This window comes from Algoriphagus sp. (assembly GCF_029254265.1).
Classification (GTDB): domain Bacteria; phylum Bacteroidota; class Bacteroidia; order Cytophagales; family Cyclobacteriaceae; genus Algoriphagus.
Genome location: NZ_JAQWXX010000094.1, coordinates 1 through 57,671 on the forward strand (window position 1 = coordinate 1; position 57,671 = coordinate 57,671).

Annotated in this window: 47 protein-coding genes, 1 tRNA gene and 1 pseudogene (1 of these 49 running past the window's edge); 11 read left to right on the forward strand and 38 right to left on the reverse strand. The window is 39.7% G+C overall.

The features are described from left to right. Window positions 1-565 precede the first annotated feature (565 nt). Window positions 566-1,069, reverse strand: a complete 504-nt coding sequence (locus P8O16_RS13915; RefSeq protein WP_300316047.1) for a metallophosphoesterase family protein — start codon at window positions 1,067-1,069, stop codon at window positions 566-568. Window positions 1,070-1,138: 69 nt separating this feature from the next. Here P8O16_RS13915 and P8O16_RS13920 point away from each other — a divergent pair, with 69 nt between their 5' ends. The 3 genes from P8O16_RS13920 to P8O16_RS13930 all read left to right on the forward strand — a co-directional run bounded on the left by P8O16_RS13920 (window position 1,139) and on the right by P8O16_RS13930 (window position 3,965). Beyond that, window positions 1,139-1,537 carry a rhodanese-like domain-containing protein gene (locus P8O16_RS13920; RefSeq protein ID WP_300316048.1) on the forward strand — a complete coding sequence of 133 codons (399 nt, stop codon included), beginning with the start codon at window positions 1,139-1,141 and terminating at the stop codon, window positions 1,535-1,537. Next, entirely contained in the window at window positions 1,534-2,904 is a 1,371-nt protein-coding gene (locus P8O16_RS13925) for an NAD-dependent succinate-semialdehyde dehydrogenase (protein WP_300316049.1), read from the forward strand. Before P8O16_RS13920 ends, P8O16_RS13925 begins: the two co-directional genes overlap by 4 nt. An 83-nt stretch (window positions 2,905-2,987) precedes the next feature. Further along, a complete protein-coding gene (locus tag P8O16_RS13930; protein ID WP_300316050.1) occupies window positions 2,988-3,965 on the forward strand; it encodes a pyruvate dehydrogenase complex E1 component subunit beta in 978 nt (325 codons plus the stop codon). A 264-nt stretch (window positions 3,966-4,229) separates the two neighbouring features. On the opposite strand, the gene P8O16_RS13935 is transcribed toward P8O16_RS13930, so the two are convergent. After that, window positions 4,230-6,731, reverse strand: coding sequence for a TonB-dependent receptor (locus P8O16_RS13935; protein ID WP_300316051.1), 2,502 nt, complete (start codon window positions 6,729-6,731; stop codon window positions 4,230-4,232). Between the two features lie 306 nt (window positions 6,732-7,037). On the opposite strand from P8O16_RS13935, the gene P8O16_RS13940 reads away from it, so the two are divergent. Both P8O16_RS13940 and P8O16_RS13945 read left to right on the forward strand, forming a co-directional pair. Continuing rightward, window positions 7,038-8,117 (forward strand): sensor histidine kinase, encoded by a 1,080-nt coding sequence (locus P8O16_RS13940; protein WP_300316052.1) that lies wholly within the window; start codon window positions 7,038-7,040, stop codon window positions 8,115-8,117. After that, a pseudogene (locus tag P8O16_RS13945) lies at window positions 8,114-8,860 on the forward strand (LytR/AlgR family response regulator transcription factor). The gene P8O16_RS13940 and the pseudogene P8O16_RS13945 overlap by 4 nt, the downstream one beginning before the upstream one ends. Before the next feature lie 199 nt (window positions 8,861-9,059). On the opposite strand, the gene ffh reads toward P8O16_RS13945, so the two are convergent. Next, the gene (gene ffh, locus P8O16_RS13950; protein ID WP_300316053.1) at window positions 9,060-10,397 is read right to left on the reverse strand and encodes a signal recognition particle protein; all 1,338 of its coding nucleotides are present in this window, start codon (window positions 10,395-10,397) and stop codon (window positions 9,060-9,062) included. Window positions 10,398-11,089: 692 nt separating this feature from the next. On the opposite strand from ffh, the gene P8O16_RS13955 reads away from it, so the two are divergent. From P8O16_RS13955 to P8O16_RS13965, 3 genes are read left to right on the forward strand one after another with little or no spacing between them, the layout of a single operon-like run. After that, the gene (locus tag P8O16_RS13955; protein WP_300316054.1) at window positions 11,090-13,504 is read left to right on the forward strand and encodes a YfhO family protein; all 2,415 of its coding nucleotides are present in this window, start codon (window positions 11,090-11,092) and stop codon (window positions 13,502-13,504) included. Next, entirely contained in the window at window positions 13,491-14,210 is a 720-nt protein-coding gene (locus P8O16_RS13960) for a class I SAM-dependent methyltransferase (protein ID WP_300316055.1), read from the forward strand. Before P8O16_RS13955 ends, P8O16_RS13960 begins: the two co-directional genes overlap by 14 nt. Window positions 14,211-14,244: 34 nt before the next feature. Further along, entirely contained in the window at window positions 14,245-14,778 is a 534-nt protein-coding gene (locus tag P8O16_RS13965; protein WP_300316056.1) for a peptidylprolyl isomerase, read from the forward strand. Between the two features lie 275 nt (window positions 14,779-15,053). Here the strand turns inward: P8O16_RS13965 and P8O16_RS13970 are convergent, their stop codons facing one another. From P8O16_RS13970 to P8O16_RS14080, 23 genes are all read right to left on the reverse strand, one after another. Further along, window positions 15,054-16,010 carry an ABC transporter ATP-binding protein gene (locus P8O16_RS13970; RefSeq protein ID WP_300316057.1) on the reverse strand — a complete coding sequence of 319 codons (957 nt, stop codon included), beginning with the start codon at window positions 16,008-16,010 and terminating at the stop codon, window positions 15,054-15,056. Beyond that, a complete protein-coding gene (locus P8O16_RS13975) occupies window positions 16,007-16,357 on the reverse strand; it encodes an MmcQ/YjbR family DNA-binding protein (protein ID WP_300316058.1) in 351 nt (116 codons plus the stop codon). Before P8O16_RS13975 ends, P8O16_RS13970 begins: the two co-directional genes overlap by 4 nt. Before the next feature lie 118 nt (window positions 16,358-16,475). Next, the gene (locus tag P8O16_RS13980) at window positions 16,476-16,670 is read right to left on the reverse strand and encodes a DUF6728 family protein (RefSeq protein ID WP_300316059.1); all 195 of its coding nucleotides are present in this window, start codon (window positions 16,668-16,670) and stop codon (window positions 16,476-16,478) included. 172 nt (window positions 16,671-16,842) lie between these two features. Continuing rightward, complete coding sequence (ispG, locus tag P8O16_RS13985; protein ID WP_300316060.1) at window positions 16,843-18,825, reverse strand: (E)-4-hydroxy-3-methylbut-2-enyl-diphosphate synthase; 1,983 nt, start codon at window positions 18,823-18,825, stop codon at window positions 16,843-16,845. Between the two features lie 6 nt (window positions 18,826-18,831). After that, window positions 18,832-19,536: an SDR family oxidoreductase gene (locus tag P8O16_RS13990; RefSeq protein ID WP_300316061.1), complete on the reverse strand. Its 705-nt coding sequence runs from the start codon at window positions 19,534-19,536 to the stop codon at window positions 18,832-18,834. A gap of 63 nt (window positions 19,537-19,599) precedes the next feature. Then, entirely contained in the window at window positions 19,600-23,064 is a 3,465-nt protein-coding gene (locus P8O16_RS13995; protein WP_300316062.1) for a hypothetical protein, read from the reverse strand. A gap of 47 nt (window positions 23,065-23,111) precedes the next feature. Then, the gene (locus P8O16_RS14000; protein WP_300316063.1) at window positions 23,112-26,816 is read right to left on the reverse strand and encodes an ATP-binding protein; all 3,705 of its coding nucleotides are present in this window, start codon (window positions 26,814-26,816) and stop codon (window positions 23,112-23,114) included. 55 nt (window positions 26,817-26,871) lie between these two features. Further along, window positions 26,872-27,135, reverse strand: coding sequence for a hypothetical protein (locus P8O16_RS14005; protein ID WP_300316064.1), 264 nt, complete (start codon window positions 27,133-27,135; stop codon window positions 26,872-26,874). 18 nt (window positions 27,136-27,153) lie between these two features. Then, window positions 27,154-27,708, reverse strand: a complete 555-nt coding sequence (locus tag P8O16_RS14010) for a DUF420 domain-containing protein (RefSeq protein WP_300316065.1) — start codon at window positions 27,706-27,708, stop codon at window positions 27,154-27,156. Further along, the gene (locus P8O16_RS14015; RefSeq protein ID WP_300316066.1) at window positions 27,695-28,363 is read right to left on the reverse strand and encodes an SCO family protein; all 669 of its coding nucleotides are present in this window, start codon (window positions 28,361-28,363) and stop codon (window positions 27,695-27,697) included. The genes P8O16_RS14010 and P8O16_RS14015 overlap by 14 nt, the downstream gene beginning before the upstream one ends. Window positions 28,364-28,434: 71 nt before the next feature. Further along, entirely contained in the window at window positions 28,435-28,764 is a 330-nt protein-coding gene (locus P8O16_RS14020; protein ID WP_300316067.1) for a cytochrome C oxidase subunit IV family protein, read from the reverse strand. A gap of 20 nt (window positions 28,765-28,784) precedes the next feature. Continuing rightward, on the reverse strand, window positions 28,785-29,561 hold the full coding sequence (locus P8O16_RS14025; RefSeq protein WP_300316068.1) for a cytochrome c oxidase subunit 3: 777 nt from the start codon (window positions 29,559-29,561) through the stop codon (window positions 28,785-28,787). Between the two features lie 28 nt (window positions 29,562-29,589). Continuing rightward, on the reverse strand, window positions 29,590-30,171 hold the full coding sequence (locus P8O16_RS14030) for a cytochrome c oxidase subunit 3 (protein ID WP_300316069.1): 582 nt from the start codon (window positions 30,169-30,171) through the stop codon (window positions 29,590-29,592). Beyond that, complete coding sequence (gene cyoE / locus P8O16_RS14035) at window positions 30,171-31,076, reverse strand: heme o synthase (protein ID WP_300316070.1); 906 nt, start codon at window positions 31,074-31,076, stop codon at window positions 30,171-30,173. Before cyoE ends, P8O16_RS14030 begins: the two co-directional genes overlap by 1 nt. Window positions 31,077-31,078: 2 nt before the next feature. Further along, window positions 31,079-32,155 carry a heme A synthase gene (locus P8O16_RS14040; protein ID WP_300316071.1) on the reverse strand — a complete coding sequence of 359 codons (1,077 nt, stop codon included), beginning with the start codon at window positions 32,153-32,155 and terminating at the stop codon, window positions 31,079-31,081. Further along, window positions 32,139-34,025, reverse strand: coding sequence for a cbb3-type cytochrome c oxidase subunit I (locus P8O16_RS14045; RefSeq protein ID WP_300316072.1), 1,887 nt, complete (start codon window positions 34,023-34,025; stop codon window positions 32,139-32,141). Before P8O16_RS14045 ends, P8O16_RS14040 begins: the two co-directional genes overlap by 17 nt. Window positions 34,026-34,044: 19 nt before the next feature. Next, on the reverse strand, window positions 34,045-35,073 hold the full coding sequence (locus P8O16_RS14050; RefSeq protein ID WP_300316073.1) for a cytochrome c oxidase subunit II: 1,029 nt from the start codon (window positions 35,071-35,073) through the stop codon (window positions 34,045-34,047). A 22-nt stretch (window positions 35,074-35,095) separates the two neighbouring features. Next, the gene (locus P8O16_RS14055) at window positions 35,096-36,388 is read right to left on the reverse strand and encodes a quinol:cytochrome C oxidoreductase (RefSeq protein WP_300316074.1); all 1,293 of its coding nucleotides are present in this window, start codon (window positions 36,386-36,388) and stop codon (window positions 35,096-35,098) included. Window positions 36,389-36,390: 2 nt separating this feature from the next. Further along, window positions 36,391-37,083: a cytochrome c gene (locus P8O16_RS14060; RefSeq protein WP_300316075.1), complete on the reverse strand. Its 693-nt coding sequence runs from the start codon at window positions 37,081-37,083 to the stop codon at window positions 36,391-36,393. Window positions 37,084-37,096: 13 nt separating this feature from the next. Continuing rightward, entirely contained in the window at window positions 37,097-37,627 is a 531-nt protein-coding gene (locus P8O16_RS14065; RefSeq protein ID WP_300316076.1) for a DUF3341 domain-containing protein, read from the reverse strand. A gap of 2 nt (window positions 37,628-37,629) precedes the next feature. Continuing rightward, complete coding sequence (gene nrfD, locus P8O16_RS14070; protein ID WP_300316077.1) at window positions 37,630-38,994, reverse strand: NrfD/PsrC family molybdoenzyme membrane anchor subunit; 1,365 nt, start codon at window positions 38,992-38,994, stop codon at window positions 37,630-37,632. A gap of 17 nt (window positions 38,995-39,011) precedes the next feature. Next, window positions 39,012-42,095 carry a TAT-variant-translocated molybdopterin oxidoreductase gene (locus tag P8O16_RS14075; protein ID WP_300316078.1) on the reverse strand — a complete coding sequence of 1,028 codons (3,084 nt, stop codon included), beginning with the start codon at window positions 42,093-42,095 and terminating at the stop codon, window positions 39,012-39,014. A 36-nt stretch (window positions 42,096-42,131) separates the two neighbouring features. Continuing rightward, the gene (locus tag P8O16_RS14080; RefSeq protein ID WP_300316079.1) at window positions 42,132-43,391 is read right to left on the reverse strand and encodes a c-type cytochrome; all 1,260 of its coding nucleotides are present in this window, start codon (window positions 43,389-43,391) and stop codon (window positions 42,132-42,134) included. A gap of 364 nt (window positions 43,392-43,755) precedes the next feature. Between P8O16_RS14080 and P8O16_RS14085 the strand changes: the two genes are divergently transcribed. After that, a tRNA-Cys gene (locus tag P8O16_RS14085) sits at window positions 43,756-43,826 on the forward strand. A gap of 83 nt (window positions 43,827-43,909) precedes the next feature. Here P8O16_RS14085 and P8O16_RS14090 read toward each other — a convergent pair. From P8O16_RS14090 to P8O16_RS14110, 5 genes are all read right to left on the reverse strand, one after another. Beyond that, entirely contained in the window at window positions 43,910-44,506 is a 597-nt protein-coding gene (locus P8O16_RS14090) for an outer membrane beta-barrel protein (RefSeq protein ID WP_300316080.1), read from the reverse strand. A 255-nt stretch (window positions 44,507-44,761) separates the two neighbouring features. Beyond that, the gene (gene rpsA, locus P8O16_RS14095) at window positions 44,762-46,534 is read right to left on the reverse strand and encodes a 30S ribosomal protein S1 (protein ID WP_300316081.1); all 1,773 of its coding nucleotides are present in this window, start codon (window positions 46,532-46,534) and stop codon (window positions 44,762-44,764) included. Window positions 46,535-46,680: 146 nt separating this feature from the next. Next, window positions 46,681-47,436 (reverse strand): hypothetical protein, encoded by a 756-nt coding sequence (locus tag P8O16_RS14100; protein WP_300316082.1) that lies wholly within the window; start codon window positions 47,434-47,436, stop codon window positions 46,681-46,683. Beyond that, window positions 47,420-48,556 carry a DUF4221 family protein gene (locus P8O16_RS14105; RefSeq protein ID WP_300316083.1) on the reverse strand — a complete coding sequence of 379 codons (1,137 nt, stop codon included), beginning with the start codon at window positions 48,554-48,556 and terminating at the stop codon, window positions 47,420-47,422. Before P8O16_RS14105 ends, P8O16_RS14100 begins: the two co-directional genes overlap by 17 nt. After that, on the reverse strand, window positions 48,553-48,765 hold the full coding sequence (locus P8O16_RS14110; RefSeq protein ID WP_300316084.1) for a hypothetical protein: 213 nt from the start codon (window positions 48,763-48,765) through the stop codon (window positions 48,553-48,555). Before P8O16_RS14110 ends, P8O16_RS14105 begins: the two co-directional genes overlap by 4 nt. A gap of 465 nt (window positions 48,766-49,230) precedes the next feature. Between P8O16_RS14110 and P8O16_RS14115 the strand changes: the two genes are divergently transcribed. Then, window positions 49,231-49,959, forward strand: a complete 729-nt coding sequence (locus P8O16_RS14115; protein WP_367182815.1) for a lysophospholipid acyltransferase family protein — start codon at window positions 49,231-49,233, stop codon at window positions 49,957-49,959. Here P8O16_RS14115 and P8O16_RS14120 read toward each other — a convergent pair. From P8O16_RS14120 to P8O16_RS14135, 4 genes are all read right to left on the reverse strand, one after another. Then, on the reverse strand, window positions 49,946-50,608 hold the full coding sequence (locus tag P8O16_RS14120) for a hypothetical protein (RefSeq protein ID WP_300316085.1): 663 nt from the start codon (window positions 50,606-50,608) through the stop codon (window positions 49,946-49,948). The two genes, P8O16_RS14115 and P8O16_RS14120, sit on opposite strands and share 14 nt — an antisense overlap. 9 nt (window positions 50,609-50,617) lie before the next feature. Continuing rightward, the gene (locus tag P8O16_RS14125; protein WP_300316086.1) at window positions 50,618-51,985 is read right to left on the reverse strand and encodes a pyridoxal-phosphate dependent enzyme; all 1,368 of its coding nucleotides are present in this window, start codon (window positions 51,983-51,985) and stop codon (window positions 50,618-50,620) included. An 88-nt stretch (window positions 51,986-52,073) separates the two neighbouring features. Further along, complete coding sequence (locus P8O16_RS14130) at window positions 52,074-53,708, reverse strand: putative ABC exporter domain-containing protein (RefSeq protein ID WP_300316087.1); 1,635 nt, start codon at window positions 53,706-53,708, stop codon at window positions 52,074-52,076. After that, the gene (locus tag P8O16_RS14135) at window positions 53,701-54,417 is read right to left on the reverse strand and encodes an ABC transporter ATP-binding protein (protein WP_300316088.1); all 717 of its coding nucleotides are present in this window, start codon (window positions 54,415-54,417) and stop codon (window positions 53,701-53,703) included. Before P8O16_RS14135 ends, P8O16_RS14130 begins: the two co-directional genes overlap by 8 nt. Before the next feature lie 110 nt (window positions 54,418-54,527). On the opposite strand from P8O16_RS14135, the gene P8O16_RS14140 reads away from it, so the two are divergent. Next, window positions 54,528-55,148 (forward strand): outer membrane beta-barrel protein, encoded by a 621-nt coding sequence (locus P8O16_RS14140; RefSeq protein ID WP_300316089.1) that lies wholly within the window; start codon window positions 54,528-54,530, stop codon window positions 55,146-55,148. Between the two features lie 84 nt (window positions 55,149-55,232). Here P8O16_RS14140 and P8O16_RS14145 read toward each other — a convergent pair whose 3' ends face one another. The 3 genes in view from P8O16_RS14145 to P8O16_RS14155 are tightly spaced (at most 33 nt apart) and all read right to left on the reverse strand, a layout consistent with a single transcriptional unit that may run on beyond the window. After that, entirely contained in the window at window positions 55,233-56,159 is a 927-nt protein-coding gene (locus tag P8O16_RS14145; protein WP_300316090.1) for an aspartate carbamoyltransferase catalytic subunit, read from the reverse strand. 2 nt (window positions 56,160-56,161) lie between these two features. Beyond that, window positions 56,162-56,710 carry a bifunctional pyr operon transcriptional regulator/uracil phosphoribosyltransferase PyrR gene (gene pyrR, locus P8O16_RS14150; protein ID WP_300316091.1) on the reverse strand — a complete coding sequence of 183 codons (549 nt, stop codon included), beginning with the start codon at window positions 56,708-56,710 and terminating at the stop codon, window positions 56,162-56,164. Between the two features lie 33 nt (window positions 56,711-56,743). Next, on the reverse strand, window positions 56,744-57,671 hold the 3' portion of the coding sequence (locus P8O16_RS14155) for a transcriptional regulator (protein ID WP_300316092.1). It continues 695 nt past the right edge of the window; the window shows 928 of its 1,623 coding nt (coding positions 696-1,623); the start codon falls outside the window, past its right edge — the gene reads right to left on this strand; it ends in the stop codon at window positions 56,744-56,746.

The window sequence follows — 57,671 nt, forward strand, 5'->3', positions numbered from 1 at the left end:
ACCTGTCAAAAATTCTTTAATCATTGACTCTCTCTCTGAAAGGCTTAAAGAACCGCCTGTTCTTGTTTTTTCTCTACTCATAGTTTACGGTTTGCGTAAACTCATTCTAGGACAAGTCACTTTCTATTTACCCCGGGTTTCGTGCCTCCCCCGGGGCTATTAATGATTTAACCACTCTGTGATTATTCATAACCGTATGCTTTAGAGCTCCAATCAAAATTCGTCTCCAGAGCGGAAACTCACTCTTAGAATGTCTCAACCGAAGGTTTCTGAAATTTATCATTCTTAGGTTGAGGTGGGTGGACATGGAAGCGGGCGGGTGGTGGCATGTGGGGAGAAGCATTTCCATGTCTTGGCTTTTTGGTTCTTTTGGGCCAAGCCAAAAGAACGAAGAATAGCCTAGTAATAGTTTTACAATGCCGTCGTAATTTAAAACGGAATGTTTTAGAGCTCCAATCAAAATTCACCACCAGAGTGGAAATTCACTCTTAAAATGTCTCAACCGAAAGTTTCTGAAATTTATCATACTTAGGCTCGGGGGATGGACATGGAAGCGGGCCTATTTTCATTTCCCCCGTCTACCTAGTTCCACCACTCGAAGATTTTTCACTTGGCCTTGCTCCAAATCAAAAAGCAATAATGTCCGCATGACATGAAAACCTTGCTGCCCAATTGCACCGGGATTCATGTACAAGCAATTTAAAGTCGAATCAAATTCTACTTTGCAGATATGGGAATGCCCGCACACAAATAGCTGCGGCTGAACCTCTTTTAGAAATTGTTTCACCCCTTTCGCATATCGAGGAGGCTTTCCCCCGATATGAGTCATAGCCACTTTGACTCCTTCCTGAGAAAAAACAGCCCATTCAGGATAGCTTTCCTGTATTTCAGTATCGTCAATATTTCCAAAAACAGCTCGAATAGTCTTTCCCGAAGGCAATTGCCTCATAACTTCCATCGAACCAATATCTCCTGCATGCCAGATCTCATCACAATCTTGCAAATAGGTAAGCGTTTTGTGATCAATGTAACTGTGGGAGTCAGAAATGAGAGCGATCTTCGTGGACATTTGAATTGAAAGTGTTTAAATTTTCATTTCAATATGGAATTGCAAATCTTTACATCAAACTTATTCGCTATGAAAACTTCAAAAATCCTCTACCTCGCAATCGCGCTTTTCCTTATCCAGTTCAATTTTGCATTCGCTCAAAGCACCGATTCTGCCACTGTAGTCAGTGTGGAAACTTTTGAAAAAATGGCAAAAAAGAAGAAAAATGCTGTTTTGGATGTACGAACGCCAGAAGAAATGGCAGAAGGACATCTGATAAATGCTCAAAATTTTGACTTTCTGGATGAAAGCTTTCCACAGAAAATTGAAAGCCTAAACAAAAACAAAACTTACCTACTCTATTGTCGATCAGGCAAGCGAACAGCAAAAGCTGGTGCATTGATGAAAGCAGCCGGTTTCAAAAATGTTTACATGCTTGAAGGCGGTATTACTGCTTGGACAGAGGAAGGCAAACCAATCGAAAAATGACCCAAATCTCTTCAATTAATCCATACACAGGTGAAATCCTGAAAAAATTCACTTCCCCAACTGAACGGGAAATAGAGACTGCTCTTGCCAGTGGTGAAGCAGCTTTCGATGATTGGAAGAAAACAAGCTTCGAATTCAGGTCTGGATTAATGAAGAAAGCCGCTCAAAGACTAAGAGACAAAAAAGAGAACTATGCCCGACTGATCTCGCTGGAGATGGGTAAAGTCATTAAAGAGTCGAGATCTGAAATTGAAAAGTGTGCCTGGGTCTGCGATTATTATGCGGATCAGGCCGAATCATTTTTGGCTGATCTCAAAATAGATTTACCAGACGGTGCCAAAGCCAAGGTAAAACATCAACCTCTCGGGATTATAATGGCAGTAATGCCCTGGAATTTCCCCTTTTGGCAGGTTTTTAGATTTGCTGCGCCTACTTTGATGGCGGGGAACGTGGGAGTCTTAAAGCACGCTTCAAATGTTCCTCAGTGCGCATTGGCCATTGAGGAAGTTTTTACAGCCGCTGGTTTTCCAAAAGGTGTGTTTCAAAGCCTATTGATTGATTCCAAAACTACAACTCAGCTGATTTCTGACTCCAGAATCAAAGCAGTAACCCTGACGGGTAGTGAAAAAGCCGGAGCTTCGGTTGCATCTGAAGCCGGAAAAAACATCAAAAAATCTCTTTTAGAACTCGGAGGAAGTGATCCATTTATAGTGCTAAATGATGCAGATGTAAATCTTGCGGCAGCCACCGCGGTAAAATCCCGAATGATTAATTTCGGACAAAGCTGTATCGCAGCGAAGCGTTTCATTATCGAATCAGGAGTTTATAATCAATTTCTGGAAAGCTTCACTGAAGAACTTGCTAAGCTAAAAAAAGGTGACCCTATGGATGAGGAGGCTGACTTCGCCTGTATGGCTCGGGGAGATTTAGCGATGGAGCTTTATGAACAGGTAAAAAAATCTGTTGATCAAGGCGCAAAGTTGCTTCTTGGAGGCAAAAAGCCAATGAAAGATTCACCGTTTTTTGAACCCACCATTTTAACCGAAATACCAAAAAATGCCCCTGCATATTCTGAGGAATTATTTGGACCGGTTGCGCTAATTTTTAAAGTGGAAAATGAACAAGAAGCAGTTTTGCTTGCCAATGATTCCGAATTCGGTTTGGGTGGTTCGCTTTGGACAACTAATCTGGAAAAAGGTGAAAAATTAGCCGAGCAAATCGAAACAGGAGCTGTTTTTATTAATTCGATGACAGCCTCTAATCCACACCTTCCTTTTGGAGGAGTGAAAAAATCGGGCTATGGACGCGAATTAAGCAGAAATGGCATTTTGGAATTCGTGAATTCAAAGACCGTTTACTTAGGATGACCGTTTAGGTATTAAAAGCTGCTTATTTTTGCTTTTGGTCAATTCCTTTCTATTTTTACGAGCAAAAATTTAGTCATATACTAATGAGAGAAATACAGTTTCGAGAAGCCCTAAGAGAGGCAATGTCCGAGGAAATGAGACGTGATCCAAACGTCTTTTTGATGGGAGAAGAAGTAGCTGAATACAACGGAGCATACAAAGTGTCTCAAGGGATGCTGGATGAATTCGGTCCTGAAAGAGTTTATGACACCCCAATCGCCGAGCTAGGATTTGCAGGCCTGGGTGTTGGAGCTGCCATGAATGGATTGAAGCCAATCATCGAGTTTATGACCTTCAACTTTTCTTTAGTCGCTATTGATCAGATCATTAACTCAGCGGCTAAAATGCTTGCCATGTCTGGTGGAGCATACAGTGTACCCGTAGTTTTTAGAGGTCCTACCGGAAATGCAGGTCAACTGGGAGCAACGCACTCTTCAAATTTTGAAAATTGGTTTGCAAATACACCAGGTCTGAAGGTGATTGTTCCTTCCAATCCATATGATGCAAAAGGCTTGATGAAAGCAGCCATCCGTGACCCGGATCCAGTGATTTTCATGGAGTCTGAAGTGATGTATTCTGACAAAGGTGAAGTGCCTGAGGGAGAATACTTATTACCTATTGGTGTGGCAGATATCAAACGAAAAGGAAAAGATGTTACTGTAATTTCCTTCGGAAAAATGATGAAAGTCGCTTTGGAAGCAGCCGAAGAAATGGCAAAAGAAGGAATTGATTGTGAAGTGATTGATTTAAGAACGGTTCGACCAATTGACTACGCTACTTGCTTGGAATCTGTAAAGAAAACCAATCGCGTAGTCATTGTAGAAGAAGCAAATCCTCTTGCGGGTATTTCTTCAGAATTGACTTACCACTTCCAGCGATATGCATTCGACTATTTGGATGCTCCTGTAATTCGAGTGAACTCCATGGATATCCCATTGAGCTACTCTCCAAATTACATCGAGGCTACTCTTCCAAATGTGAAAAGAACCATTGATGCGATCAAGAAAGTGACTTATAAGTAATCTTATCTTTCTGAAATATATCGGAAGATTAAATTTATTTGAAGACTGAAGACTGAAGACTGAAGACCGCAGACCGAAGTAGATTGAAAATACCATCTATTCTGTTTTCATTTGGTTAAATTATAAAACAGTTTAAAAGGAAATCAGAAATTCATAAAAAAGCCCGCCTTTATTCAAAGGCGGGTTTTTTGTTACCCAATCTATCTATTATTTTATTTAAGAAATAAAGGATTCCAACTCGTTGGAACCCTTTATTGTTTAATTCTAGTTGTTTTCGCCACCTGCTGGTGCACCTTCTTTTAAGTCATCATTATTGATAGACTTTCGCTTTCTAGGTCTTCCTTGATCCATGCTAAGCTTTCCAATTCGGTAGCTGAAGTTGACCTTGAAGTTCATGTTACGAATGGCAGAGGTACTGTTTTGTACGATAGTCGGAGTGATGATTTCATTACGGATGATGAATTCTTTAGCCAGGAAATTCTCGGCACCAAATCCAATACTTCCTCTTTTCTCTGCAAACTGCTTATTCAAACTCAAACCGTACGCTGCAAATCCTCCTGAACTACCCTGCAATTCTACTCTTCTACCTCTAGCAAAAGTGAACAACTGCAACTGCCAGTTTTTAGGAAGTGTGTAGTTACCAAACATCCTACCGCTAACTACAAAACCTTCGTTTTGCGCAGCAAGCAATGGATCAGTCAGTCCGTTATCCAAAATAGCATAGTAAGTATCAAAACCACCATTGAATGAAAGCTTGTTACTCGCATTGATATTGAAGAACACACTTCCTCCAATGGCCTGCTCACGACCGATATTTTCAAAAGTGGTAAAAATCACGCCGTCATCCTGAATGGTACGAACAGACTGGATAGAACCAGTAGTATTTCTGTAAAATGAAGTGAAATTGATGACCGTACCTTTAATGAAAGTGCTATAGCCTACTTCGTAATTATCTGTCAACTCAGGATCCAAAATTGGATTACCTTGAGAAATTTGAAGTGGATTAGAAGCTTCGATGTTTGGGTTCAAGAATCTTAAAGAAGGTCTTGAAATTCTTCTATTATAAGCTGCTTTAATCAGATTTCCGTTTTTCAACTTTCTACTCGCATTGATACTTGGCACCAAGGTTCCATAAGAAGGGATATCTACGGTAGTTTCTGTTTTGAAGTCTGCGTTAATCGAGGTGTACTCGTATCTCAAACCTGTCTTTAAAGTGTAATTCTTCAAAAGGTTAAACATGTAAGAAGCATAACCTGCAGTTACATTTTGGTCATAGCTAAATTCATTGCTAAGATTTGGGTTTGGGTTTTCAACATATTCTCCATCTGCTCCATCAGCCTGGAAGTAGGCAAAATCAGAGTACGCTTTTCGCAAAATATTCTTAGCACCGTATTCTAAAATCGACTTCCCTTCATCTCCTATTGGATTTACAAAGTCAACTTGAGCAGTAAATTCCTCATTTCTGCTCGGGTTGTCATTTCTAAGTCTAGAATCTATAGTCTGCAAATCATCTTCATATAGTGAGTTTACAAAGGAATTCTGTCGGTTATTTCTGCTATATAATGTAAGCAAGCTGAACTCTTTTCCTTTTTTCTCAAAGGTCTTAGTGTAGTTTACACTCACATCAATCGTATTAGACTCATCTACCACATCCGTACCACGAAGGGCAGTTCTAATCAACTGATCATTTAAGAAATTTCGAGTTAAGAAATCATTTTGGTTACTATTGGAATTCCGAACTCCAAAATTCACCGAACCTGTCAAGAAATTGAACTTATCAATCTCATAATCTACACCGAAGTTATATCTACCAAAAAGGTCTCTTCTCTCCGTATCTGCAGACTGTAAGATTCTTGAAATACTATTATCGGGATTAGATAGCAATTGCTCATTTTCAAATCGACCATTGATATTGTATCCCGCTCTTCCGAATCCACCTAAAGAGAAACCTAACTTCCCTTTTCTAGCGGCTCCATTCAAGCTCAGATTTGATCCTCGAAGACCGAAGCCACTATTAACATTCAAAGTCATCCCTTGAAAATTATTCTTTTTGGTTACGATATTGATCACCCCAGAAGTACCTTCCGCATCAAATCTTGCAGAAGGAGAAGTAATTACCTCCACCGCTTTGATCTCATCTGCTGGAATCTGTCTCAACGCATCTGCAATACTACTTGCAGTAATCGCAGAAGGTCTATTATCGATCAGCACCTGAATATTACTGCTTCCTCGCATGGATACGTTACCGTCAAAATCCACAGAAAGCATAGGCACTCTTCTCAATACATCCGTAGCATCACCACCGGCAGTAGTTTTATCATTTTCCGCTTTGTAGATCGTACGATCCACGCGCTCCTCAATCAATTCACGCTGACCTTGTACCGTTACTTCCTCCAGAGCTACCCCTTCATCAGAAAGGGTTATTTCTCCCAAGTTAACATCACCTGTAGGTGAGGTCACTTCAATTCCCTTAATGACTTTGGTCTCAAAACCCAAAAAGCTAATTTTTAAGTCGTAAGTCCCTACTTCAAAACCGGCGATAAAAAACTTTCCTTCATCATCTGCCACTCCTCCGGCGATATTGGTATCAGACCCTGACTTATATAGTGCAGCAGTTGCATAAGCTACAGCTTCTCCTGTTTTGAGATCTTTAGCCGTTCCGATTATCCTCGCGGGCTGTTTGGTTTGCGGAGGGGTTTGCTGCGCAAAAGTTGTCCCCACAGCCAGGAAAAAGGTGATTGCGAGAAGATTGATTAAATTTTTCATGTGGTGTTGGTATAAATAAATCCTTTGAAAGAATAATTTGTGAGTCCCTTCGAATGGTTAATGAGGTAACTCACGATTCTAATACCCCAAAAAAACAGGGAATGTTTTGAGTATTTCCAGCTAATAGACCGCAAGCGCGGTTTTATCGACAAAGAGGGTTTTATGCCTGATAAAAACAGGGATTTGGAAAGATTTGACTTTTATCAGGTATACTGAAGAGTTCATCGTCAAAATAGCGCTCTTGGTAGATTGCGTTTGATAGTGACATAAAAGTTTCTTTAGCTTGCTCTAATAATTAGGAATATTATGACGATACCAATTCAAAATAAAAGCAAAAGAGTCTCTGTTCTAATCCACATATTGGGTTGGACCATGTTGGGGATTGTGCTTTTACTTTTATCCCCATTGTCATGGCGTGTAGATGTACCGATGCAATATTGGTGGAAGCAAATTTTCCTTGGAGGTCTATTATCGGTCATTTTTTATGTCAATATGCTGGTGCTGGTTCCCAGGTTTCTTTTGCGGGACAAACTTTACATGTACCTCATGATTCTATTAATCGGAGTGGTATTCTACTTCGGTTTGATTATTTACTTCGAAAATATCATCAACCTTCCTGAAATAATGCATAACGCATTTAACCCTGGGAAGCCTTACAAACCTAATGGAAGATGGGTTTTTGGAGATGTTTTTCACCTGATGCTTTTCTTGCTTTCACTAGGGATTAGTACATCTGTAGCTTCTGTTCAGAAATGGCAAAAGGATGATGCCATCCGAAAAGAACTGGATCGGCAGCGGATCAATACTGAATTGTCTTACCTCAAAGCGCAAATCAACCCACATTTCTTTTTCAACACGCTTAATAATATCTATTCACTCACCAACCTTGATGTAAAAAAAGCACAGGAAGCATTATTGAAACTTTCCCGAATGATGCGCTATGTCCTGTATGAAAATCAAAAGGATGAAACACTTTTGAGCAAAGAGGTCAATTTCATCAACGATTACATTGAATTGATGAAAATGCGCCTTTCGGCAAAAGTAAAGCTAAATATACAGGTAGAAGCTCCAAAGGAGGATTTGGTCATTGCGCCTATGTTATTGCTACCTTTTCTGGAAAACTGTTTCAAACATGGCGTGAGCTCTCAACAAGAAAGTGAGATCCTGATCAAACTCGAAGTAATGGGAGAAACACTATTCTTTGAAACCCGCAATCATATTTTCCCGCTTCATCCTGATAGCCCAGAAGCCCAGGAGAACGGGATCGGTTTGGTGAATACAAAACGAAGATTGAGTCTGCTTTACCCAGAAAAACATCGCCTGAAGTTTGGTAAAGACGAATCCAATGAGGAGTATTGGGTTAATCTTACCATTGATCTATCATGATTCTCAACTGTGTAGCTATAGACGATGAACCCTTAGCCTTAGAGTTGGTAGGCAAGTACATCGAGCAAACTTCCTTTTTGAAATTAATTGGCAAGTTCTCAAATGCCATCGAAGCTTTGGGCTTTATCAACCAAAACGAAGTTCAGCTAATATTTATGGATATTCAGATGCCAGATTTGTCGGGGATGGAACTGGCCAGGGTACTTGATGGGAAGAAAAACTCGGATAAAACAAGAATAATTTTTGCGACTGCTTACCATCAATTTGCCATCGAAGGCTACAAAGTCGAAGCCTTAGACTACTTACTCAAGCCCTACAGCTACGAAGATTTTCTCTCGGCTGCTACGAAAGGATTTTCCTACTTCGAAAAACTAAATCAAACTGATTCTTCAACTCAAAAAAAGACTGAATCCAGCACTCCCGACTATATTTTCTTAAAAGTCGAATACCAACTGGTCAAGGTGATGCTGAAGGATATCAGCTATGTAGAAGCCTATAAAGACTAAGTTAAGGTTCATTTGATCTCAAAACCCAATCCCCTGCTTTCACTGACGAGTTTGAAAAGTATGGAAGAGCTTCTTCCTACCGATCAGTTTATGCGGGTGCATCGCTCCTTTATCGTCGCACTGGATCATATCGAATCGGTATCCAAGAATGTAATCAATATCGGTAACCAATCCATCACCGTGGGCGACAATTACAAAGAGGCCTTCTTGGAATTTATGAGTCGCTGGATGAGTTGAGGGTTTGGGAGAAAGAAATAATAGAGATTGGGAGATTTTATTCTCCGCAAACAAGTATTAGGGATTATATATAAAGTGGTTTTTCAGCCTCGCAAGTACGCTTTTTCAGCTTTATGACTTGAGCTTTCTGATTTAAAAAAAAAGGTCCAAGTCCGAAGACTTGAACCAAATGTGCTGATTTCCTAAATCTTAAATCCCCTTATCGCTTTCCCATCCCCGGCATTATCTTGCCAAGAGCGGCCTTTGCTCCGCCCATCTTATTCATCTGCTTCATCATTTTGCGCATATCGCCAAACTGCTTCATTAGATTATTTACCTCAACAATAGTTCTACCGGAACCAAATGCTAAGCGCTTTCTTCTGCTTCCATCAATCAAATCAGGATTAGATCGCTCGGCTGGTGTCATACTTTTGATGATCGCTTCGATCGGCTTGAAGGAGTCATCATCGATATCCAGCCCTTTCATGGCTTTGCCCATTCCCGGAATCATGCCCATCAAGTCTTTGATATTTCCCATCTTTTTCACCTGCTCAAGCTGGGAAAGGAAATCATCAAAATTGAAATTATTTCCTCTGATCTTCGCATTGATTCGCTTGGCTTCGTCCTCATCAAAAGACTGCTGCGCACGCTCTACCAAGGAAATCACGTCACCCATTCCTAGGATTCGCTGGGCCATACGATCCGGATAGAAAATATCCAGATTCTCCATTTTCTCCCCTGTGGAGATGAACTTGATTGGCTTATTCACCACGTGGCGAATCGAAATTGCCGCTCCACCTCGGGTATCACCATCGAGTTTGGTCAATACTACCCCGTCGAAATTCAATCGCTCATCAAAGGTCTTCGCAGTATTCACCGCATCCTGACCTGTCATCGAATCCACTACAAAAAGTGTCTCTGAAGGATTCAAGGCTCTTTTCAGCTCCTCGATCTCATTCATCATCTGATCATCTACGGCCAGACGACCTGCAGTATCGACGATGACTGTTTTCTTACCGGTTTTCTTGGCGTAAGCAATCGCATTGCTGGCGATCTGAAGTGCATTTTTATTCTCCGGCTCAGCATAGACCTCTACTCCGATCTGCTCTCCCAGTACTTTCAACTGGTCAATCGCTGCAGGACGGTAAATATCACAAGCCACCAAAAGGACTTGACGCCCTTGTTTTTTCAAAAAGCTACCTAGCTTTCCTGAAAAGGTGGTTTTACCAGAACCCTGCAAACCAGCGATCAAAATAACCGCAGGGTCGCCGCTAAGTTTGATATCCACTTTGGATCCTCCCATAAGTTTGGTCAACTCTTCCTGAGTGATCTTGATCAGTAATTGACCCGGGGAAACAGAGATCAAAACATCTCTTCCAAGTGCTTCTGTACGGATGGTATCGGTTACTTCCTTGGCTACTTTATAGTTAACGTCAGCATCAATCAAGGCTCTTCTGATTTCCTTAACCGTACTTGCTACGTTGATTTCGGTGATTTTACCGGTTCCTTTAAGTGTTTTAAAGGCACGGTCGAGTTTTAAACTTAAATTATCAAACATTCGATTTCTCAGCTATTTGTCGCAAAAGTACAAATTTTCAATCCAGATAGAAAGGAGAGTTTGATCAAATCCCAAGGTGATCTTTGCTTTTTTGATTCTTTAATGTGCTTTTAATTTAGTTCTACCCTGAATTTAGTGAAGAAGTAAAATGGGTTTTGGACTAAAACTTTATACTATCAAGAAGGATACTTATTTATTAAAGCGAAGTTTCAACATTCCGAGCTCATTTAGTCATATTCTAGCCATTTATCTTTGTCACTTTTTGGCGGCCAAAAAGTAACCAAAAAGCCCCGAGCCTCAGTCTTTTCTTTCCGCTGGCAGCTTTTTCAATTGATTTTAAATGAGGAAACAGCGGAATTTTGGGCCGCCTTGCGCACCTAAAAATGACTGGATCTCCCGCGTTCCTTTGGGAGCTAAGTCATTTTCTTAACGGCTTGCAAACCTGCTCAAAACCGAAAATCCCGAAAGGCTCAGCCATCCGGAAACTATCCTCCGTAGCAGATTATCATAATAAAAATCTAGTTTCAATACCATTAAATTCGTGGTAGAATCTTGAATTTTTCTCTTTGGCCACATTGAATCTGGCAGAAAATAATCAATCCCAAGTGACTTTTTAGTCATGCTCGATTTGCTTTGGGTATAAATTCCTAATTTGCGTCGGTATCCAGATCTCCTTAAGAATTACCTTTTTCATGAAGCCAGATTTCAAAAAAGACATCCTCCCCCACTTGTTAGGTATTGCTATTTTCTATGCGATAGTAGCCTTTTATTTTTCTCCGGTTGTATTTCAGGATCAGGTAATCTTCCAGGGCGATATTCTCCAATGGGAAGGTTCGGCAAAGGAAGCGATGGATTTCCGAGCCGCTACTGGAGAAGAAGCGCTTTGGACGAATAGCATGTTTGGTGGCATGCCGGCATATTTCATCAGCATGGAGTTCCCAGGTGACATCACCAATGCTGTCATTTCAGTTTTGACCCTTGGCCTGCCACATCCTGTGAATGGTTTGTTTTTTGGAATGCTTTCCATGTATCTGCTATTGCTGACATTTGGGGTAAGGCCTGTTTTTGCGATCATAGGATCTGTAGCTTTTTCGTTTAACACCTATAATCTCCTCAGTCTGGAGGCTGGCCACAATGCCAAAATCTGGGCGGTATGCCTGATTCCCTTAATTCTAGCAGGTATTCACCTGGCTTTCGAGCGAAAGCGAATCCTTGGCGCCGCACTTCTTGCCTTGGGACTTTTGCTCCAGCTGAAATTCAATCACCTTCAAATCACTTATTACACACTCCTCACCTCGGTTATTTATGTGTTAGTGCGATTGATATTTGATTGGAAAAAAGAGGGCATTGCCCAGATTTCAAAGACCCTTGGGTTTTTGATTTTGGGAGCTATACTGGCCGTTGGAGGAAATATCGGCCGTTTGGCTACTGCTTTGGAATACAGTCCTTACTCTACCCGAGGAGAAGCAACTTTAGAAAATGCCGGAGCGGGCTTGGATAAGGAATACGCATTCTCCTGGTCCAACGGAAAATTGGAAACACTCACCCTTTTGGTGCCTGATTTCTATGGAGGCGGCAGCCAAACTCCTTTGGGGAAAAACTCAGCATCCGAAAAAGCGCTTCGGGCAAACGGATTGGATGCACAACAAATCAATGGGTTCATCAAAGGTGCACCAACCTACTGGGGTGACCAACCATTCACCGGAGGACCGATCTATGGGGGCGCAATTCTTGTTTTCCTTGCAATATTGGGGATTTGGGCTGCACCAAGAGAAAGTCTCTACACCTTTGGGGCAATTATTATCTTTTCAATTCTTCTTTCATGGGGGAAAAACCTGAGTTGGTTCAATTACCTACTTTTCGATATTCTACCCGGCTACAATAAATTTAGGGCAGTTTCCATGGCTTTGGGAATGACGCTCTTTGCGATTCCTGTTCTAGGAATGATCTCATTGGAGCGATTGATTCAATCCAAAAACCTGAAAGCCCTTTTGATTTCCGGTGGAATTGTCGGTGGACTTTTACTTCTTTTGGCAATAGGTGCAGGGATGTTTCGCTTTGATGGGGCAGCAGATCAAAGCTTACCAGAGTGGCTTGTAAGTTCGCTAAAACAAGATCGTAAAGCCATGCTACAGGCTTCCGCTTGGAAGAGCTTAGGATTTTTAGCCGCGGCATTTGCATTGATCTATTTTGCGATCAAGGGAAAAATATCCGATTTGGTACTTGGACTTGGATTGCTGGCATTGGTTACGATTGATCTTTGGTCTGTCAATCGACAGTATCTGAATGATGAATCTTTCCAGCCTAGTCCTGCCAAAAGTTTCTTTGCCATCACTCCTGCTGAGCAAGAAATTGAAAAAGATAATTCTCATTATAGGGTTTTGAGTCTGACGGAATCCTTGACAAAAGGAGCACGCACGAGTTATAGATTTCAAAGTCTGAGTGGCTATCATGGTGCAAAACTTCGACGCTACCAGGATTTACTGGACAATAGACTTCAGTTTGAACTGAATGATTTCATCACCAAAGCTCAGGAAGGTGAATTTGATTTTGAGGGAATTCAGACTATGAATATGCTGAATACGAAATACATTATCGCCGGAACGGCTGCGAATGCGGTTTTTGAAAATCCAGCGGCTAACGGTCCGGCTTGGGTTCCCATGGAGATTGTAGGCGTACAAAGCAATCAAGCCGAACTCGAGCAACTTGGCGAGATCGACACCAAAATATTGGCTACTGTTAACACCAGCGAATTCGAGGATGTCAAAGCAGGCATGGGTCAGATTACCTTGAATTCCTACTTGCCAAATGAGTTGAGCTATACCGCAACGATGCGACAGGCTGGATTAGGAGTTTTCTCTGAGATCTACTATCCAAAGGGTTGGACTGCGACAATAGATGGAAAAGAGGCGGAAATTATTCGAGTGGATTATTTACTTCGAGGATTGAATATCCCTGAAGGCTCGCATGAAATTATCTTCAAATTTGCACCAACCAGCTATACCGCCACCAAAACCCCAATGATCATTTTCCAATATTTAATTTTGGCGGGTTTGATTGCGGGGATTTTCTTTACCTATAAAAAGCAAGCCGATGGAAATCAATAAGGATAAAGTCATCAGCTTTTACGATCAGTTTGCCGAGAAGCAGGAAGTGACGGGGATCAACTCCCGACATCTAAGCATTCTCGATAAGGTGGTTGCTGCCGGACTCAAATCACATCATTCCATTCTTGAAATCGGTTGTGGGATTGGGACAGTATCCCATTTGCTTGCGCATCAGGTAAAAAGTGGGGAAGTATTAGCAGTGGATATTTCGCCTGAAAGTGTTGAAAAAGCAAAGGAAATCTGGAAGGATCAGCAGAATCTAAAATTTGAGGTTTCGGATATGTCTGATTTTGATAAGGCAGGTAAAAAGTTTGATTTTTTTGTGTTTCCGGATGTTTTGGAACACATTCCGGTGGATCAACACGCGCGATTGTTTCAGAATATTCAAAAGCACTCGCATTCCGAATCGGTGGTGTTTATTCATATTCCAGCACCTCGCTACCTACAGTGGATGATCGAAAATGAACCGGAAAAACTTCAGGTGATTGATCAGCCATTAGATTCCGGGGAATTAATCAAGAGCTTGACTAACAATGGATTTTATCTTGAAAAGATGGAAACTTATCCAATCTTTTTTCAGGAAAAAGATTATCAATATTTCGTCTTCAGGGCGACTAAACCGCTAGAAAAATCTACTCCTAGGGGAAAATGGGAGGTTTTAAAAGAACGTATGGCTATTCGACTTCGGTACGGCATACTTAAATAGAACTTTTTGATTTCGATTACATAAAAAAATGAAAATGAAAATTACAGAAAATGCAATGGTGGGATTGACTTACGAATTGAAAGTCAGCAAAGATGCAGACGATATTGAGTCAGCACCATTCAGCGTAGAGATTCGAAACGAAGAGGATCCTTTTTACTTCATATTTGGACAAAGTGGTTTGCCGGAAAAATTCGAAGAGTTGCTAATTGAAAAATCAGAAGGAGACCAATTTTCTTTCATCATCAAAGTAGAAGATGCCTATGGCACCGCAAGTGAGGAGCTATTAATCACACTTCCAAAAAGTCAATTTTCAAAAGAGCAGGGATTTTCAAAGGAAATGCTGGAGGAAGGTAATTTCCTTCCACTGATGGATGAGAACGGCTACCCTATGCAAGCAAAAGTGATCAAGGACTTGGGCGAAGATTTATTGCTGGACTTCAATCATCCACTGGTGGATTTTGACTTACATTTTGAAGGGAGCGTACTGGAAGTCAGAGAGGCTACTGAAGACGAACTTTCTCAAGGGAATTTAATGACCGAGCATGATGAGGATGAAGCGGAAGATTAATATTTCGGCTATTCGACATTTGTAATGTCGAATCTGGATCCTAGGATTTTCAATCCGCTTACAGCCTACCCCTTTTGCAAAATGCCTATTTGATCGTTGTTTCTTCCGTTAGTGAAGCCACTAACGGAGGCAAGGGGGTACCGAACTGTCGCTCCTATAGAGCAAATACAAAATCAATATTTGACTGAATTTTTCAATTTTCCAATCTTCCAATTTTATAATTATATCCATAGTGCCCTCCGCGAAAACCTCCGTGGGCTTGGTGGTAAAAAAACTTACTTGAGTGTCATCACTTTTCCCTCATCCCAACTCAAATAAACACGATCACCAATTTGGTATTTCCGCATGGGATCATCGACTTCCCATAATTCACCTGTTTCTTTGATTCGAATTTGCAAGGAATTGAAATGCACCAAAAAGCGCAAATCCTCCACGTGAGCTAAAATTCCTTTACTTGTTCTTAGCTTGACATCTGCCGGCCTGATAAAAGTTTTTTCTTCCTTGGAAATGGAATTTATCGAAGAGAAAAGCCTTGCCACATATTTCGATTTTGGACGCTCACATAAATGTCTTGAATCCCCTTCTTGGGCCACTTTGCCCTTTTGAAGAATTAATAAATTATCGGTCAATCGGAGTGCATCATCTAAATCATGAGTAACGAAAACCACTGTGGTACCCATTTCTTTCAATGTAGTTTTTAACTCTGCGATCAATCCTTGTTTTTGAATCGTATCTAGGGAGCTAAATGGTTCATCCAGTAAGAGTACTTCGGGTTCTACACTTAGTGCTTTTGCAATGGCCACTTTCTGCTTTTGCCCTCCGGAAAGTTCTCTTGGAAAACGATCTCGAAACGGCTGTAATCCTAGCATTTGAATTAACTGCTCTACCCGCTGCTTTGCATAGCTTTTGTCAAATTGGAGTAAAGGACGAGCAATGTTTTCTGCAACGGTGGAATTTGGGAACAGGTGAAAATCCTGATAAATCAATTTAATTTCTGGATAGCCAGCAACGATTTTATGCTTAGGACTCTGAATTTCCATTTCTCCCAAAAATACTCGCCCGGAATCCTGCACTTCCAAACCAGCCATAATTCGGAGTAAGGTACTTTTCCCTGAACCGCTTTCCCCTACTATACTTAAGAAATCGCCTCTTTCAAGCGAAATTGAAACAGGATATAAGGCAGGTTGGTCAGTATAGGATTTGGAAACTTCTTGAATAGAAAAATAACTCATGGGCGAATTTCTACTTGGATTTTTTTAGGGAGACTGCTCAAAATTAAGGCATATGAATGATCTGCCAACTCCAAAATCAATTTATCCGGAACATTTCCGATCACACTGACCGAATTCCAAGTTTTCTTGTTCATATGATAGCCTGGAGTAATCCCCGGATACTGCTCTCGTAATTCTTCTGCTCGCTCTGGATCACATTTGAGATTGATGTATTCGAATTCCGAAATTGAGCAAATGGAAAAAATCTTACCTCCAACCCGGAAGCAAAGTGTATCGGGATTAAAAGGAGTGTCTTCAGTCACTCCAGCCTTCGCTAGACAGTAATCTCTATAGAATTCAAGGGTCATTGTGTGAATATAAAAAAATAGGACTAATGGGTATATTCCCAGAAGTCCTATTTTTTTGTTTAGCTAGATGTCAGATGACCAATGAACTGAAAACCGAGATTTTACTCCAAATTGAATATTAGATAAAGCGCTTAACTATCCAGAAAATCATTGCAAAAAGAAATACGATGATCGAGATCTTATTGATCCCATGCATCATTCGCAAATTGAGATTGGATTTTTTATTTGGATCTGGCTTTTTGAAAACATTCAAGAAGTAATTGCCGACTTCACCTAGTTTGAAGAACTCCTCAACTTTATTTTTTTCAGACATGATTTCTTTATTTGATGTGATAACAGACAGAGGAAAGGATTGGTTTATTTTTATTTAAGATGTATGAAATAGGATTTTAGATTTGAATGCCAAGTGAATCAATCGGTCAACGCTATTTAGGGAAGTACAAAGAATACCTTTCAGCTTTCTCACTTTAGACTTGTGACTTGTTTCACATTTCTTCAGGATCATTCCACATGCCATCTTCCTTGATGATATTGATCAATTCATCGACCGCTCGCTCAGAGGGAACAGATCTTTTTACCACTTCTTTTCCCTTGTAAAGGGTGATTTTTCCTTTTCCTGATCCTACGTAACCAAAGTCCGCATCAGCCATTTCTCCCGGTCCATTTACGATGCAACCCATGATTCCTATCTTTACTCCTTTCAAGTGATCCGTGCGCTTACGGATCATCGCAGTAGTCTCCTGGAGATCAAAGAGCGTTCTTCCACAAGAAGGACAGGAAATGTATTCTGTCTTGGACATTCGAGTTCGAGCTGCCTGAAGCACACCGAACCCAGTAGCATTATGCAATTTGATTTGGTCCAAATACTCTTCGCGGGTATGCGATTTTTCTTTCTCCAAAGAAATAAAAATACCGTCGCCCAAACCGTCAATCAATAATCCTCCTACATCAGTAGCCGCATAAAGCATCGTCTCGTCAGCAGTTTGATCAGGATAACTTACTTTGATAACCACCGGGATTTTGACATCAGCATTCATCAGGCTTACTATTGCACGACGCAAAGCCGGCATAGAATGACTATTGGAGGTCTTTAAAATCAATACTGTATCAGTTCGATTTTCGACCAAAGAAATAGCCTCTTGAATTTGTATATCAGCTATTTCTAAGAAATTCAGCTCCGGATGAAACTCTTTGGTACTTCCGAATTCTGCCAGAGTAAAAAGCGGGAATTTGTTTCCTCTGTCTTTGCTTTGATTCCAAATTTCTAAATCCTGAATTTCTTTCATGCCATTTGGAAGCATGAAAGGGATGGCGTTTTTACCGGAATACACGAAGTCGCAACCCTGATCATTCATTTTCCACTTATCCAATTCAGGTAAGTAAAAATGCCCCACTTGCTTCATTTCTTTTGGAGTGATCGCATTGATTTTGGAAATATCAGTGATAACCCGAGGCACATTGTGATCTCCGAAATTGTACACTTCTCTTGTCATACGCTTCGCATGATCAAAAGGATGAATAGGATATTTTGTAATCGGGCGAATCGAATCATGATGAGCGCGATGCGTGTAGCGATCGATCAAAGCTTTAGCAACCGGCGCTTCAAATTCCGGATCTTCGGTCAAAGAAACTCTAACGGTATCTCCCAATCCATCTTCTAACAATGTCCCGATTCCCACTGCAGATTTAATCCGGCCATCTTCTGCTTCACCGGCCTCGGTCACACCAAGATGAAGTGGATAAGGTTTGAAACCACCTTCATTCAGCTTTTGAACCAAAAGTCTGTATGCTTGAACCATGACCTGAGTATTGGATGACTTCATCGAAATCACAATCTGATTGTAATTTTCATCTTCACAGATTCGTAAAAATTCCAATGCGGATTCCACCATTCCCAAAGGAGAATCTCCGTATCGACTCATGATTCGATCCGAAAGGGAACCATGGTTGGTACCGATTCGCATTGCTGTGCCATTTTCCTTACAGATTTTCACCAAAGGAAGGAATCGCTCACGGATTCGGTCCAACTCTTCTTGATAGCTGGCATCGGTGTATTCGATGACTTCAAATTTCTTTTTATCGGCGTAATTTCCTGGATTTACTCGTACTTTTTCAACAATCCTAGCTGCAACTTCTGCCGCATTTGGGGTAAAATGAATATCTGCAACCAGTGGAGTTTTGTAACCTCTTTTGCGCAGCTCAGACTTAATGTTTTTCAGATTTTCAGCCTCCTTGATACTTGGTGCTGTGATCCGTATCAATTCACATCCACTCTCGATCATTCGGATACTCTGCTCCACCGAACCAATCGTATCCATGGTATCTACTGTAGTCATGGATTGGACCACAATGTGATTATCTCCCCCGATGATGACATCACCGATTTGTACGGGAATGGTTTTACGACGAGAATAATGCGTAAGGCTATCGCAATAGATTTGATCTAAACTCTTGATGCTTGACTCCATAAATACTTAAATATCGCCCAATTGAGGTCTGATGGTTATTTCTTCAACAACGGATTGTGGGGAAAGGTTATAGGCTCCCCAGACGCATTCAGCTACGTCTTCAGCCTTCATAAATCGCTCCAAAGGAAGATCCACTCCCTCCCAACTTGCTGTATAGGTAGCTCCTGGAAGAATGGAAGTGACTTTAATCTGATGTGGCTTGAGCTCCTCCCGAAGACATTTGGTCATTCCTAGCATTGCCCACTTTGATACCGCATAGCTCCCTCCGTTAGGATATGCAGTTGTTCCAGCAATGGATCCCATGCTGAAAATATAACCTGACTTCCGAGCTATCATTTCCTTTACAAAAGCACGGGTCAAATGATAGGCGGAAAAAAGATTCGTTTCCATCATTAGCTCAAAATTTCCTTCTGGCTCATCATGAATGGATCCCGGAAGGAAAACACCTGTATTATTTACCAAAACATCGGGGATCGCAATCCCTTTCACATATTCTGCAAAAGTCTTGACTTCTTCCTTTTGAGATAAATCTGCCTGTTTCGCAAAAACCTTAATCCCAGAAAACTCACTTTCTATTTGGGCTTTCAGTTCTTCCAGTTCTTTGGCATTTCGAGAACAGGTGAAAATATCGAAACCCTCTGCAGCAAATCTTGAAATGATCGCTTTTCCGATTCCCTTGGTACCTCCTGTGACTAGGATACTTTTGCTCATTTGGTTAGTAGTTTAATAGTTAGTATGACAACTATCTAGCATGAGCAAAGTTACATTTTTTTGTCAAAAGAGTGCGGAAACTTGCATTCTCCCCACATGAACTATCCGATCCAGTCCCTGAGAATTTCTTCCCTCATAAACCAGATTTAACTGAAGCCCCTCTCCTATCTTCTGAAGCCAATTCAGGTTCCAGGTGATATTTGTTCCAGGCGTCAATGCTTGCAGCATTTCATAGCCCACTGGAGAATTTACCTCTCCGTTATAATCGATTTGGATCAATTTCAGATTACCGGTAAGTGTGGTTCGGATGGCTTTTGCGTAGCGTAAATCCACTCCTACTTGATGCAATTGAGCAGTTTCTTCAAACTCTATATTCTGCAAATTTTCTTTTCCTGAAAAAGAATAAGTCATCGTGGTTCGAAAATAAGGACTGGGTTGCCAAGCGAATTCTGGACCGATTTGACTTTGTTGAATAGTATAGTTCCGGTTTTGCAGGAAGTCAGAAGCCGAACTTCTTTCTCCTGTTCCTGCAATGATTCGCAAGGTCGTCTGCCCGTTGAAATTATAGCGTGTGTTCAATTTCCAATCCTTTTGAATCAAATCTTCAAAGCCTCCTGAAAGCAACTGCTTGAATTGAGAATCGAAAAGCGAAAGGTCAAAACCATAGGCAGCTCCCGCTCGATTGAAGAAAAAACTACTTCGGATGACTTGCCGAAGGGATAAGATTTCATCACGGTCAAGATTTCCAATAAAGGGATTTACCCGATCCTTGAAATTATCAGAAGTGACTTTTTTCTCTACGGAGAGACTTGTAGTATTGGAAAACTTTTGGAGAAAAGCTTTCAGACCGGCTTCTTTCTTCCAATTTTCAGGGAATCTGGCCTGCAAGCGATAATTCAAAATACTCGTATATGCTTGTATATAGGTATCCGTTGGGACGAAAATCTTGATGTATTGCTTTTCCTCCGGATTGATCGCAAGATAAAACTCATTCAATTGCTGAACCCCATCGCCATTATCATCCCGCCAAGTATGCGTGCCGTCACCGTTTGGTGCAGGAAGAAAAACAAACTCGCGTTGTAGCTCGCGACCGTTTCCAATCGCATAGCTCACCTCATTGCGGAGGGAGTTTTTCCAAATACTTCCCTGATAATCCAACTTTCCCATCACAGTCAGCTCTTCCGGTAAATCTCTCTGGATGTAGGCTAACGTACGGTAAGTAAAGGTAGAACTCAAACTATGCTGAGTCCATTGCTTGCGAAAGGTCAAATTGGAAGTAAAGGCTTTGGTATCTTTCAGAAGCTCTCCGGCAAAAGGGGCCTTATCCTCCCGCCAAGCCGCATCAGCCAAAAAAGAGTATGAAAGTGAATCATTGCTCCGCAAAAAAAACAGGTGTTCTTTGAAATTCATTGCAGTACTGACCACTGAATCCGTTTCAGCATTTCGAAGGGCATTTTGATCCAATGAAAACTGATATCCCGGGACGAGAATTTTCGAATTGTAACTGACATTCGCCAAATATCGAGTCCAATCAGAATTCAAACTATCAAGCTCACTATTCAATCTAAAAAACTCTTGCCGCACCCGGATCTTCTGCCCCAATTGGATGTTCCAATTTGCAGTGTGTTGAGTTCCATTTAGAACGTTTTCACGGTTACGCATGTAAACCAAGTAATTGAACCGATTCAAGTTGTCTTTTTCGAATCCTAACCCTGCCCTAAAAAAATGCTCCGCTGCCGCTTCTCGAAGATCAGACTGATTCAATCCCCAATCCCGGTCAAACTCTATGTATCGAAACCGATCGATGAAATTGAAATTGGTAGAGTTGTATTCAAATTCTGTTTGGCCTTTCATGGTATAGCCTTTAAAAATAGTAGAGGATCTTCCTTCCGATTGAAGTCCTACTTTCCAAGCTAGGCCTTGATTATTATCATCGCCACGTTCCGAAAACAGGTTTTTATCAGTAGATGAAAGTGCTAACTCCGTATATGCTTTTTCATATTCACCTAATTTGACACGTGTACCTGCCGTCGTCATACGCTTGCTATCCGGCGCGGGAAGTTGAGTGAGAATAGAATAATCCCCTTGTCGAACTCCGTTGATTCGAGGGATATACTCAAACACGGTACCATTCGAAAGCTGGCTCGACCTGCGGTAATCGCCTAGTCCTTGACCTACCTGAGAAAATGAAAGTGAAAAATACGCCAACTCTGGATCGGAAGAATAGCGGTAATACGTAAACATTTCTCCATTTTGCCCTTCCTCTTCTATTCTTTCATATAGAATTCTATTGGGATCAAAGGCAACACTGTCAATTCTAGGAATCAAAGCCAACTCTGTTTGATCTCCGACAGATGCCAATAGAGCCAATTCCTGCTGTGAAAAATCAGTAAAAAGGGGTCGGTTCCGATTGTCTTTTTCCTGATAATAATTCAAATAAATATCAAATTTCCCATTGGTCTGGGTGTGATTTGCACCAATAATTGAGCGGCTGTAGTTTCGCTCGGCATATTCAAAATCAATTCGAACCCGGGAATATTGCGTGATCAATACTTTCGGAGTAAAAGTGATTTCAGCTTGATTATAATCAATCACATAATCTTCATTAAATCCACGCTGAAGCAATTTACCATCCAAAAAGACTCGTTCAGAGTTGGCCATTATAATCACAAACCGTTCATTATTCGGCCCGCTAATGCGATAAGGACCTAGTGTTCCCTCGATAATTGGAAGTTGAATAGATGCAAATTTCCCTTTGGCAATCGAAGCGAAGCCTTGAGAGCTGGAGGTCCACTTTTCATTTAACTTATAATTCGTGGTGAATTGAAGCCCTTGCACATTTTTGTAATAGCGAAGAAATTCAGATTGTCGCTGCTGCAATACTACATCTCCCGCGGCAAGAGAAAAATCTTCGTTGTAAAGTTCAATCAGGACATTGTCAAAGTCTTGAATCTGTTGGGTATTCCCTTCGGGCTGAAAGGGTACATTCTGATCTGTGATACTGGCACGAATATTCAAATTCTCAGAAATAGCTCCCTCCAGTTGAAGATTCAGTGCAGAATTAACGAAGACATTTTGAGTATTTCCGAAGGAAATCCCACGGGTAAGACTTCCGCTTTTGTATAAATCAGTAGTTGGGAAAAGCTCCTCCCGAAAATCAAAAGCTGGTAATTCAGCCATTTGAGCATCCTGAAATCTCGCCATGGAATCGTAATCTGTCATAAGGGTCCTCCGTGCAACAGGCTGATCAAACCGGATACTGAATGTCCGAAAGCAAACTTGAATTGAATCCGGAACAGGATTCTCTTCATAATCCACTTGCAATAAATTTTTACTTAGGTCGAAGCGATAATTCAGCGATTTGCCGGACTTGTCAGTGACGCGAATACTTTCTCCAATTCCTGAAAGGGAGTCCAATTCGGTAGGTTCTAAAAAATAACCTCCTGCATACCAGCGACACTTTTCCTGAGCATTTGCTACTGAAAAAGAACCTAAGAGTAAAAACCAGGAAAATATCCAAACTCGCATATTCAATCTGAATCAGCTTTTAGTTCCAAGGTACTAAAAACAGCTTGTTATCTGATTAAGGGAAAGGTGAGGTAAAATGTAGTTCCTTTATCAATCTCTGTTTCAAACCAGATTTTCCCTCCTGCTGTTTCGACTCCACTTTTCGCAATAGCCAATCCCAAACCTGATCCAGTTGATTTGGTGGAAAAGTTAGGAATGAAGATTTTATCTTTCAAGTCTGGAGATATCCCTTTTCCATTGTCCGTAATTTCCAGAAAAACTGCCTCATCAGTCAACCAAAGCCAAATTCGAATTTCAGCCCTCTTTCCATCCGGGACGGCCTGAACTCCATTGATAATCAAATTGGAAATCACTCTTCCAAATAGCTTATCATCTCCCAAAATGGGAATATTTTCAGTGAAGGAATCATCTTGAAAAATCAAATCTACCTCCTGATTATTTTTAAAAAGCTCAAGAACTTTAAGTAAAACAGATTTGAAGTTCATGAACTCATTTTTCGGCAAAGGCATTTTGGCAAAAGTAGAAAAGGAGGATGCAATCCCGCTCAAGGCATCTACCTGATGGATAAGTGTCTCAAGTGATTTTTTTAATTTGCTTGGATCATCCAACCTTCCGTCATTCTCCAGACGAAGCAAATGCTGAAGCGTCAACTTCATTGGAGTAAGTGGGTTTTTGATTTCATGAGCTACTTGCTTTGCCATTTCTCGCCAAGCAGACTCCTTTTCTGTAGATGCAAGTATTTTTTTACTCGCTTCCAGCTTGAAGAGCATGTTATTGTATTCATTGACAAGCAATCCAATTTCATCTTTAGAGCCCCAGTACATGGGTTCGTTATTTTCAAGATTCGTAGTCTTGAGTTTTTGCGTCAATAATTTAAAAGGGAATGTCAGATTTGTAGAAACGAAATAGGAAACAACTAAAAACAAGATGAAAATGATCACAAAAGCATTGAAAATATTACTCAGCACATCTGCAATCAAGGAGTTTAATTCTGCTTCAGACTCGAAGAAGGGTACTGCCAAGATCCCAAGATTCGCTTTGCTCCCGGAAGAGGGGATCGCGAGGTAAACAGATTTGAATCGAAGTTTACCGATCTGCTCATTTGCCAAAAATTGGTTTTGACCATTTTCCTGGATTTCAGCCAGAGCCCGAGGGTTGATTAATGGAGAAAGAATTTTCTTATCAAAAATATTTGGCCGGTTGGTCGTCTCCAAATACCCTTCATTATCGTAAAGATGAATATCACTTGCAGTAGTATTTGCCAAGCTATTGACTTCTTCAGTGAGAAGATCATTGGGCACAGATCCAGGTTCTTGATTATTCAGAAAACTCCCAAGATTCCCTCTAATTAGAGTTGCTTTTTGAATGTATTGCCTATCCAAATCATCTCGGTAGCTATTTGCCAGTAGTCCTATAGTGATTATGCTGATGATGATAATCGGGAAAAAGAAGGCGAAATTCAGATATAATTGGAGCTTGGTAGAGTAGTTGAATTCAAAACTTCGATAGCCTTTAAAAAGCGTATTGATAAGAATTGTGAAAAAAGTACAGAATACAAAGACTACGAAGAAGAGAGAAATATTTCCAAAAAAATGAGAAATCGTATTGTTTGGAGAAGAAATGACAATTACCTCCTCTCCATTTTTTATTCCAAAGTGATGATACCCCAAGCTATGAATCCCCTCTGTGAAAAAAGAATTACGATCAACCACACTTGGGATGTCTAATTGGAGAAAATTAAAAGAACCAGAACTCCGGATCAATTGGTTTTCTTTGAAAATACCATAGTCGTATCGAACTGGATCAAGCTTGTCACTGTATTTTTTATCCAACAATAATTTAGGATAAACACTACTCGGTTGAATCCGTAATTGGTTCAACTCCAAAAAAATCGTCCCAAGTTGATTATTCTCTTTTGAAACCGGAATGAAGGACACAAATCTGTTTCCCGCAATATTTTCATTACCACGCAGGAAATAAAGACCTCTGACACTGGTTGCAAAGTCACTTTTAATGTAATCCAATCTGAGATTCTCCAATGATTCGCCATCTGAAGGACCAAGGAGCTGCTGACCACCGGAAGAAAAGATGCGAATCTGGACTTCAAACTGATCAAAATAATTATCCAAATAGATTCTTCTGATTTTAGTTTCTATTGGCTCTTTAGAAAAAAGTGGGTCTGAAATCCTATTCTGAATAAATAAATCTTCTTTGATACGATTAAAGATTTCTCCCAAAAAGAACTCTGTCATCACATCATTCTCTATCAAGTTTTGTGTGGCAAACCGAGACTTAGACTGAACCAACTGATATTTTTCTGTCTGAAAAGTACTAATACCCACAATACTCGCCGAGATCAAGCACGCGAAGAAAAAGGTCAAAAAAGTATCTAAGCCAAGACGAAAAACATTTTTAAATAGCTCTAATCGGATAATTAAAAACAGAAAAGTCAAATGAATAACCCAAACCAAAACAGACCAGGTGGAAAAGAAGGATAAGGTAATTCCAACTGGAATTCCTATCCCCATAATAATCAGATAGAGCTGCTTCTTATTTGTACTGATCTTGAGAAGCAAACTGAAAAGTGTCAAAGAAAGCAGGACATAAACTGCTCCCCAAAGAAAAAGAATAATGAAACTCAACCCCTTAAACAAATCGAAAGAAGGAATAGAACTTATATTTAAAGCCCATTGAGAATTGAGCATCAAATCTCTTGGAAGAAACCAAAGCAAATAGAGACTTGTACTGCTGACAAATAGAATGATAAGAAGGAATATTTTAACCTCTATCGGTTCTTGAAAAACCTTAATTTTCTCATGCATCTGCTTCGATGCCAGTTGATAAATAATCAATCCAAAAATAAACACTCCGCAAAGCGTATTGAGGAGAAGGTCTCCAAGACTAGGATTGAGCCAAGAAGAAGCATAATTTCTCGGATTGAAAAGGGAAATATTGAGAAAGCTCCCTGGGAAATCTACCAAAAGCATAATCACTCTAAAGGCTGACAACACTAAGATTGCATATCCTATTGCTTGCCATTTTCTTCCCTTTCGCCATTTTTTGAGGACAAAATCAGAAGACAATAAAAAGTAAAGCAGAAATATTGAAGTGAAGAAAATCAAAATTGCCACATTAATAATACGCCCCGCGGGTACGTAACCAAGTAAAAAATCTACTCCGAAAAGTGGTATGCCAGCTGGATTAACAACCAATCGACCTGTTCCTTCTTCAGGAGCAAAAATTTCAATTCTGCTATTTCCGAAAAGGGCAGGGTTGGCTCCAGTGATGAGATAATCATTCTCTATGTTTCCAGGCCAAATAAGGCGAAGGGCATGAACTATGACATAATTAACCTCATTTCTTCTGATAGGTCGGATTTTAAGGAGCATGGTCCCGTAAGGATCATTGAGAAGCTGATAATCTTTATTCAGATCAACATTTGAAAAATCTAAGGTTAGTGAGAAATCAGACCAGTAGGATAAATCTCCAGATTTATTAAGAATAAAAAAGGGATGCCGATGATCTGGAATTGAAAGTTTACCGAAGCTAAGGCTGTCTTCATTTCGGAATTCCATCAGAACCTGAATGAAATCTTCATCAAACTCACGGTCCACCGCTTGGATTCTATCTTGAAGGTCTTGGAGATAGGTCTCCTCATCACTTTTTTGGAAAAAAAAGAAATTCAAGACTAGGACTGCGAGAAGCAAGAAAGCACTGATTAAGATGATCAGTCTGCGGGATTCATGGCTCATTTGGATGTAAAATAAAAAAAGCAAAGTCCCTGATCAAACTTTGCTCTTTTTTGATTTAGCGTATTGCTAATTTGGCTTTTTTCTTTTTTGCTGCTCGATACCAAAAGAAACCAATTACAGCCGCCATAAGGTATGGCATAATAAATAAATAAAGTATTCCATTGTTCAAACCAGCTCCGATACTTGTATCACCATTACTCACATTATTTTCTACAGAGGCGCGACACATCGCACACTGCGCAAAGGAATTAGTCTGAACTAATAGAAATGCAAAGGCTAAAAATGAATATTGGAATATTTTTCTTAGGGTATTTTTCATAAGAATTTAAGTTTTAAATCAATGAGTGTAATATGGAGATATCATCAGATAGACAATCACTCCTGTAACAGTCACATACAACCAAATCGGAAATGCAAATTTAACTACTTTTCGGTGCTTTTCCCGCTGATCTGTGTATCCATAGTAATAGGCAAATAGAATAGGGAACAAGGCCACCGCAGCCAAAATAATATGGGTGATCAAAAGGAAATAATAAATTGGCCTGATTACTCCTTCTCCACCAAAGGTAGTACTCTCTGCTGTAGCATGGTAAATCACATAGGAAACAAGAAATATTGCCCCTAAAACAAAAGCAGTCGTCATCGCAGCTCTATGGTAAGCAATGTTATTTTGTTTGATGAAAATAACACCTGCAACCAGCGCTAAAGAGGCAGCGGAATTGATAATCGCATTGAGATGGGGTAGAAAATAAACCAAGTCAGTTCCTAGCTCAAGCTTGGAGGGCATAAACAATAAAACCGCAACTACAATTGGAATCAATATTGAAATCCCAACTATCCATCCCTTTACTTTTTGCTCATTTTGGAGCAAGCCTAGCCTATTCGTTTCCATATAATAATATTTTCGCTTCTAACATTAGTAAATCAACATCTTCACGATTTGTTCCAGAATAATAACCTCTAATTCTTCCAAGCTCATCTACCAAAACAAATTTATCACTGTGCGCAAAGTCATCCGGGACACCGAATCCATCCAATGTTGGAAGTATAAAACCACATTTTGCCAATTGATATGTTTCTGCCTTTCCACCACTTAGAAAATCCCATTTCCCAGCTTGAGCTTTATGCTTGTCTGCATATTCTTTCAAGATCTCAGGCGTATCAAATTCTGGATCTATACTGATGGAGAGTATCTGAACGTTCGGTTCATCCCGAAACATGTCATTCACTCGTTCCATTTCACTTGACATTACAGGACAAATTGAAGGACAGGAAGTAAAGAAGAAATCGACAATTGTAATTTTCCCTTCCATTTGGGCCTTACCCACAGGATTACCCAATTGATTTACAAAAGTAAAATCCGGGATGTAATGTTGTGTTGTATCTCCAATAGGGCATTCCAGAAATGGGTTTTCTACTCCTTTTTCGAAAAACACCGGAATATCATAGGTATTATTTCCAAAGCCTTTCAAAAACATGAAAATCAATACCGGAACAAGTAAAATGCATATGAGCACCATTCCTTGAAGTAATCTCAATCCTTTCATAGTTTCTCTTTAACAAAAAAGAAGGTTGAAGTGTCACACCTCAACCTTCTTTTTTTTTAATATTTAATGAATTACCAGCGTAACATGAAAATATCTGATCCTTCTTTCATCAAAGCGATAACCAACCACACCAAGAAAATTAAAGGTACGATGATCGAATAAAATAAAGGCTTAGCCTCTTCGCCAAGGTGCATGAATTCCATCATGATATATTTAGCCTTCCAGACAGTCAAAGCCATGAAAAGGAAATAAAGTAAAATACCCCTATCCATTGTAAAGGCCATAATGAATTCTACAACAGTAATAGCGAGTAGGATACCTGCTGTTTTCCAGATTTTTTTGATCTTTTCGGTATCTCTTGGGAGTACGTTAAGCGTGGATTTATTCTCTTGAATTTGCATAGCTCAATAATTTTTTAACCTTAGATAAGATAGAACAAGGTGAACACAAATACCCAAACCAAGTCTACAAAGTGCCAATAAAGGCCAATTTTTTCTACCATCTCATAGTGACCTCTACGATCATATACACCAACCGCTGCTTGATAGAAGCAAAGGAAAAGTAAGAACACTCCGATGGTCACGTGGAAACCGTGGAATCCAGTGATAAAGAAAAATAAGTTTGCGAAAGAAGCCGGTCCATATTCATTCACGGTAAGGTTTGCGCCATAGATTGTCTCCGTCACCACTTGATTTAAGCTATTCACGTAGGTCATCACAGTACCAGTGTCGGTTCCATGGATAAAGTGATTCCACTCCCATGCCTGACAACTTAAAAAGGTGATTCCTCCAAGAAGTGTCCAAAGCATCCATTTTACCACATCATCTCTGTCATTTCTATGACCAGCTTCAACAGCAAGCACCATAGTTACGGAACTTGAAATCAAAATAAAGGTCATGATACCTACGAAAATCAATGGAGCATGAAGGCCATGCACAAAAGGCAAAGCTTCAAAAACCAATTCAGGCACTGGCCAATATTCGTTTGAACCTGCGAAAGCTTCAAGTGAACCTTCATATGCTGGATAACTTACTCGAATAGAAATATAAGTAATCAGGAATGCAGCAAAGGTGAAGATATCTGATAGTAAGAAAAACCACATCATGAGTTTTCCATAGCTGGCTTTGAAAGGTTCGTTACCACCTCCCCAAATGCCTCTTTTCGAGCTTAGTTCAATAGCAGTAGAATGCGCGGACATAGAATATAAATTTGTACTGGGTTTTAATTTAATGATTCAAAAGCAAAAACATAAACAAATACAACCATAATCCTCCAAGAAAATGCCAATAGGTAGTTGCCATCTCCATAGTATTCATTGATTGAGAATGAACTTTATATTTGAATGTCGAAATTAATACAATAATGAGAAATATCACACCACTTATCAGGTGAGCAGCATGTAATCCTGTAAAAACATATAGAAATGAGCCTGCCGGATTCCCAACGAAAAACACTTCTTTATCTACTAAGGCTACCCAACTGTACCATTGCCCCACTAAAAAAGCAGATCCAAAAATAACAGCACCTAGAAGACCAAGCCTAAGGTTTGAAATATTATCTTTTTTAGCAGAAGCATATGCAAATTGGAGAAACACACTACTAATAACTACTAAAGCGGAAGTGTAATAAAATATTTGGGGGAGATCATACTCAAGCCAATTACCTTCTGCCTGCCTAACGATATAAGCACTGGTCAAAGCAGCAAATATCATCACCACAGTCACCATAAAAAGCCATAATGCAAACTTCTTTGGATGCATGGAAATAGGCTGTTCCACCAAATCAACGTACTTCAGTTCCTTTTCCATCACTGTGGTATTTTATCTAATAAGTAAGCAATCTGCACAATAGGCAAATAAAGGAATGAGCCAAACATGATCTTTAAAGCAGATTTTCGTGAACAATCCCTCATTAAGGAAAAAGTTTGTGCTAGAAATAATACACCACATACAGTAGCGACTATTCCTGAATTCAAACCAGTAAGACCAAAATAACTTGGTAGTAAACCTAATGGTAACAAGAAGAGTGTGTAAATCATGATTTGAACGGCTGTATTCAAATCCTTTCCTCCCCCACTTGGAAGAAGTTTAAAACCTGCTGCTTTATAATCCTCATCTGATACCCAAGCAATTGCCCAGAAATGAGGGAACTGCCAGATAAACTGAATCCCAAAAATGATTAATGCTTCATAAGAAATAGAACCTGTCGCTGCTGTCCAACCTAACAAAGGTGGCATTGCACCAGGTATAGCTCCAACAAATACTGCTATAGGACCTACCCTTTTTAATGGGGTATAGACAAAAGCATATAATACCATGCTTAGTATTCCCAAGCCAGTTGTTAGAGGATTAGTAAAAATCCAGAGTAAACCTATACCTAAAAAGGCAACCAAAGCGGTAAACCAATAGGCTTCTTGAAGAGAAATAATATTTAGGGGAAGTGGTCGATTCTGAGTTCGCTTCATAAGCTTATCAAGATCTCTTTCCATGATCTCATTTGCAGCACCAGAGGCACCACTAATTAAAAATCCTCCAAGCGCAAGTCCAAGAAATCCAGACCAACCAAAAGAAACCCCTCGATCCCCTAAGATGTAGCCGAATACAGCTGAGAAAGTTACCAATGCTGATAATCTGAATTTCAATAATTCAGAATAAGCTTTGATCCTTCCAAGGATAAAACTATTCGAATGGTCAGTTACTTCAACTGTCCTCATAATCAATTTATATTTAATCGAAATTGTCTATGCTCTCTTAGCTGAAGAATCAGAATAAGCTGAACTCCAACAATAAGAGAACCAATAAGTAAATGGATTGGCTGTAGAAAAGCTGGAATACCAAAATATGCCATTCCCATTCCTGTCGCTATCTCCAATATGATTAACCCAATTAATACTTGAGACCACAAATTAACTTGAGATTTCCTGAGAGTGTATTTAAAGGCCCAGAAGAAATACAAAAGATGAATTCCTAGAAGCAATAAAGAAAATGACCGGTGAACAAGGAAATTCATACCAACTAAACCAACCCATTCATCCCTAAGCATATTCCCCATAGATTCTGATATAATATCGATTTGCTCCCTTACCTGTGTACCCAAGACCACCTGGATAAACATCAGAATAATACCAATGATAAGGATCCATTCTACTTTGGTAGGAACATCCATATTAACTCCTTGTCGGAAACTTAATTTTGAAGATCTATGATTTACTATAATCAATAATCCTACAAGAACTAAGGCTAGTATCATATGAAGTGTAATGATCCACTGAAGTAAATTTGTCGATACTACAATAGAACCAATCCATCCAATAAACAAGACCAAAATCAATGATGTAATGGATAGAATTGGAATGGTTTTGTCAATCTTCCAAATAGGTAATGATTTCCAAACTGTTAAGATTATCAGTAAACCTATTACAACACCAACCAATCGATTTAGATATTCAATCCAAGTTTTTATGGGGTTAAACTCTTCTTCGACCAGGATGGACTTATCATTTGAGATTTTCTCTGCTGCATCATTGAATCCAAGCTTTTCAAGTGTTGCTATAAACCTTTCGTTTTTAGCTAACCTTTTTTCAAGGTAAATATCCTGATAATTAGAGGGGAGCTGATCCACATTTGTAGGTGGTACCAAGCTCCCAAAACATTTTGGCCAATCAGGACAACCCATTCCAGAACCTGTACTCCTAACGATGCCCCCAACCAGTATCAGAAAATAAACAGCTATCACCGTGATTGTATTTACACGGCGAAAGCTGTTTATAGTATTATTAGTGTTTAGATTCATTGGCTACTAAAACCTCCTCATCTTCCTTCATAATCTCCAATTCAAGTTTTACCATTTCTTGCTCATGTGGCAAGTTGGATTCTGGAGTGGCGGACAAAGGAACGGTCTGAGGAATAAAGTCCTCTTCAGCACCTGGCTTAGAATAATCATAAGGCCATCTGTATACAGTAGGGATTTCGCCAGGCCAGTTACCATGTCCTGGATACAATGGTGTAGTCCACTCAAGAGTGTTTGATCTCCAAGGATTCAAAGTAGCTTTTCTACCTCTATACATACTGTAGAAGAAGTTGAATATGAAGATAAACTGAGCAGCGAAAGTGATGATTGCAGCTACTGAAACGAACATATTCAAATCAGTATACATATTTGCAAATTCAAAGTTTGTCCAGCTGTAATACCTTCTTGGGAAACCTGCAATACCGATGTAGTGCATTGGGAAGAACACCAAGTATACTCCAACAAAAGTCAACCAGAAGTGAACATAACCAAGTCTTGCATCCATCATTCTTCCGAACATTTTAGGGAACCAGTGGTAAACACCTGCCATTAAGCCGAAGAAAGAAGCAGAACCCATTACCAAGTGGAAGTGTGCTACAACAAAATAGGTATCATGCAATTGGATATCAATCGCTGAGTTTCCAAGGAAAATACCAGTAAGACCTCCTGAGATAAAGAAGGAAACCAATCCAATAGAGAACAGCATTCCAGGCGTAAAGATCAAATTACCTCTCCAAAGTGTCGTCAAATAGTTGAAAACCTTCACTGCAGAGGGTACTGCAATAATCAATGTAAGGAACATGAAAATTGATCCCAGGAATGGATTCATTCCAGACACAAACATGTGGTGAGCCCACACAATAAATGAAAGGATAGTAATACCAAGCATTGAAATGATCATTGCTTTGTATCCAAAGATTGGTTTTCTGGAGTTGGTAGCTATAACTTCAGAGGTAATACCTAAAGCTGGTAGCAATACAATATAAACCTCAGGGTGTCCCAAGAACCAGAATAAATGCTGATATAGAACTGGACTACCACCTGTATTTGGAAGAGCTTCTCCACCGATATAAATATCAGATAAGTAGAACGATGTTCCGAAACTTCTATCAAAAACTAGCAACAAAGCTGCTGCAAACAACACCGGGAATGAAAGCAATCCAATCACTGCAGTTAAGAAGAAAGCCCAGATTGTAAGCGGAAGTCTTGAGAAAGACATCCCCTTTGTTCTAAGGTTAATTACTGTGGTGATGTAATTGATACCTCCAAGTAGGGAAGAAGCAATAAAGAAAGTCATCGCAACTAACCAAAGCGTCATACCTAAACCTGAACCTGGAATAGCCTGCTCTAGCGCCGATAAAGGTGGATATACAACCCATCCCCCACCAGCTGGACCTGTTTTAATAAATAATGAAATAAACATGATCACACCGGACAAAAAGAAGAACCAGTATGAAAGCATATTCATAAATCCAGAAGCCATATCTCGAGCTCCGATTTGTAATGGAATTAGGTAATTGGAAAATGTACCACTTAATCCAGCTGTCAATACAAAGAATACCATGATGGTACCATGCATAGTGACTAACGCTAGATAAAAGGTAGGATCCAAAGCTCCAGTATCATCAATCCAACCTCCCAAGATCGGTCTTAAGAAAGACATATCCATATCTGGGAAGCCAAGCTGAAGCCGGAACAAAATGGAAAGGAAACCACCAATAATCGCCCAAAACATACCCGTGATTAGAAATTGCTTTCCAATCATTTTATGATCTTGAGTGAAGATGTATTTCGTTACAAAATTATCATGATGCTCATGATCATGATGATCGTGTGCTGCGGTGTCATGATTTGCTACAGTTGCTGAAGCCATAATCTTTATAATTTTGTGTTTATTTCTTTAATTGAATCTCTGCAAGTTCTTTTGTTTCAGCTGGAAGACCTTCTGCTAAAGAAGGATTCATCTGAATAAAAGACTTTTGTTCTGATAACCACTTCTGATAGGCTTCTGGCTCTACCACCTCAATCACCTTCTTCATAGAGAAGTGCCCTCGCCCACAAATTTCTGTACAAGCAATTTCGTATTCAAATTCAGGATCATTCAACTCAATTCTCATTTCAGCAGTAGTTTTGGTAGGGACAAACCAGAATCTGGTTGGCATACCTGGCACCGCATCCATCTTCAATCTCATGTGAGGAGCGAAAACAGAGTGAAGTACGTCTCTAGCTCTGATTTTAAAGAGAACTGGCTCTCCTTTAGGGATAACTACCTTTGGAGACGGGAAATCATCAATTGAATTTTTGTCGGTAAAATCAACTCCATGCGAATTAGACGCTGTAATCAATCTATAATCATAATCTCCAAGTACATTGTCAGTCCCAGGGTATCTTACTTCCCATGCAAACTGATAACCCATAATCTCAACGACATGAGCCTTTTCAGGAGCGGGAGCAGTAATATCGGACCAAGCCATCCAACCTGAAATAACTAAACCAGCTAATACAATACCCGGAACAATTGTCCAAATAATTTCTAGTTTATTGTTATCAGGATAAAATGAGGCCTTTCTCTTCTCGCTGTATTGATATTTATAAGGGAAAATAAAAAGCAAAACGTGTGTAATGAGAAACACAACACCTGTTACAGCCATAGTAATCCAAAATAGCTTGTCCGTAACCATACCGTGCTCAGAAGCTATAGGCAGCTGATAATTATCAAACTCCTTAATAGAATACCAGAACATTAAAATGCCGGAACCTACTAAAAACAATACGAATAATATCGCATTCACCTTATTACTTCCAGAGGCTACTTTTTTATCTGAGCCTTTTACAACTGAAACCAACGTTTGGATTCTATAAACCATCCAAATTATGGAAAGTAATAATAGAACACCTACTCCAATCAGAAATCCGTACATACCTTAATTTTTTAGGCTGTTATTAAATATGATGATGATAACTCTCTTCAAGCATTGGGTGATTTTTAGGAATCAAATTCCCTTTGGCTAAGCCTCCTAACACCACCAACGCCACTGCTGAACCGTAGACTAAGAACATCCCAACTTCCATGAACCCAACTCCTCCATTATGTCCAAGAGTACCAGGCTGTACCATTAAGAAGAAATCTACCCAGTGACCTGCAATGATCAAAGAACATACTAACTTCAAGAATACGCCATGTCTTTTAGCATCTCTAGTCATTAAAACTAGGAAGGGCAACACAAAGTTCATCCCTATATTTACGAAAATGAACGGTCCATACACGTCACTTGACAGTCTCTCAATAAAATAAACTGATTCTTCAGGTATATTGGCATAATAGATCAATAAGAACTGAGAAAACCATAGATATGTCCAGAAGATAGTAAAACCAAACACAAACTTTCCTAAGTCATGTATGTGGTTTTCATTGATCATTTCTAAATATCCTTCTCCCTTCAAAAAGATGGTAAGCAAAGTCATTGCCGACAAACCAGCAACGAACCATGAAGAAAAGACATACCAACCGAAAAGGGTGGAGAACCAATGCGTGTCAATTGACATTACCCAATCCCATGCAGAAATCGAAGATGAAACTGCAAAGAAAATAATAAAGTAAGCAGACATGCTTCTGATTTTATACCATGAAGTACTTCCACCAAGGGTATCCTCCGCATAGGAAAGCTTTTTCAATTTATTAAAGAAAAACACCCAAAATCCGAAGAACAAAACCATTCTAGCGATATAGAATACAGGGAATGTTCCTTTCGCCATTGGCCAGTAAAAGAAAGCACCTTTTCCATCAATGATTTTATCATATTCAGGGGAAGCTTTGTCAAACAAATAGCTATGTGTCCAGTGAAATAAATCATGATTTGCTAAAAAGAAGGTAGCAATCATAAGAACAGCTGCATAAGGAAGCCAGTTTCCAAAAGAAAGCATTACTCTTACAATTGGAGCTGACCAACCTGCCTGAGCAGCATACTGAATAGCAAAGAAGAATACTCCTACAATAGCAATACCAGTGAAATACACATTGTTTATCCAAAGGTTAGCATAAAGTCGCTCGTACCAATGGAAAGCATGAGCACCTGCTTCAGCTCCCTCTTCATGATGACCGCCAAAAATTGCCATGACAATACCTATGCCTAGCAAAATAGCGCCAATGACCAAAACTGTCATGATCGACTTCATAGTCGATGCCTTGAACTCAAACTTTTGATCCAGATTATAGTGTTGTGCGTCGTGAGCCATAATTAATTTGCTGGAGTTTCTTCAGTTGATACTTCGGCCTCAGCTACAACAGGAGTTTGTGCACCTTGACCACCTTGAATTTTTTGTTTCACGTAGTGAACTATTTTCCATCGATCCTCTGGTAAGATTTGAGAACCATGAGCACCCATTCTTCCTTTACCTTTGGTGATAACATGGAAAATATGTCCTTCAGGAAGACCAATATACGCTCCACCAGTTAGATTGGCTACACCGCCAATTTTCTCACCGGCTTTACCATCACCCTGACCACCTTTTCCATGGCAGGTAGAACAGTAATTTAAGAACAATTGCTCTCCATCTTTCAAAACATCATCAGTCAGCTCAACTGGATTTCTTACAGTCTCCCCAGCTACATCCACTTCAAATGCTTTTAATCGATAAGGCAAATAACCGTTCTTGTTTCTAGGAACAGTATTTGGCATAGGTTCTCTCATGTTCATATTGTTGGGATTATGAATATTACTATTGTAATATTCCCCCTTACCATCCTCACGAGTCGAAAGCCAAGAACCTTGAGATTCGTCAGTAATTTGAGTCAATGGCTCATATGCTACCGAATGATACATTTGAGGTGCATATTCTAGACCTTGATCGTCTCCCCCAGCTTTACAACCAAACAGGATAACTCCTGTAAGTGCAAAACCAAGCAAATTGTATGTATTAGTAATCTTCATATTTCCAGATTTACTATTCAAAACTTTTTTTATTAACCTCTGTCGCTCCAGAAGACTTAAGAATTTCCTCAATTTTAGCTAGATCCATTGCTGAATTATTAGCAATATCTATGGCCATTATATGCTTATCATCTGTGCTTCGCACATCGAATATTCTTGGCTGAGCCCAAGGCTTCAGATTAGAACTTATCATGAAAACACCAACCATCCCGAAAGCTGCTAACAAGACAGTCATTTCAAAGGTGACAGGAATGAAGTCAGGGAAAGCAGCATAGTCTTTACCACCGATGATCATTGGCCAGTCAAATCGCATCATATAGAACTGCATGGTCAAAGCCAAACTAGTACCTAGCATACCAAATAGAAATGCTGCAATCGGTAATCGGCTTCTTTTATAGCCTAAAACGTGCTCTAGACCGTGAACTGGATAAGGAGAGTAAACTTCATGGATTTTTACACCACTGGATCTTACTTCCTCAACCGCATGGAGTAATACGTCCTCATCGTCAAATACTCCTAAAACAAAATTTGTATCTCTTTCCATGATTATTTAGACACTTTTTCAGATGAAGATTTTAAAACAGACTTTACCTCAGCCATATTGATCACAGGGAAGAATTTAGCAAACAAGAAGAATAAGGTAAAGAACAATCCAAATGTAAATAGATACACTCCAACGTCAGCCCAAGTTGGGTAGAACATCGCCCAAGAAGAAGGCAAGTAATCTCTATGAAGTGAAGTCACGATAATTACAAATCGCTCAAACCACATACCGATGTTTACAACAATAGAAAGTGCAAACGTAGCAACAATTGAAGTTCTGATCTTTTTAATCCAGAATAGCTGAGGAGAAATAACGTTACATGTCATCATCGTCCAATAAGCCCAGAAATATGGACCAGTCGCTCTATTGTAAAAAGCATAAAATTCAGGCTCAACTCCAGAGTACCATGCTATAAAGAATTCAGTGATGTAGGCAACACCTACAATTGAACCAGTTACAATGATTACAATGTTCATCAATTCAATGTGACCAATCGTGATGTAATCCTCAAGTTTGAAGACTTTTCTGGTTACAATCATCAAAGTCAATACCATCGCAAATCCTGAGAAAATCGCTCCAGCAACAAAGTAAGGAGGGAAAATCGTAGTGTGCCATCCTGGAATCACTGATGTTGCAAAGTCAAAGGATACAATCGTGTGTACTGAAAGTACAAGTGGAGTAGCCAAACCTGCAAGAATCAAGGATACGGATTCGTATCTCATCCAAGTTTTTGCAGCGCCATCCCAACCAAATGAAAGTGCGCCATAAATTGTCTTTCTCAAACCAGTAGCTCTGTCACGGATAGTGGCAAAATCAGGTATCAATCCGATATACCAGAAAACTAGTGATACGGAGAAATAGGTTGAAATCGCGAACACATCCCATAAAAGCGGAGAGTTAAAGTTAACCCAAAGCGATCCGAATGTATTTGGAAGTGGAAGTGCCCAATAAGCACCCAACCAAGGACGACCCATGTGAATCACTGGGAACATTGCCGCACAGATAACTGCGAAAATGGTCATTGCTTCTGCAGCTCTGTTAATGGATGTTCTCCATTTCTGTCTGAAAAGCAACAAAACCGCTGAAATCAAAGTACCAGCGTGACCGATACCAACCCACCAAACGAAGTTGGTGATATCCCAGGCCCAGCCTACAGTTTTGTTTAGCCCCCACATACCAATTCCTTCCCAAAGGGTGGCAATTAGAGCAATTGATCCTAGAGCCAATACTCCGGCAGCGGTAAGAAAAGCAAGGAACCAAGCTAATGATGGTTTGCCTTCTACTTGACGCGACACATCATGTGTCACATCATGGTAGGATTTACCCCCGGTAACTAACGGCTCTCGTACGGATGAAGTAACCTGCATAGTTTATAAAATTAAGATTACGCTTCGTTTTTGTCTTTATTTCTGATTTTGGTAAAGTACCAAACGTTTGGACTAACGTTGATCTCTTCCAATACATGGTATGCTCTTTCTTCTCCCACTTCTTTCAAGGCAGAGGTGCTGTTATCCTCAATCTTAAGAAGTTTAGAAACTTGGCTATTTGGATCATTCATATCACCAAAAACCAAAGCGTCTGTTGGACAAGCCACGGCACAAGCCACGTTGATTTCACCATCTTGTACTTTTCGCTTTTCGCGCTTGGCTGTCAGTTTACCAGCTTGAATACGCTGCACACACATGGAGCATTTCTCCATTACACCTCTTACTCGTACAGTCACATCTGGATTCAACACCATTTTACCCAAGTCATCGTTCTGAGCCACATTGACACCAGCGAAGTCTTTATTATCATGGTATTTGAACCAATTGAATCGACGCACTTTATACGGACAGTTGTTTGCACAATATCTTGTACCAATACATCTGTTGTAAGTCATCTGATTTAGGCCCTCTGAAGAGTGGGTAGTTGCAGCAACTGGACATACAGTCTCACAAGGAGCGTTGTTACATTGCTGACACATCATTGGTTGAAAAGTCACCTCAGGATTATCTGCAGCGATTTCCATTCCTCTTAAATCATCAGCAGGAGCATCTGAAGAATAATAGCGGTCAATTCTGATCCATGCCATTTCTCTTCTATTTAATACTTCCTGCTTACCTACTACTGCCACGTTGTTTTCAACTTGACAAGCAACAGAACATGCACTACAACCGATACAAGAATTCATATCGATAGCAAGGCCCCAATGGTGCTGGCTATATTGATGACCTTTCCAAAGTGATATTTTAGAGGGCTTGATGAATTCACCATCCTTGTAGATTTCAGGATGATATCTTCCTGCTCCCGCATTTTCTTTGTATTCTCCCAAAGTAGCTTCTTGGATGACGTTTTCACGTCCCATGAAGGTTTGGTGAGTTTGAGTTCTTGCAATTTTATATTTGTCCTCTGTGACAGAAACTTCTACACCTGAAGTAATATCAAAATTTACAAAGCCTTTAGAAGCGTCTAATAATTCGTAAGCATTTACACCTACTCCATTCGCAACTCTTCCAGCTTTTGTTCTTCCATACCCTAGAGCCAAACCAAAAGTACCATCTGCCTGACCTGGTTGGATCATAATCGGAACGATTAATGACTTACCATTTACAGTAATGGATGCCTTACCTGTATTTTCTTCAAACATGGTCACTCCATTTTCAGAAGCCCATTTTTGTGAAACAGTTAAGTAGTTATCCCAAGTTGCCTTCGTAATTGGATCTGGCATTTCCTGTAGCCAAGGAATGTTGGCGTAAATACCATTTCCGATTCCAACTTTCGAATAAATAACCAATTCAACACCTGCATTTGATGCCGCATAGGTCTTTGCTACGACAGCTGCTGCTGCACTTGCATCAGAGATAGGTGTTGGAGCGGATGCTGGCGAATCAATTGCCAAAACACCATTATATAAAGTAGTGTCCCAGAACTCTTGGAAGTTATTACCAGTCTCCACTAATGTGAAAACTTCATTTTCCCAAACAGATTGAAGAAAATCGTAATAATTTGTGGTAGATCCAGCCCAAACAAGGAATGACTCCTGAGCCTGTCTTGTATCAAATAATGGAGAAATCGTAGGTTGGGACAATGAGAAATGCCCTCGCTTCGGTTCGAAATCATTCCATGATTCCAAATAATGGTGATCAGGAGCTACCATCTGTACCAATGATGCTGTTTCATCCATTGTACCATTGGTAGCAATACTCACTTTAGCTTTTGCAATCCCTTCAGCAACCTCAGCACCACGTGAAAAGTCATAAACCGGGTTACAATTGTAGAAGATTACTGCTCCAACTTGACCGCCTTTCAATTCATTAACGAACTGATTCATTCTAGAATCATCTCCTTTTCTGAAGTGAACAGGATTTGCAAAATCAACTGTAGTACCATTAGCGCCAAGCATCTCGTTTATTGCATTGACAACAACCTGTACATTTGGATCATTGGAACCTGAAACTACCAATGAGGCCTCTTTACTGGCCCAAAGATCATTCGCTGCTTTGTCAAGATGAGCAATCTCCACAGCTGGCGCTGAAACCGCAGCTGCTCCTGCTTTCTTGGCAATTGCATTATATAAAGCTAAAATCGCCAATCCACTTTGAGAAGCTTTGATTGGTGTTCTGTAATCTGCGTTTGCTCCTGTCATGGACAGGTTAGACTCGAACTGATAATGCCTGGACATTTCAGGACGCTCTTTGCTAATCTTACGAGTTTTTGCGTATTGACCTGCAAATTCAATTGGTGAAATCCAAGTACCTAGGAAATCCGCTCCGAAAGAAACGATTGTCTTTGCTTTGTCAAAAGAGTATGAAGGAATAACAGCTGTACCGTAAAAAGTCTCAGCAGCTGATTTGATTCCAAAGTTTGAAATCGGGTCATATTGAATCAATTCTGCACCTCCAAAGGACTCACCAAAAAGCTGAAGAGCCTGAAGCGTAGAAGGAGATAAAATTGTGTTTGATACGATCTTCACAGCTCCAGAAGAAGCCAATTTAGATTTCACTTGCGCATCAAGAGTAGCCCAATCAGTTTTCTCACCATTGATATAAGGTCCAGCTAAACGCTCCTTATCATATAGAGATAAAATTGATCCCTCTACAATTGCATTTACTTTTCCTTTATTAACAGGCGAAAGCGCGTTACCATCGATTTTAATTGGACGACCTTCTCTTGTCTTTACTACGATGGAAGCATAATCGCCACCTGTAGAAAAGGTAGAAGCATAGTAATTAGGAATAGATGGGTTGATATCAACCGGTTTATTCACATAAGGAATCGCTTTTCGCACCGGAGCCTCGCATGCTGCAAGAGATGCTGCTGCTAAGCTGAATCCCATTACTTTCAAGAAGTCTCTTCTGGAAGAACCTCCATCCTCACTCAAACTCGACGGAAGCTCGACAAATTCCTTGTCAGCGTTCTTTACAAACTCTGGATCGTTATTGAGCTGCTCAAGTCCTTTCCAGTATGTTTTTTTAGTTTCCTTCATTATAATCTAGAATGAATTTTCAAATAGAATGATGAATTAATAGTGGCACTTAGCACACTCTAAACCCCCGATGTCTTTCACTTTAAGAGCATCCTTAGAATCAGAGTGAAGTTGAACCAACTTATCGTAATAGGCATTTCCAGCCGTAGCAATTTCAGTTTGTCTGTGACAATCTATACACCATCCCATGGTCAATGAACTGTGCTGCCCAACAACTTCCATCTCCTGGATTGGACCGTGACAAGTTTGACATTCAATACCACCTACTTTCACGTGCTGAGAGTGATTAAAGTAAGCCAAATCAGGAAGGTTATGTACTCGTACCCACTCAATTGGTTTATTATTATCTACTGCATCATAAATCTTCTGGATCTCTGGAGATACACCCTCTTTTCCTTCCAAATTCTGAATATGTGTATGACAGTTCATACAAATGTTTGCAGAAGGGATGTTTGCGGATTTTCCGATCTCAACTCCAGTATGACAGTATTGACAAGCAATCTCTAAAGTACCTGCATGCAATGCGTGCGAGTAAGCGATCGGCTGAGTTGGTGCATATCCTTGCTGCACACCAACAGAATAAAGACCATCAATCGCTGTTTTGGCAACCATCGCTACTACTAAAGCAGTCACAATAATGATAAAACCATCACTTCGAAGAATTTTTCCAAACTCAAACTTCTGCGAGACAAATTCTTTGTCTGTCTCGTCAAGTTCTTGCTTATTCAAATATTTGGTAAGGACTGAGATTATTAATCCAAGTACAATAAGAATTAAAAGAAGTACCAAAACCAAGACCACAACGATCCCCGTCAAATACTCACTTGGGATTCCTCCGCCTGTAGCCACAGCTCCATCAGCTCCTGCTGTGGCAACAGCTGCCGCTGGATCTACCACATCACCATATTCTATATAGGCGAGTAGATTGTTCAGGTCATCGTCAGACAAAAACTCATGAGATGGCATTGCCAAATTATTGTATTCCTTGTAGAGCCCAGCATAATAGGCATCTCCTGAAGCAATGACAGCACCAGAATTTTTTATGAATTTTTTGACAAGCTCAACTGATTGTCGATCTGTAGCACCTCTCAAGGCAGGACCAGTATACTTTTGATCCAGCTTATGACATTGCTTACAGTTGGCATTAAACACAGTCTTACCTGCTGCTACTGCTTCGTCACTATTTGCCACAGACGGATCCGCTGCAAAAGCTTGCGTTCCGATCAAGAGGAAAAATAGCACTGCCAGTGTGTGGAAATTCAATCGAACCCCTACTAACGAGCGTTTGGATAACATATTTTAGCTAATTAAATAGTTTAAATGGTTTTCTATAACCCTTGCAAAGGTACTACCCGAAGCCAATTTTTCAAACATGGTTTCGTTTGTTGTGACAGTTTGTAACCTGTCTCAATTGAAAATATATAAAATTGATTTCCAGCATATTAGGGCAGTAAAAAGGAGATATTTTTAATTTAGAACGATTATAAATAGTGCTTATTTTGCTTTAAATCCGTACACTACTGAAAATCAACCTTAAAGAGTTTTCTCAAACCTACTTTGAAGGATTGGATAGTTTCAAAATTTATTAGGAACTTAAAATATCTCATTGCTTTTTTGGAGGAATAGAGATATTACCTACATTTGCATTCCAATTCAGATTGGTCGAGTGGCCGAGTGGCTAGGCAGAGGTCTGCAAAACCTTGTACAGCGGTTCGAATCCGCTCTCGACCTCAACAAAAAAGCATCCCGAAATCGGGATGCTTTATTTTTTCAAGAGGTTTGAATGAATATAGAATCAATGGGTAGGAATTATGCTAGAAGCTGTACCTGACTCCTACCTGAACCCCTATTTCCTGAAGAACGTGTTTAAATTTTGAAGAATTATCAAAAGGAATCATACCATGCCTTTTATAATTCGGGAAAATGGAAAAAGTGAACTTTTCAGCTTTCCATCTTGCTCCTAAACCAATTAAATACCCAATGCCACTTTGATCGGAATAAGTTTCCTTATTTGAGAGTTCTAAATCAATGATTGGTCCTGCTGCAGCATAAAAGTACCTCCCTAGTGTATATTCTGCATAGATGGGAAAGGACAACATTCTGAAATTAGAAATTTGGCCTAAATTATATTCCTCTCCACAGTTAGAACAAAAAGGAGGCTGAAATCTGACTTCACCAAAGGAATATCCAACTCCTCCAGTTAATCTAAACTTTTCACTGATACTTTTCGAAAGTAAAAAACCGAACTCATTTAGTGTATTCATTTCAACACCCCCTACTCCCACGATTTCTGCTTTTCTTGCCAATTGAGTACTGGATATCCCAAAATACCCTTTGACTTCAAGAGATGACTGGGCAAAAACTCCAAAATGTACTCCGAGTATACAAACTAGAACAATTATTTTTTTCATAGTACAATGAATGGAAAGTTGAATAGATCTTTGTTGTATTATATTTTTAAGAATTAAAAAAGGTGTTTCTCTCTATCATTTTGAACGAAAAAGATATTGTTAAAATTATTGATTTAAAAATTATTAGTCACATTCTTTTTCCCCAAGAATTCGCTCCAAGCCGAAAAAAATCAGTGCCCTGAACTCAAAAATCTTAGCACAAAAAAAACACCGACTGAATATTCAGCCGGTGTTTCTATTTTAAGAATTTAAGAATTACTTCTTTCCTTCCATTTTCTCTTTCAATTCTGCAAGAGCATCCAAGTCACCTAGGGTAGACTTCTCAGCAGGCGCTGAAGAAGAAGAACCTGAATCAGAAGAATCTTCCTTCTTTTTAGGAGCTTTCTTCGCAGGCTTCGCATCTTCCTTGAACATCGCTGTGTGAGAAAGAACGATTCGCTTATCATCTTTGGAGAACTCAGTCACTTTGAAGTCTAATGACTCACCAACTTCAACCTGAGAACCATCTTCTTTCTCTAGATTTTTGATAGTCGCAAATCCTTCAAGTCCATAAGGAAGTTCAAGAACTGCACCTTTGTCATTCTTAGAATTGACAGTACACTTATGAACAGATCCTACTGGGAATACAGATTCAAAAGTATCCCAAGGGTTTTCTTCCAATTGCTTGTGTCCAAGAGCAAGTCTTCTGTTGTCTACATCAAGTTCAAGAACAGCTACTTCTAGCTCATCTCCTACCTTCACAAACTCAGATGGGTGTTTGATTTTCTTAGTCCAAGACAAGTCAGATACGTGAACCAAACCATCGATTCCCTCTTCCAACTCAAGGAAAAGACCGAAGTTGGTCAAGTTTCTTACCACACCTTTATGCTTAGTACCTACCGCATATTTAGTGTTCATATCCTGCTTAGTCCAAGGATCTTCAGTCAATTGCTTGATTCCAAGAGACATCTTACGATCATCCTTATCCAAAGTCAATACTACTGCTTCAACCTCATCACCAACTTTCACAAAGTCGGCAGGGTTTCTCAAATGCTGAGACCAGCTCATTTCAGATACGTGGATCAAGCCTTCTACACCAGGAGCTAGTTCAAGGAATGCACCGTAATCAGCTACGTTTACAATCTTACCTTTCACTCTGCTACCTACTTCTAGGCTTGCTGCCAAAGAATCCCAAGGATGAGCAGAAAGCTGCTTCATACCCAAAGAAATTCTTCTCTTGTCGTCATCAAAATCAAGTACCACAATCTGAACTTTCTGATCAAGTTGCAATACTTCTTCCGGATGATTGATACGTCCCCAAGAGATATCTGTAATGTGAAGAAGACCATCTACACCACCTAGATCGATGAATACACCGAAGTTGGTCATGTTTTTGATCACACCTTCCAATACCTGACCTTTCTCTAGGTTGTTTAGGATTTCTGCTTTTTGCTTCTCTAGATCCTTCTCAATCAAGATCTTATGAGAAACAACAACGTTATCATTTGCGTGGTTGATTTTAACCACTTTCACTTCCATTTTCTTACCTACATAGATATCGAAATCACGGATAGGCTTCACGTCGATCTGAGAACCTGGCAAGAATGCTTCTACACCGTAGATATCTACGATCAAACCACCCTTAGTTCTTCTTTTCACCAAACCTTCAATCACGTTATCATTCTCAAGCGCATCTTCGATGTCCTGCCATGCACGTACGATCTTAGCCTTCTTACGGGAAAGGATCAACTGACCCAATGAGTTTTCCTGCTCTTCGATGAATACTTCTACAGTATCACCTGGCTTAATAGACTCTAGATCTCTAAATTCACTCAACGGAACCAATCCATCAGATTTAAATCCGATATTGATGATCACGTCTTTGTCATTAACACCTACAACGGTACCTTTGATGACTTCCTTTTCAGTGATTTCGCTTAGCGTGCCTTCGTACATTGCTGCCATCTGCTCGCGTTGCGCTTTGGAATATCCCTCGCCAAAACCTTTGGTTTCGAAATCTTCCCAGTTAAATTCTGCTTTGTTAGACATATAATTTTAACCCTGAATTACCAACAGTCTCAGGGTCATCAGACTGTTGTTTTTTAGTTGTAAATCAATGAATTAGCCGGGACCAATTCACCCCATTCACCCGAACGGACTGCAAAGGTAAGGTTTTAAAACAAAAAAATGAATTGTTAGCGATTAAATTGAGGCATGTTTCGTGTGGCCACTGCCGACATGCTATCGTTCAAGACATAGGTATAGTAAAAAAAGGATTGCGCATCTTTTTGTAGGATCACCCCTTCACTAAGATTTCTTCCAAACACTTGCCTCATGCCATGACTGACAGTGAAAGTTGAATCTACTCCAAAACCTTGAACAGAAGATAAGCGAACAGAAAATTGAGATTTCACTGAATCTACATCTGCTATTTTACCGCTTACTTTTAAAGTGTAAAAAGTATCGACTAACGGATTCGAGTTTTTGGAAAAAAAAAGGTTAAATAAGCTTTTTTCAACATTAATTGGAACCAAATCAAGACTCGACCAACTACCACCATTCTTTTGATAAAGAACAGGAGTGAGAAAGCTTAATTGATTCAAGAAGAAAAAATTCTGTCCGTCTTTTAACAAACTATCAAAGTCAGATAACCCATTCTCAGAAATAAAATTACCCACCAGAGTATCATTCGATCCAGTCAAGATTATAGCCGTTTCATCTGGCACATTAAAAACCTTTAAAAACTCTATGATTTTATTCACACAAAACCCACAGCCCTTATCTACCGGCACTACCAAAACCTTAGACAAAACTTTAGAATCACGCCTTGAAACTGACTCTAAATAAGCATTTAGCTTTTCTGTATTATCATCCTTTTTCTCCCTTTGACAGGAAAAAAGAAAAGACACGAAAAGAGAAATGAAAAGAATATTTTTAATTGCCTTTCTCAAGAAAAAGAAATTTAAAAGTGTCATCATCTTTAGAAGTAATTCTGGAGACATATCCATGATCCAAAGGGAAAATCATATTGTAACTCAGGGATTTACTATTCAAATCTTTAGCGTAAAGCACATTAAAGTTAGTATCATACATGATTAAAGTCTTTTGTTTCGCCCAAGACATGCTTTCAAATTCGTCTTCGGAAATTGGCTTCTGAAGAATCCTTAGGTAATTATTACCATTAAAGTAAATCGCATCAAAGCTAGGTTGAAACAAGTAGTGTGACATCACATATCTCATATCATTATTTTTTGGGTCAGGAAGTTTATCAGCACTAGTAAAATTCGGGTTAGGAAGATTGATTCGTTCTAGCACTCTTACAGTGCTTTCCAGATCAATTTTAAATAAGTCGTTCAATGGAGCAAATGAGATGATTAATTCATTTTGTTCATTTCGGACGAATGAAAAGTTCAAGAAATTAATTCCGTAAACATCATTAATCATTTCCTCTGGAAGATCACCGAAACTTATGGCCTTGCCTGTTTTTAAATCAATTTCTACAAATGATTTCCATTTTTTTAGGTGTGATTTATTAGAAGGATCAAGGTGAGGGAACAATGCGACGATTAACTTGTGCCCAAATTTAAGAACAGGTTTAGTTCCCTGTACCATTAGATCAGGAAACGATCCCAAGCCGTCCAATTCTAGTTTGATCCGATTGTAAACCCTACCTTCCTTATTGAATAAAATTAGCTCATTTACATATGAAGCCACAATGGTATCGTTGGAAAAAAAATAAATCCCTTTGGCGCCACCGAGGCCGTTCGGGCCTTCAGGTTCCAGACGTATCCGCTCAAAATCATTAGAGTATAGCCCGTAAAACTCCAAAGAAAGAAGTGATTTATTAAAAAAGAACAAGGTGCTATCGCCATTGAGCAATTGACTGGTCTCGGGTACTACGGTTAAAGAATCAATTTTTAAAGCTAACGTATCGAATAAAATTGAATTCTCCTCAACCTCAAAAAAAGTGGTTTTTACACCATGTTCTCGGGCATCGGTGCAAGAAAGAAGGCAGCTACAGAAAACGATAGCTGCCTTCAATTTAAACTCAGTGAATAGATTTTCTCTCACCCTAGTCCCGGTTTGAAAATGCCGAAACAATCAAAAATCGTGCTGCACACAGTACCCATGCTGACACATTCCATTGTCGCATTATCTTCATCAACAACAGTAAGTCTGCATGCCTTTGTTTGCCATTCATCGGCATAGGAATTAGAGCCAAACGATAAAGCAAAAACAAGTGATACAACCGGCAAAATAATTAATTTTTTCTTTTTCATAATTTAAGAATTAAAAGGTAAACAAAATAAAAGATATTATAGAAACCCAATTTGTGGCGCTGGACAGTTAGCTACCGAATTGCAGACTGACCCTGAACCAAAGCAATCGACGCGAATCGAATCAGGAGTGTCAACTGTATAAACACATGCTTTATCTCCTGATTCAGCATATGAAAGACGTGTCTCAAAAGCGAACGCAAGGACTACAAAGCTTAAACTTGCTAGAATTGTTATCTTTCTTTTTTTCATTTTTTTATTAAATATTAGCTAAGACGAAAAAAAAAAAAATAACTATTATTTATATAAATGGATGTATAATTATTTTGTCGGTTTAAATCATTTAAACTAATTTAATCTCTAGTTTGAATGGTATAAAAAAGCCCTGATCCCGATTTTATCAGGATAGGGCCTTGCAAGCAAAGAGTGAAAGATTGTTTACGAACCTAAATTTAACTGAAATTCTTGATGATCAAATTTTTTCAATGGATTTATACCCTGTATTCTGGCTTACTTTTTATCTTGCTAATGCTGGTGTTTGGACTTTTTATTGTCGTCCCGCTTTTAATTAGCGACCGAGGAGACAAAATCTCCTTTGTATTTATTCGACTTTGGGCAGGAATCTGGGCCGCTCTATCAGGTATTCGATTTGAAGTTTATGGCCTAGAACATATCGCTAAAATCACCTCCTACATTTACATTTTCAATCATCGTTCATTTATCGATGCGCCAATGATTCCGCTTTGTATCCCTCAAAAAGTAAGAGCCATTGGAAAAAAAGAACTTTCCAAAATTCCGGTTTTTGGGACAATTGTCGGGAAGCTTGCAGTCTGGGTAGATCGTGGAGATACAGAATCCAGAAGACTAAGCGTAGAACGGTTGATCGTTTTTTTGAAAAAAGGAATCTCAATAGTCGTAGCTCCGGAGGGAACTAGAAACGACACCAAAGAAACTTTACTTCCTTTCCAGAAAGGTGCATTTAGACTTTCCATAGAGACCAGAATTCCCGTCCTTCCCATGGCAGTCATCGGTGCTGACAAAATCATGAAAAGAGGCTCACTTCTCCTAAGTCCCGGAAAAGTCCGAATCTATTTTTCCCAAGCTATGAGCCCTCCTATCCAATCTGAAACTGCAGCAAGTGAGTTTTGTGAAAAAGTGAGAAACAGAGTTGAAGCAATGATTCTTACAAATGAGTAATCGTTTTTTCACCCTCTGGTGATTCATCTACAGCATCCTCAGTCAATTGTTCGAAAAGAACATAAATCGCCAAATAGGTAACTGGCACTGTGATTAAAATTCCAACAATAAATGCCAATAGACCCGCAATATTAAGGAGCAACAAAATCAAAACGAAACCAAAAAACTTCCACCAATTTGTGGTAACCAGTTTACGGCTCATCTCCATGGAAGTCCAAAAATCAAATCCTCCGAAAATCCCAAAAAGCATGGCAAACATATAACCCACAGCCAAATATATTCCCGGTACTATAAGAGCAAAAATCCCCAAAACTGTCAAAATCCCACTAATCAAATTGATAGTAACCACAAGTAGCCAATACTTAAACCCATCGAAGTAGTTTTGGAAATCCACGTACTCTTCCTGACTCAAGCGATTTGCTACCAAATAAAATCCGGCAATCAAAGCCGGAGCCAACAGGATAGAATAAATGGAAACGAAATCCTCTAGGTAATAGGCGAAGAATGCCTGAGTAGCTCCAATAATAAACATGAAACCAATATGAAATGAAGCCCGGGTCTTGAATAAGACCCAGGCTTTTTGAAGAATTTCCTGAATATCAAAATCAACTCCTGCGTCGATGATTTGTTGAATTTTCCGGGGATCCATTTTGGTTGATTATTTGGTAAAGGCTTCTAAAATATCATGTTTGGTAATGATATGCACTTGGTTGGTAGCGTCTCGGACTAAGACAGCTTTCTCCTTTTCCACCATCGAGGAAAGCACATCCAAGGTACTGTCCAGAGCTACGAATTTCATCGAATCTTCCATCACATCAGATACATGCGCATCCTTAAGTGTTGGGTTTTCGATGATTCTAGCCAGCAGCTTATTATCAGTCAAGCTCCCAACGACCTCTCCATTTTCCAAAACAGGGATTTGGGATACGCTGGTTTTATTCATCAGGCCGATTGCTTCTTTCACGGAATCAGACTTCTGAGTAGAAACTAGGGCATAGCTTCCATTGCGCTGCGCAATAATATCTCTTGCTGTAGAGTAAGTTCGATTTTCTAAGAATCCATGATTCCGCATCCATTCGTCATTATAAACTTTACCCAAATAACGGGTTCCATGATCTGGAAGGATAATCACCATCTGATCACCGGATTTCAAGTTCTCCTTAGCCCATTCCAACGCTCCATGAACAGCAGATCCACAAGACCAGCCTACGAATAAGCCTTCTTCTTTGGCCAAGCGGCGCGTCATCACAGCAGCATCTTTATCTGTTACTTTGACAAAATGATCTATCATATCGAAGTTGACATTCTTGGGTAAAATATCTTCTCCGATACCTTCAGTCAGATAAGGATAAACTTCCTTCTCATCAAAGATTCCCGTTTCCTTATATTTCTTAAAAACCGACCCATAAGTATCTATTCCAACTGTTACCACATTCGGGTTTTGTTCTTTCAAATACATTGCCGTTCCACACATAGATCCTCCAGTGCCTACTCCAGCTGCATAATGTGTGATTTTCCCATCCGTATCATTCCAAATCTCAGGCCCTGTGGTCTCGTAATGAGCCGCAGTATTAGACATGTTATCATACTGATTTGGATAAAAAGAATTCGGGATATCGGCATTCAGTTTTCGTGCAACTGAATAGTAAGATCTAGGATCTTCAGGTGAAACGTTTGTTGGGCAAACAATCACTTCTGCACCCACAGCTTTTAGAATGTCAATTTTCTCCTTGGACTGCTTATCAGCCATGGTGAAAATACACTTATACCCTTTCGCTACAGCAGCTAGTGCCAAACCCATACCGGTGTTTCCAGATGTTCCTTCGATGATTGTACCACCTGGCTTCAGCAATCCTGCTTTTTCTGCATCTTCTACCATCTTGATCGCCATTCGATCTTTCATGGAATTACCCGGGTTGAAGTATTCGACTTTTACCAATACCTCGCCTTTGATGTCTTTTGCGAGTTTATTGAGACGGATCATCGGGGTATTTCCGATGGTTTCGATAATGGAGTTGTAAATCATAGTCAGTTACATTTGGTAGGCCAAAATTACAGGATTTTTTTAGGGTACTGGAATTCTATTCGTTTAAAACAAAATAAAATTCTGTGAATTAGATTTCCTTAAATTCAAGCCTTTTGAGAATATCAAGGGTGACATGGATCAGAATCAGAGCGATAAATGTCATTCCTACCGATAAAGTCAACAAGGCCCAAACGAATTGTTTGCTAATCACAAAAGCAATAATCGAAGCTACTCCAGCAGGAACCAATCCGAAAAGCAAAATCCCTCCTATCATTAAGGGCTTGATTAAAATCCGATCCCAACCTTCATCCAATCCAATCTGAGGAATCAAATTAATCCCAAGACCTGTCAGGTAAAATGCCAAAATCCCGATAAGGAAACTTGGAATCACCAACCAATCCAATCCTGCAATAAACACTGTCGGCACAATCAAAACCGTACAAAAAAGAAGGATTTGCACCAAGTCCAACTTGATCATGTTCCAAAATTTGGAACTCCAACTGGCCGGTACCAAGTAGAAAAACGGCTTTTTCAAATCTCCTATATTCGCTCTTCCTGTACCTGCAAGGAAATATATCAAGATCAGAATAATCAAATAGACATAAATCACAATGTGCGAAAACCAATCAAATAAGGATAGGATTGCAAACAGGATTCCCAAACCTGCCAAAATCAAGGAATAAACACCAAACAAAGGATGAAAATCCTGTCTGGATGCATGAATATAATTCCTCCAATAAAATGCCTTTGCTCCTGGCCCAAAATCCGGTAAAGCCAATTTCTTCTTCGAGTTCAGGCTGAAATTCGCTTCGCTTTGTTCCTTTTTACCGCGTACTTTTTCTAGCTTTTCTTCATTGGACTTGGTCGCTTCTAGGACATCCTCATAATAATAGCCTGAAAACTGAATCACCAACTTCAACACCACAAAGTAGGACAGTCCATAGAGCACTACAAAAGCGGAGGAAAGGATCCAATTGCTATGCACCCAAAAAGACATGATCCCTCTACTCCAGCCTACGATCGGGAAGAAGTCAAACCAAGGCGAGCCAATCCAGGAAAACATACCTTGCCAAAATTTATCCGCCATTAAGCCCGGAATCAAAATCATAGCACTTAGTAAAATTGCAAGTACAATGACTCCATTTTTGATGTACTCCATGACCCCAAACCTGGTGTGTAGGGTATAGACCAAAAAGCGTATAGGCTGGATCATAAAGAGGAAAAAGCCCAAACCAAGAATGGTAAAAAATAGATTTCCGAAACTCAGTTCAAATTTATCTGCTATTTGACTTATACCATAAAATGTAAATAAAATAGCACCACCTAAGGAAGGGAGAATCGATCTTCCCATATAATAAATAAGCAGATTTTCCGGTTTGACAGGGGCAGTAAAAAGCAAATTCACATCTGCCATCTTAAAAAAGCTGACATTCTTTTTAGTAGCACGGAAAAGCTGATAAATCAGTAATGCAAGAGCCAGAATAGTCACTCCACCTACAATATTTTGCCCTGCGAAATTCACCTCTGGTATTGCATTAGGATCGATTTCAGGCATTTGTTGCACTGAATCCTCCCCTTTTCCCAAGCGAAGCCAGTACATAAAAGAAAAATATCCGACTATTGCCACATATGGTAAAAGCCTCAGCGGATTTTTCAGAATGAGTTTTATATTATTGAGTAGAATCAGGAGATCCTTCCTCAGTAGAAGTTTGATCTCACGCATCTTTGGTCAGTTCTAAAAACAGATCCTCCAGAGAAGTACCCTCTCCTTGTAAAGCTTGTTGTTTCAAATTTGAGATCGAATCATTACCGATAATTCGACCATCTTTCAGGATCATTATCCGGTCAGCTATACTCTCCACACTATCGATCAGGTGAGTGCTCACAAGGATTGTCTTCCCTTGGTTTTTCAATTCTCTGAAAACTTGTCTTGTGTTTTTGATTGCCTTTGGATCCAATCCAATCATAGGCTCATCAAAGAAAAGCACTTGCGGATCCGGCAATAAAGCACAGCAAATAGATACTTTTTGTCGCATCCCTTTTGAAAGATCTCTCCCGAGTTTTTCTGCTTTATCATCAAGTTCAAAAAGATCCAGCAAATCATCACCTTTCTTTTTCCAATCTTTCACATTGTATGCTTGGGCAATAAACTGAAGATGCTCTCGCACAGTCAGAAGATCATATACATAAGGTGTCTCAGGGATATAGCTGAAGAGCCGCTTTGCCTCAACGCTCAAATGATCAAACCCACCGAGGGTAATTTCACCGGAAGTTTTTCGAAGAAGTCCAACAATACATTTCATCGTAGTACTTTTCCCTGCACCATTAGGCCCAAGAAGACCGACTACCTCGCCACCTTGTAGTTCAAAAGAAATGTCATCGACAGCATTTTGCTTGCCATACTTTTTAATAAGGTTATTTACGATCAGCATAAAAAAGGGATTTGAGCCTAAAACTACAGGAATGATCGATAGGTTACATGATTTTGGACTTCTTTTTGATAGATCAATCTTTTTAAAAAAAAATTAACTCAGAAATAACTATGAAAAAGCTCTTAATCGCTATCCTCACTTTGGCTCTGGCACAAACTACTTTCGCGCAGCAAGCGGGGAGATTCCGCATGGGTATGGATATTGGACCAGCAATTCCTCAGGGAGGAGGTATTGGTGCACTTCTAAACTTAGAACCTAAAGTCAATCTGAATAATAAAATGAATATAGGAATACGCTTTGGAGTGGCAGGTATAGCCAAGGATGTAACCTATTATGATTTCACACAAGACTATGAAGGGGAAGTTTCTGCAAATGTCTCTGTTGCAGGTACCTTTGATTATTATTTCAATAATGGCAAAAGCAATGTAGCCCCATTTATCGGTGTAGGATATGGGTATTACGCACTGAGTAATTTAGATGTAAAAAATGGTGACTTTGATAATCCTGATGATATCGGAAACTTAGACGCAGACTTCAAATGGGCTCCGATGGTACGTGCCGGAGTAGAACTAGGTAAATTCCGAATGGGTGCTGAATACAATTTTGTACCAAAAAGCGATCTCCAAAATACCTCTGGGCAAGTCATAGGAGAAGCTGGTAATCAGTATTTTGGATTCACTCTAGGTTTTTATGTAGGAGGAGGAAAATGGAGAAATAACTCCAACTTCTAAATAAAAAATAAGGATGTATGAATCATTTTCTCTGATTCATACATCCTTTGATTTTTTGAGAACGATGTGGGTCACACAATCTTTTTATCCCTTAGCACCGGCGAGCAAGTATAATACTGCCATTCTGACTGCCACACCATTTTCTACTTGATCCAAAATAATCGCCTGATCCGAATCAGCTACATCAGAATTCAATTCTACTCCTCGGTTGATCGGACCTGGATGCATGATCACAATCTCTTTATCCAATTCGGAGAGCAGTTTTTTATTGATTCCGTAATAGAGTGAATATTCCCGAAGGCTTGGGAAGTATTTGATTTGTTGCCGCTCTAGTTGAATTCGAAGTACATTGGCCACGTCACACCATTGAAGTGCTTTTTTAACATCTAATTCTACTTTGACCCCAAGACTCTCAATGTATTTGGGAAGCAGTGTGATTGGTCCACAAACCATCACTTCAGCACCTAATTTTTTCAAACAAAAAATATTCGATAGCGCTACTCTGGAGTGCAAAATATCTCCGATAATCGCGACTTTCTTCCCTGCCACATCTCCAAATTTCTCCTTGATTGAATAGGCGTCCAAAAGGGCTTGAGTAGGATGCTCATGTGTTCCATCTCCGGCATTCACAATATTGGCTTTCACATTTCGCGAAAGAAAGTGGGGTGCTCCTGGACTTGAATGACGCATCACCACCATATCGACTTTCATCGCAAGAATATTGTTCACAGTGTCTACAAGAGTTTCCCCCTTCTTTACCGATGAATTGCTTGAGGAAAAATTCACTACATCTGCAGAAAGCCTCTTTTCTGCCAATTCAAAGGACAACCTTGTGCGGGTTGAGTTTTCAAAAAAAACATTGGCGATGGTGATATCCCGTAGTGAAGGTACCTTTTTGATCGGACGGTTGATGACTTCTTTAAAGTTGGCTGCAGTTTCTAAAATAAGATGTACATCTCCCTCTGTGAGATTCTTGATTCCTAGTAAGTGTTTGGTGCTGAGCTGGGACATAATTAGGCTTTAACTTTCTCTGTGATCCAAATCGCGTCTTTTTCAAAACCCTGATCTGCCCACTCCACTACTACATATTGGCTTTCTAAGGTATGAACTCTCACGCCATAATAATCTGGCATAATCGGATAGTCTCTGGTGAGTTTGCGATCTACCAAGACCATCAATTCTACTTTGGCAGGTCTACCAAAAGCAATCATCGCATCCATCGCCGCTCTTACGGATCTACCTTTATAGAGCACATCATCGACGAGGATTACTTTTTTCGATTCAACCAAAAAATCTATTTTGGTTTCGTTGGCTTTTAAAGGAAAATCTCTCCTTCTAAAGTCATCTCTATGAAAAGTGGCATCAAGGTATCCTGAAGGAACTTTCTGTCCTGAGATTTCTTCAAGAAGTGTCACAATTTTATCCAACAAAATAGGTCCCCGAGGTTGCAAACCCAATAAAACGGTATTGTCAAAATTATCGTGATTTTCGATCAATTGGTGACAGAATCTTCTGAGTACGATCTCAATCTGTCCTTGGTCTAAGACTAGTCTTTTTTGCATGGGGTAGATTTGCGGGTAAATATAAAAATAAATCTAGTCCGAAGGTCCTTCTGGCATATACAAATCACCATTGACCAAAACCTTGGTCAAAAAATAAACCTCTCTGGTATCCTGTCCACCCGATGGTTTGAGGAATCTGATCTTTTGAGTTCCGCTAAGTAAGTAATATCGATCGTACCAATGCACCAGCCGAAGACTTGAAGGGTTCGTCTCCACAATTCGCTCATTTTCGTCCATGAGTTCGATTTCAAAATCCAAGTGTTCGAAAACCTTCTCCCCATTTTTAAAATAGCTGAGCTTAATCAACAGATCCCGCACATACATATGATAATACTCATCTCCTACCACTGCTACCTCTCCAAATGCTTCTGGGTATGTAGTAATCAATCCATCATACGTAGCCGCGTTATCCCAAATTACTTGTCCTGTTTTGGCAATTTTCGAAAAATGTGCTGAGACATATTGATATTCCGGAATTACCTGATAGATCGTAGGTGGACGAGAACCTCCATTTGAGGTAATAAACTCCCTGAAATTGGGATCATAGCCAGTTCGACTCCATCCATTGTTCCGGTAGCCTGATGTAGGAGAATAAAGGCTACTCGATCCTCTCGAATTGTTAATCGAGAATTGATCAAAATAGATATAATAGGCGTCTGGAGTTTGCTGGATATCTCTGATCGCATAGTAGTTTCGAATGGATGGGATTTTTCCTTTTTCCAAATTTTTCTCCACTTCTATGTCTTTCCTTTCTTTTGGTTTTTCTCCTAAGTAGTTATAAAAATTAGGGAAATCCGCTAAGGTGTAAAGTTTGAATTCATACTCGCCAAACTCATTGATTTCCATAATATACATTCCCTGATAAGAATCACTCTTTTCTTTTCCAAAAGCACCAATCATAGCCGATTGATAATCTGCTTTCTGTACCAAAAGGGCATCAAGAATCTCCTGATCTTCATCT

Excerpts from the sequence above, each read along its gene's own strand:
- P8O16_RS13975 (WP_300316058.1), bottom strand. The coding sequence starts at position 16,357 with ATGACCCTTGAATTCTATAGAGATTACTGTCTAGCGAAGGCTGGAGTG.
- P8O16_RS14030 (WP_300316069.1), bottom strand. The coding sequence starts at position 30,171 with ATGGAAAAGGAACTGAAGTACGTTGATTTGGTGGAACAGCCTATTTCC.
- P8O16_RS13970 (WP_300316057.1), bottom strand. The coding sequence starts at position 16,010 with ATGAGTTATTTTTCTATTCAAGAAGTTTCCAAATCCTATACTGACCAA.
- P8O16_RS14045 (WP_300316072.1), bottom strand. The coding sequence starts at position 34,025 with ATGGCTTCAGCAACTGTAGCAAATCATGACACCGCAGCACACGATCAT.
- P8O16_RS13930 (WP_300316050.1), top strand. The coding sequence starts at position 2,988 with ATGAGAGAAATACAGTTTCGAGAAGCCCTAAGAGAGGCAATGTCCGAG.
- P8O16_RS14125 (WP_300316086.1), bottom strand. The coding sequence starts at position 51,985 with ATGATTTACAACTCCATTATCGAAACCATCGGAAATACCCCGATGATC.
- P8O16_RS14090 (WP_300316080.1), bottom strand. The coding sequence starts at position 44,506 with ATGAAAAAAATAATTGTTCTAGTTTGTATACTCGGAGTACATTTTGGA.
- P8O16_RS14060 (WP_300316075.1), bottom strand. The coding sequence starts at position 37,083 with ATGAAGATTACTAATACATACAATTTGCTTGGTTTTGCACTTACAGGA.
- P8O16_RS14135 (WP_300316088.1), bottom strand. The coding sequence starts at position 54,417 with ATGCTGATCGTAAATAACCTTATTAAAAAGTATGGCAAGCAAAATGCT.
- rpsA (WP_300316081.1), bottom strand. The coding sequence starts at position 46,534 with ATGTCTAACAAAGCAGAATTTAACTGGGAAGATTTCGAAACCAAAGGT.
- P8O16_RS13965 (WP_300316056.1), top strand. The coding sequence starts at position 14,245 with ATGAAAATTACAGAAAATGCAATGGTGGGATTGACTTACGAATTGAAA.
- P8O16_RS14080 (WP_300316079.1), bottom strand. The coding sequence starts at position 43,391 with ATGTTATCCAAACGCTCGTTAGTAGGGGTTCGATTGAATTTCCACACA.
- P8O16_RS14120 (WP_300316085.1), bottom strand. The coding sequence starts at position 50,608 with ATGGATCCCCGGAAAATTCAACAAATCATCGACGCAGGAGTTGATTTT.
- P8O16_RS13955 (WP_300316054.1), top strand. The coding sequence starts at position 11,090 with ATGAAGCCAGATTTCAAAAAAGACATCCTCCCCCACTTGTTAGGTATT.
- pyrR (WP_300316091.1), bottom strand. The coding sequence starts at position 56,710 with ATGCAAAAAAGACTAGTCTTAGACCAAGGACAGATTGAGATCGTACTC.
- P8O16_RS14130 (WP_300316087.1), bottom strand. The coding sequence starts at position 53,708 with ATGCGTGAGATCAAACTTCTACTGAGGAAGGATCTCCTGATTCTACTC.
- P8O16_RS13940 (WP_300316052.1), top strand. The coding sequence starts at position 7,038 with ATGACGATACCAATTCAAAATAAAAGCAAAAGAGTCTCTGTTCTAATC.
- P8O16_RS14140 (WP_300316089.1), top strand. The coding sequence starts at position 54,528 with ATGAAAAAGCTCTTAATCGCTATCCTCACTTTGGCTCTGGCACAAACT.
- nrfD (WP_300316077.1), bottom strand. The coding sequence starts at position 38,994 with ATGCAGGTTACTTCATCCGTACGAGAGCCGTTAGTTACCGGGGGTAAA.
- P8O16_RS13995 (WP_300316062.1), bottom strand. The coding sequence starts at position 23,064 with ATGCGAGTTTGGATATTTTCCTGGTTTTTACTCTTAGGTTCTTTTTCA.
- P8O16_RS14025 (WP_300316068.1), bottom strand. The coding sequence starts at position 29,561 with ATGTCCGCGCATTCTACTGCTATTGAACTAAGCTCGAAAAGAGGCATT.
- P8O16_RS14000 (WP_300316063.1), bottom strand. The coding sequence starts at position 26,816 with ATGAGCCATGAATCCCGCAGACTGATCATCTTAATCAGTGCTTTCTTG.
- P8O16_RS13925 (WP_300316049.1), top strand. The coding sequence starts at position 1,534 with ATGACCCAAATCTCTTCAATTAATCCATACACAGGTGAAATCCTGAAA.
- cyoE (WP_300316070.1), bottom strand. The coding sequence starts at position 31,076 with ATGAGGACAGTTGAAGTAACTGACCATTCGAATAGTTTTATCCTTGGA.
- P8O16_RS13990 (WP_300316061.1), bottom strand. The coding sequence starts at position 19,536 with ATGAGCAAAAGTATCCTAGTCACAGGAGGTACCAAGGGAATCGGAAAA.
- P8O16_RS14015 (WP_300316066.1), bottom strand. The coding sequence starts at position 28,363 with ATGAAAGGATTGAGATTACTTCAAGGAATGGTGCTCATATGCATTTTA.
- P8O16_RS13935 (WP_300316051.1), bottom strand. The coding sequence starts at position 6,731 with ATGAAAAATTTAATCAATCTTCTCGCAATCACCTTTTTCCTGGCTGTG.
- P8O16_RS14020 (WP_300316067.1), bottom strand. The coding sequence starts at position 28,764 with ATGCAAATTCAAGAGAATAAATCCACGCTTAACGTACTCCCAAGAGAT.
- P8O16_RS14050 (WP_300316073.1), bottom strand. The coding sequence starts at position 35,073 with ATGTACGGATTTCTGATTGGAGTAGGTGTTCTATTATTACTTTCCATA.
- P8O16_RS14040 (WP_300316071.1), bottom strand. The coding sequence starts at position 32,155 with ATGAATCTAAACACTAATAATACTATAAACAGCTTTCGCCGTGTAAAT.
- P8O16_RS13920 (WP_300316048.1), top strand. The coding sequence starts at position 1,139 with ATGAAAACTTCAAAAATCCTCTACCTCGCAATCGCGCTTTTCCTTATC.
- P8O16_RS14055 (WP_300316074.1), bottom strand. The coding sequence starts at position 36,388 with ATGGCTCACGACGCACAACACTATAATCTGGATCAAAAGTTTGAGTTC.
- ffh (WP_300316053.1), bottom strand. The coding sequence starts at position 10,397 with ATGTTTGATAATTTAAGTTTAAAACTCGACCGTGCCTTTAAAACACTT.
- P8O16_RS14005 (WP_300316064.1), bottom strand. The coding sequence starts at position 27,135 with ATGAAAAATACCCTAAGAAAAATATTCCAATATTCATTTTTAGCCTTT.
- P8O16_RS14010 (WP_300316065.1), bottom strand. The coding sequence starts at position 27,708 with ATGGAAACGAATAGGCTAGGCTTGCTCCAAAATGAGCAAAAAGTAAAG.
- P8O16_RS14075 (WP_300316078.1), bottom strand. The coding sequence starts at position 42,095 with ATGAAGGAAACTAAAAAAACATACTGGAAAGGACTTGAGCAGCTCAAT.
- P8O16_RS13980 (WP_300316059.1), bottom strand. The coding sequence starts at position 16,670 with ATGTCTGAAAAAAATAAAGTTGAGGAGTTCTTCAAACTAGGTGAAGTC.
- P8O16_RS14145 (WP_300316090.1), bottom strand. The coding sequence starts at position 56,159 with ATGTCCCAGCTCAGCACCAAACACTTACTAGGAATCAAGAATCTCACA.
- P8O16_RS13960 (WP_300316055.1), top strand. The coding sequence starts at position 13,491 with ATGGAAATCAATAAGGATAAAGTCATCAGCTTTTACGATCAGTTTGCC.
- P8O16_RS14110 (WP_300316084.1), bottom strand. The coding sequence starts at position 48,765 with ATGAAAAAGAAAAAATTAATTATTTTGCCGGTTGTATCACTTGTTTTT.
- P8O16_RS14065 (WP_300316076.1), bottom strand. The coding sequence starts at position 37,627 with ATGGAAAGAGATACAAATTTTGTTTTAGGAGTATTTGACGATGAGGAC.
- P8O16_RS14115 (WP_367182815.1), top strand. The coding sequence starts at position 49,231 with ATGATCAAATTTTTTCAATGGATTTATACCCTGTATTCTGGCTTACTT.
- ispG (WP_300316060.1), bottom strand. The coding sequence starts at position 18,825 with ATGGAGTCAAGCATCAAGAGTTTAGATCAAATCTATTGCGATAGCCTT.
- P8O16_RS13915 (WP_300316047.1), bottom strand. The coding sequence starts at position 1,069 with ATGTCCACGAAGATCGCTCTCATTTCTGACTCCCACAGTTACATTGAT.